This window comes from Bacteriovorax sp. Seq25_V (assembly GCF_000447795.1).
In the GTDB taxonomy this organism is placed as follows: Bacteria; Bdellovibrionota; Bacteriovoracia; order Bacteriovoracales; family Bacteriovoracaceae; genus Halobacteriovorax_A.
In genome coordinates this window covers 1-57,671 of record NZ_AUNI01000008.1, presented here as the reverse complement: position 1 = coordinate 57,671, position 57,671 = coordinate 1, and the positions used below count along the sequence as shown (strand labels likewise).

Sequence of the window (57,671 nt, the reverse complement as noted above, 5' to 3'; positions counted from 1 at the left end):
TCGTTCATTCATTTATTATCTCACTTTCCATGGCCCTCGTTATTATTTCAGTTATTCTAAGTATATTTTTAAAATCTATTACGATTGGCATCGTAGGACTTATTCCAAATCTAATTCCAGTTCTTGCAACAGGACTTATCTTAAAGTTGACTGGTCGCCCTCTTGATATTGGAAGTGCCGTTATCGCATCAATTGTTTTAGGAATTGCTGTCGATGACTCTATTCACATTGCAAGTAACTTCCTTAGAATTAGAGGTGAAGGCAAAAATGCCAAAGATTCTCTCATTGAACTTTTTGAAAAAACAGCTCCATCCTTAATTATTACAACGCTAATTTTATCAGTTAGTTTTAGCTCATTTATTCTGGCAGGTTTTGTACCAAACCAAAACCTAGGTCTTCTGATGAGTCTTGGTCTCATGGTGGCGCTTCTTACGGACTTATTTCTATTTCCAGTTATCCTCTATGACTTGACAAAAAACAAAGATAAGTAATTAATATTGCAGGAACCTCAAAGTGTCTAAAAAGTAGACACCTTGAGAATTATTTTCAATAAAGACCGAACTCCATAAAAAAATGACATATTAAGACAAAGTCATCATTTTTTGGAGCAGGCATGATCTCACAGAACCTTGAAAATAAATTTCAATCATTAATTGACGCTATCGTAAGTGGAGATAGTGATTTAAGAAATATTTATATTCATCAAGGATCAAAAGTTCCCCTAAATACAAGTGCAAGGTCGCTCCTTTATAAAGCAATGAAAAAAGCAAAGCGTTTAATGACCTTGGCCCAAAATGAATGCATTCTCATTGAGGGAGAAAATAGTGAAGAATTCATGACTAATTTTTTTGCCGTTATGTATAGCTGTAATATTCCTGTACCTGTGACGACAAACCTATGGATCAATGAAAAGAGATTTATTGAAATTATCGAAAGTATTAAAAGTACAACTAATGCAAAAATTATTCTTGGGTCAAAAAGTGTTGAGTCATGTGCTAAAGTCCTCGACCTTATCCATATAAGTGAGGAAAAGTATAAAGATCTTCGACCTTCAGAAAAAAATATATATCTTCCAGTACCATCTGATATTGCCTTTATTCAATTCTCATCAGGAAGTACGGGAAACCCAAAAGGTGTAACTTTAACTCATCGTAACGTCCTAGCAAATATAAGACAGATCTCAGGACAAATAATTTCAGATAAAAACGACAATACAGTAATTTCATGGTTACCTGTCCATCATGACATGGGATTAATTGGCGGACTTCTAGTTCCACTTGTTAATAAATTTAATATCCATATCATGACTCCATATGAATTCGCTGTTAACCCAACAAGATGGTTAAAACTAATTTCAACATATAATGGTAACATCATCGTCGCACCAAATTCAGGTTACCATATGACGGCCAAGAGAGTTCGCTCAAAAGCAATGTCGAAAATTGATCTCTCTGGAGTAAGAATCGCACTCTGTGGAGCGGAACCAATAAATTCATCAACCTTAGATTTATTTGCAGATAAATTTAAAGAATGTGGTTTTATAAAAAGGGCGTTTGTACCATGTTACGGTATGGCCGAAAACACGCTTGCAATTTCATTTCACCGAAACACCACTGAAGAGTTTAAAACTATTAATGTATCTAAAAAAGAAATGCAGCACAATTCAAGAATAATACTTTCAACTGAATCTGAAGATATTCAAAAGATCGTATCATGTGGGAAAGCACTAGATGACATTAAAGTTAAAATAATAAACTCTAACGGGGATGAGCGTGGAGAAAATCAAGTTGGTGAAATCATCATAAAATCTCCATCAATGACAAAGGGCTACTATAACAGGCCAGAACTAAATGATGAACTATTCATAAATGGATACCTTAGAACTGGGGATATCGGTTTTATCAAAGACGGCGAAATATATATTACTGGCAGAAAAAAAGATCTCATCATTGTTGGTGGTATTAATATTAATGCTGAAGAGCTTGAGACATACGCAACAAAAACTAACGAAGTAAGACCAGGAAGGCTTGCCGCATTTGCAGTCGCTGATCAAGAGGCAGACTCAGAAAGAATTCATATTATTATTGAAGCAAGAAAAGATCTTAAGTTTTTGAAACAAGTAAATAGAGATCAACTTAAGAAAAGAATTTCAGATGATTTATGTGAATATTTTCCAATTAAAGAGTCTGACATTACAATTGTTGCACCTGGAACAATTTCAAAAACGACTTCTGGAAAAGTTCAACGCTCAAAGATGAGGGAGCTATTCCTCCAAGGTGCAATTAATGATAATAATTATAATCAAAAATATCTCATCGGCCGATTAAAAGAGCTTCAGATTAAATCTAAAATTTTTAAAGTGAATCTTATTAATTCTGTAAAGACTAGAAGACAAGAGGCTTAGATGAATAACTTGGCAAAAGTTTTCTATGAAAATGCAAAAAGACACCCAGACAAAGTGGCATTTGTTATTCCAAATGAATACAAAGACTTTTCTAACTATAGTGAGAAGATAATAACCTTCAAAGAATTTTCTTCAGAAGTTACAAGATATCAAAAGGGACTTCTGGAAGAAGGCTATAAAAAAGGGGATAGAATTATTCTACTAAGCCCAATTAATGAGAATTTATATGCATTAATGCTTGCAATGTTCTCTTTAGGACTTGTTGCAGTTTTTCTTGACCCAGGAATTGGGATGAGAAAAATTCTCACAGCAATTTCTGATTCAAATGCAAAGGCAATAGTAAGTATAGATCGCCTATTAAAATATCACTACTTCATTCCAGGTCTTTGGAAAATGAAGAAATATAGTTGTGACAAAAAGCGTTTATTTGTTAAAGACTTAAGCTCTCTTTATTCAACTACTGAACACACTCCAGCCTTTGTAGACTTAAAAGAATCTGATCATGCACTCATTACCTTCACTTCAGGCTCAACAGGGAGAGCAAAGGGCTCAGATAGAAACATCAAAAATGTCACAGAACAAATTAAGGCCATTAAGACATTTTGGAATTGCACAGAAGAAACAATCGACTTCCCTTCGTTCCCGATGTTTGGTTTTATGAATCTGATATGCTCTATAACAACTGTCGTACCTGCCGTGAGCTTTGCGAATGTCTCAGATATAAATCCCGAAATCATTTATCATCAAATGAAGAAGTGGAATGTCACACGAACATGTGGATCATTTGCATTTAACGATAATCTTTCAACGTACCTAGATATGAATGGACTAAAAGTAGAGAGTTTAAAAAACCTAGCTCTTGGTGGATGTCCGGTGACACGATCATTTTGTGAAAAACTAAAAAGGGTCTATCCAAATGTTCAAGGAGAAATAATCTATGGATCAACAGAAGTTGCTCCAATCTCTACAATAACTCTTGAGCAATATCTTGATAGCACAGGTGAAGGCTTTCCGGTTGGAAAAGTTTACGATGGCATAAGACTATCAATCGTTAATCTCCCTGATGGCATTGAGAAATTTGATAATAATGGTCCACAAATTTACTCACTTGAAAGAGGTATGATTGGAGAAGTAATAATTAACTCTGCACACACAGTACAGACATACGTTGATAATGATAAAGCGACCAGAGAAAATAAAATTCTTGATACAGATGGCTCGAGATGGCATCGAACAGGAGATACGGGAAGAATAGACGAAGATGGAAATCTTTGGCTTGTAGGTCGCCTTAATGACGTTATTAAAGACGGTGAGAATATTTTACATCCTTATATTTTTGAAACTAAGATTGATAGTATGCCAGAGATTGTTCGTTCGGCGATGATACAAGTGAATCAGGCCATGGTGGTTTTTATTAATACTCCAATCGAAAACTTTGACAAAATCAAATCTCAAATTAAGCAACTTACACCAAAGTTAAATAACCTTAAGCTAGAAATTATCCGTACCGATAATATACCGGTAGACGATAGACATAAATCAAAAATAAATAGAGTTCTTCTACGTGAACTCTATGTAAAAGGGAAAATCTAGCTATTGAATAAACTAGAACTAAACTATACAATTTTAAAAGAAAATGGAGAATCAGAAAAAGTCATAGATTCTATCACTCTTGATGAAAATGCTAAGGGCCAAATAATGGCCCTTAAAATTGAAGATAAGAAAAAGCTCATCGAAAACTTTTTTCAATGCCTTCAGCAGGGTCACTCCCCTTTAATTATAAATCCTCAGGTATCACAAATCGATGGACAGATTTTTGCTAATATAAAAAATGCATCTTTCCTAATTACTGATGAAAATACCTTTCAATTTGATCATACACCAAATAAAGCGCAACGTATTATTACTTGTTCAAGTGGAACGACCTCTAAAAGTGGAAATATCAAAAGTTTTGAATTTGAACTTAGTAAGTCGCTAGGTAATGGGTTTGCGCACGAAAAATCGCTAAATATTTCAAATGGCTCAAATATACTATTTCCACTTCCACTAACCCATAGCTTTGGAAGTATTATTGGCTTACTTGGAAGTGCTTCGAGCAAGCATCATTTGGTCTGCTTTGATAAAACACCTACCAATGAAAAGCTTTATGAAAGTATTGAAAGGTTTGATATCGATGTTCTCTATCTCAGTCCTTCCCTATTAAGGCTTTTCAACAAGTATCTTAAAAGAAAGAAAATCATCAATGAAAGAGCAATAAAAATTAGTATTGGTGCCGCTCACCTCTATCAAGATGATCTTACACAAATCAAAAAGTCATTTCCAAACTCTTCACTATTTTATACTTATGGTCTTTCAGAAATGGGACCACGTGTAAGCACGTTTGAAGTTCCAAGTGATATTACAAAAACTCCTAATCTTTCAGGTCTATTGCCAATTGGAAAAGCGATTGATGGTGTAAAAATGAGAGTTCATGATGGTAAACTTATGGTTCAGTCTCTTTACGCCCATGCAGATTTAGCGGCCAAAGAAATTGATAGTAATGACCAGGCAAGTGATATTGAAGGAAATATATATATTCTTGGTCGTACAGATCATACGATCAATTATGCAGGAGTGAATATTTACCCTGAAGAGATTGAGTCTCTCATTTCAAAAGTTATAAAAGAAGATTTCATCATTGGTCCAAGGCCATCATCTCTCTACGGAGCAATACCAATACTAATTATTGAAAGTGAAGGGCTCAGAGAAGAAGTGAAGTTACAGCTACTTGAAGAAATTGCTCAACTAATCCCCAACTATATCCAAATTAATGAAATCCATACTCTAAAATCATTCCCTAAAACCAACATGGGTAAAATCAAAAGACAGGAAATTTTAAAGCACCTAGATTTAAATGCTTAACCCCGTTAAAATATAATTAAAGGGAGATTTCGTGAAAAGTTTAGGTGTAAAAATCAAGGCATCAGCACACTACTTGCCTGAAAATATAGTTTCAAATCAAAAGATAATTGAAGAAAACTCCCTGCGACTTAAAGATCAGTGGGTAAAAGATAATATTGGCATCAATAATAGACGCTGGGTAACGACAGAGAACTCAGCAGATCTAGGAAGTAAAATACTTCAACAACTAAATGAAAAAGCTGACAAGGCAACCGACTGCCTGATTGTCTCGACTGTTAGTGGAGAATACTCCACTCCTGCAACAGCATGTATTATCCAAGGGGAGACAACTCCTGGAGAACTCTATCCGGCATATGATATTACAAGTGCATGTGCAGGACTTATGTTCGCAATAGATATGGGCATACGCTATATTCAGACTGGTATGAGCTCTGTGAAGTGTATCGCTACTGAGACACGTAGCCGCTACCTTGATAAGAAAGATAGACGAACAGTTATGCTTTTTGGCGATGGCGCAAGTGGTGTCACACTCGCTCCGTGCGATGATAACGAAATAGGAATCTTTTACTCAAAGACAATGAGTGATGGAAGATTCTGGAATTCTATTGTCGTTCCTAATGAATCTCAAAAAATTGAAATGAGAGATGCTAGTGGTATTTTTGAATCGGCCATTGAAAAAATGTCAAGCCTCATCGAAGATGCTTTAACTAACTCTCAAACAAAGAAGGAAGAGTATAGTCACTTTATCTTTCATCAAGCAAGTCGAAATATAGTTACTGCTGCGGCCAAGAATCTTGGTCTACGTGAAGATCAATACTCAATCAACTTTGATGAAGTTGGAAATACCACTTCAGCATCCGTTGGCATTCTTCTTGATCAATGTGTGTCACGAGGAAAGATTAAAAAAGGTGATCTTGTTTGCATGCTTGCAACTGGTGGCGGCTTTAGCGCTGCAATCTCGCTGATGAGATGGGAGATATGATGAGTTCGACTTTAATCACAGGTGGACTTAATGGTATTGGCAAAGAAATTGCTATTCAAATAGATGGAAAAAAAATAATTACGACTTCTCAACGTAACAAAGTTGATGAGCGAGCTGATATTTATTATCTCAATTTGAAAGAAATAGAGAGTATCAAAGAACTTGCCAAAAAATTGAAAGAAAATAATATTGAAATTTCAAAAATTTACCACTGCGCATACGACTTTAGTGATGCAAAACTGTTCTTTTCAATAAAATCTCAGGAGCTTTCTGAAAAATTCCAATCAAATATTGTAGGAACTTTTGAACTACTGAAAACTTTTTTAAAACCAATGACGAGAAAGGGCCAAGGCAGTGTTTTACTACTTGGCAGTCTCCTTGCAAAATTCCCAGCACCGGGAAAACTTATTTACATCACAGAGAAAAACGCTCTCGAAGCGATGGCGTCCGCAATCAACAGTGAAGTAAATAACAAAGGTGTCTTTGTAAAAATTATTCATCCAGGACTTGTTGCAACCGAACAAGTACTTGAGAGAATCTCAAAGGATGTTATTGATAAAATCGGCAAAGATAATTTACTTAATCCTAAAGACGTTGCAAATAGATGTATTGAATTTTTAGAAAGTAATGATCAAGAGAGTACCTTGCAAATGAGAGGAAATCAGACATGGTAAAAATTCATCTGATCCCAGCAATGGGTCATAATCACCAACTCTTTGAAAAAATGATTAAGTTTGGCCAAGATGAATACGAACTGATTACTCATAACTACCCTGCCCTTGATAAGAGTCAAGACACACTCGAATTCCTAGCAAAATATTTTGCAAACGAGATTTCTAAGCATATGACTAAAAATGATACTTATGCTCTTTTGGGTGTTAGTCTCGGAGCCTCACTATGTCTTCGAATCAATGAAATTCTTGGAAATAATGCAGAAAATCTTTTCTTACTGGCAACGGGTGGAACAAGGGTCGCAAGAATTAGAAAAGAAATGATTACTGCGGCCATTGATAATCAATCTGAAATTGATTTCCTAAAGCAGGTTCTTTCCCTAGATAATGAAGTAAATTTCTTATCACACTTTTGTGAAAATAAATCAAACGCCAGCGAATACTTCCATAAGTTGCAAAAAATTTGGCATGAATCACAAGACGAAGCAGTTAGTGATTTTATCGAATTATCGCTAGCGGCTATCGAAATTGATTATGAAACTCAACTATCAAGATATCAATCTAAGATTATTATTCTTTGGGGCGATAAGGATAAAGTATTTTCAAAAAGAAACCTGAGCAAAATTGTTGAATGTGCTCCAGAGGCCACAGTTATTCGCTTTAAAGAATATGGCCACTACCTTCCTCTTGAGGCTCCACAGGAAGTGTTAAAAGTAGTGAGAAATTATGTTTAAAAAACCATTTTTAATTTTTGATATCCTCTTTTTATTTTTTGCATTTATCGTATACTCAATATCACTTTCACTACCAATATATCTTGTCACAAGATATTGGGATAGTTCAAAACTTTTGATTAGTGTTGCACTAGTTGTTTTTTCCTATTTCCTCTTTTTAAATCTCTTTATCATTACACTAGGTTTGTTAAAGAGAGTATTGCAACCAAAACTTAGCGTAGGTGAGTTTCCAATAGGTCCCAACTTAAAGTATTTAGGCTGGGTACTAAATTCCCTGTTTCAAGGCATTATGATTGCCTCACCATTTGCTTCCCAATGCCATTTTATTTTTTATTTAAACTGGTTATATTATCGATTAATGGGCATGAAATTGCCCCTTACCACCCTTGTTGGAATGAATGCGACCATCAGACAGCCCGAACTCATAGAAGTTGGTGAGAACTCAATTTTAGGCTTAGGTTGCACCATCAGCTGTCATTATTCACCGAGTGGTAAAACTCATGTTCAAAAAAGAGTCAAAATTGGTTCGCGCTCAGTAGTTGGCGGATTTTCAATTATTACTCCAGGGGTTGTGATCGGAGATCATAGTGTCGTTGGAACAAACTCAAGAATTTACCCAGATGTAATAATCGGAAATAACGTCAAAATCGGAGCAGAATGCTCAATAAAGTTTGGTACTATAATTCCCGATAACGTAAAAATTAAAAGCAATACAATTATCGAAAAAGATCATCAAATAAAGTCGGGCGAAACTTGGGGTGGAAGCCCTGCTCGCTTAATAAGTGAAGATGGTCAAAAGGAATAGAAATGAGTTTTCAAGAGCAATTAGACCAGGCCCTTTCAGAAGGGATTGAAATTATCAAGGAATCAAAGTTTTTCCAAGATATTGCAAACGGAAAAAATGCCAAAGAGTATTATGTTGAATACCTAAAAGCTGCTTACCATTATGTCACAAATTCATCTTCATTTACTCCTCTCGCTGCAAGAAGAATGGATAGCAAACACCTTAAAGTAAGAAAATGGATTCTTGAACACTCTGGTGAAGAAATGGGACATGAGTTAATGGCACTCAAGGATCTTGAAAAATTTGGTTGTGATAGAAACGAAATTATTAATTCTATTCCTAATGTTGGAGTAACAGCATGGGTAAGTTTCTTTCATTATAAAGTTGCTATTGCTAATCCATTTTGTGCATTTGGCGTTCTCTATTTTCTCGAAGGGATGGCGACCGAACTTGCCCCAATTGTTGTTAAAAATATTGTCTCAGTGTTAAATGACGACGAGAAAAAAGCGATTACCTTCTTTAGAGAACATGGTGATCTCGATGAAGACCATCTTCAAGAGCAAAAAGAAATTCTTGCCAAGGCCGATCTTTCTGATGACGACAAAAGAGAGATTCTACAAACAATTAAAGAATCTGCAGCAATGAAGAAATTCATGCTAGATCAGATCGTTAAATAAGGAGCTTATTTTGAAACCAGATCGAAGCGATATTCTAGATTTAATCTATGATATAACAGGTATTGAACAAGAAGACATCAAAGACTCTGATGAGTTTAAAACTGATCTTAAAATGGACTCAATTTCAATTGCAGATCTTATTTCTTCACTAGAAGAAGATTTTGATGTCATTATTGAACAAGAGCAGGCCTTAAATATTAAGACCGTTGCTCAGCTCATGGAATTCATTTCAAATTACGAGTAATTCTTGGCCTCGCTTGACGAGGCCTCCTTCTTCACACAGTAAACTGGCAACAACACCATTTGAATGGGCCTTAATCCTAAGCTCTGTTTTCATGGCCTCAAGAATCAAAATTGTCTCACCTTTTTCTACTTGAGCACCAACTTCACATAGAATCTTTGTAACCTTACCCGTAATAGGAGAAATATAATTAAGAGTATGGCCTTCTTCTTCCTCGCGCCAAAATGGAGCATTTAAAGAAAGGTTTTCACAAAAAGCTTTTTTCTTTTTGAAAGCATAAATACATTCATTATTTGTATCAACAAACATAGAAAGGCCTGAATCATTACCAACCTCAACAAGCTTATCATGTGTATTCAAGTTTGCCCTGTTCCAAACGAGTTGTTTTTGCTTTTCACTTAATAATTCAGCTTCATAATAATTATCTTTGAAATCTTTTGCAAAACTTACATGCAATTGATCTTTTAAATACTTTGAATCGTCGATAATTGCAGAAATAAAATTTATATTATTAGAGATGGTACCAATTTTTAATAAACCAAGGGCCTCTTTAAAATTTGAAATACAATCAATACGATCCTTACCAGAAACGACGAGCTTCCCTATTAGTGGATCATACTGATGACCAATAGAATTACCATCTTTATAGTGTGTATCAAATCGCAAAAAACTTGGTTGATGTGCAAAACGTATTTGAGAGGGCGCAGGAGAAAAGTTATCTTCAACGTCTATAGCGTAAATACGGGCACAAATGGCATGCTTACCATTTTGCGAAAAGTTATACTTCACCTGATTATTCAGAGCAATTTCAAACTGTATATCAACAAGATCAATATCAAAAATTACCTCTGTTACAGGATGTTCAACCTGAATTCTTGTATTCATCTCCAGAAAGAAGAGTTCATTTCCACTCCAAAGAAATTCAATGGTTCCTACTCCAAGATAGCCGAGATTCAACAATTCCCTCTCAATTAGAGGATAGAAGCCACTCATAACTTTACGAGATGGTTCATCACTTGGTCCTTCTTCAAGAAACTTTTGATAATTGATTTGAACTGAACAATCGCGAGTCGACAAAAAATATACTTTCTTCGCAGTTGCTACTACCTGTAGCTCTACGTGTCTAGCATTTGGGAGAAATCTCTCAAGTAAAATTTCATCGTTATCAAAAAGAGCAAGAGAGCGTTTTTTGATTTCTATCATACTCTCTTTAAAATAATCCAAATCAGAGCAAATGAGGTTACCTCTGCCTCCCCCACCAAATGCTGCCTTTAACATCAAAGGGAAGTCACCACGTACAGGATTCTCGACAGCTAAGGTTTTAAGCTTACATCTTCGTGCAAAATTAAAACTCTCACTCTTTGAAGATAGGGCCGCTAGCACATCTGATTTAGGACCAATAAAAATCACTCCCAATTCTTCACATAGGGCCGCCAGTCGAGGATCTTCAGAGAGAAAACCATAACCAGGATAGAGGAAATGAATATCATACTGCTTGATAACTCGCTCTATTATTGCAAGTGACATAAAAGGATTAATTGCATCATTAAAAGTAATCAACTTATCACAGTACTCAGCAATCAAAGTATCAGTTTCACTATCATTGATAAGAGCAAAGCTTTTTAGTCCAAGTTTTTTACAAGACTTACATGCTCTCAAAGCGATCTCTGAACGATTACATATTAGAACATTTTTCATTCATTGATCTCCAAATCAAATAAAGAAACTAGCTTATCCTTAAATCCCAAGAGATATGAAGTTGAAAAAACAATACTCTCAGAGTTTTCTAAAATATTAATGATCACTTGATCAACAACGGCCGCTGACTTAAACTTTGAGTCAACATCATTAGAGTGACAGAACAACATAAAATTCATACAAGCGAAAATATTTGTAAACTCAATGGCCAGATCTCGGGCCAGCATCGAATCATTAATTTCAATATCTTCGGCCCTTTCTTCTATTTCAAGATAACGCTCTTTTAAGACATTATAAGTGTAATATTCACCACCATCGGAAAAATTAAAAAACTCTCCTATAATAAACTCCGATGTTCGAAGGCCAATCTTTAATTTTGAAAAATCAAGATTCTTGAGAGAATGGTTAACATTCAAACTTGCTAACTCACTTTCAATTTTCTGCGTTCTATAAATACGCATTTTTCTAATAACAGGCAAAAGAAGTGAGAGATTTACGCCATAACTTCCATCGAATAAAGAGACAACGCTGTGATCGCGGAGGTTTTTTTGAAAAAGAGGAAAGTCATTTTCGCGTAGGTAATATCTGGCCCCAAGAATCTCCTTGCATTCATCTATTTGCCTACCGATCTGAGTTGGAATAAAACTTTTTACAACAGCACTATAAAGGGCCATTAACTCAGGTTTCAAGCTTGACATACGAGTTGCTGTAAGTGCCATTGCCTCACAGACAAGAATACGAGCAAGACCTTTTGATAACAATCCCCTTACTGTCTCCATCTCGATAAGTTTCTTACCATATAATTCTCTATCAAGAGAAAATATTAGAGTATCTCTGAATGTCGAATCTGCTGCACCTAGAGAAAATGACGAGCAAAGAGTTCGAGATATTTGCATTGTTTTAGAAATTGTATCCAGGGCCTTAAATCGACTTCCTACATAGTCTTCATCCTTAACTGGATAGGAGTCAAATTCGATTCCACTAATATCGGCCCCTCGAATACCATGGGTTTTTATTTTTTCAATATTTTTAAAATGAGAAGTTTCTGACTTATCAACGAATACTAGGCTCAATGCATTTTCATCCTTGCAGATAACAGTCATTGCCTTACCTATTGTCGCATTATTTATACACCACTTAGTACCTAAAAGTTTTCCATCCTTAACTTCACATTCACTACTGCTGAGATCACTTCCATGCGCAAGTTCAGTTAAGGCCAAACAACTTGATCCACCAGCAAGAAGAACAGCCGCCTGTCGCTTCTTAAGATCATCATTACCTGAAATCCAAATAGGAAGAGAGCCCAAGAAACTCTGCCCAACAGCAATTGCCGTTGTGACATTTCTTCGTGCCAATGCCCTTCCCATACAGAAGGTTTGGAAAATATTTTCAAAACTTCCACCATACCCTGCTGGTACAAGATAAGAGAGAACTCCATTTGAAATATACTTAGAAGCTTCAGATGGATACTTACTACACTCATCATCACTTAATATATCTTCTTTAAGCGAATTTTTAGCGTCAAAAAGCTTTTCGAATTTATCATGATAAGTGTTTAGCATTTTAAGTAATCCTTTAACTGTTTCTTTATACTAACAAGATAGTCTTCCCAGATTGAGTCATAGGTACCACCCATATGAGGAGTATTATAAAAGTTATTCAAACTATTTAAAACTCCATCAGCAGGGTAAAACTCTGGTTGCGTAAGATCTGTTAGATAGAGAAGATTCTTACGTTCATTAAGAATTTCGACAAGTTCTTCTTCTAAGAAAAATTCAGCTCGAGCAACATTAATGACAATCGCATCTTCTCTAAGATTTTTTAAAAAGTTTAAATCTAATATTCTTGCTGTTTCATCATTATAAGCAATGGCCAAAACGATAATATCAAACGAAGAAAGAACCTCTGAATCAAGATCATTAAAACTAAGATAGTTTTTGATACCTGGGTTACTTCTCCCGGCCAAAGTGACAGTTTTAAAAGAATCTTTGAAACGACTGTCAATATTTAAGGCCACATGGCCAGTTCCAATGACTAGCATTGATAGTTTATCTATTCGCCGTGGAAGTGTCTTAAATCCATCTGCTCGAGTCGCTTTTAGAGTCAAATATATTGCCTGGTCGGCGACACTAGAAGCATTGATACCAGACATATTAAAAATTTTAAGCTCTGGTTTTTTCTTTTTGAGTTGTAATACAGATTCAGGAATCCCCGAACCAATAATAAAAATTGCCTCTGTTGAGTTTAATCTCTTCACAACACTTGGAAGGGTTGGAATCGAAATCAAGACCTGACAGTCCTCAATATCTTTTTTCAATGAGAGTATATCTTTGACGTGAATCAACTCCAGTGTAGGAAATTCACTTTTAAGGCCATCAATGAAGAATTTTGGAACTTTCCAAAACTCCTCCTGAGTTATGTCAACAACTGCGAATTTAGTCATTTCTATTTTCGTGAATATAGCTAAGAATATCTCGCACCTGTTTCCAATCAAGAGTTTCCTCTTCCTCGTCATCTGTTTCCAGTCTATCTGAGATTTCATAGAAGAGATTAATCTTTCCAAGAGAATCAAGCCCGAGATCTTTTGCAAGGTCGTGCTCTGGACGGATTCTCCCCACAGGAAGCTTTACAAAAACATCATCAGTTTCTTCAATTGCAGAAATTAGAAATTCTAAATCATCATCATTAAATTGCTTCATACCTATAACTCTCCTATGGAGTAATATTAATCATTTTCTTATTATCAAGGTCATTGGGATTAACCATTGAATCCTGCCTAAACCTTTCTATGATTGCATCACGAAGCTGGGTTGAAGAGATAATCTCATCAACAATACCAAGCTTCTTAGAAATTTCAGGATCCTCATAATCATCATAATATTGTTCGGGACTCATTTGAGCCTCAAGCATTGAAGCTGCTCCATCATGTCCCATAACCGCAATCTTAGAATTATCTAAGGCCCAAACATATTGGCCCCCCTGAGCACGAGTTTGCATCATAATGAATGCTGCTGCTCCATAACACTTACGAACAACGACACTATAGCGAAGGGTCGTGGTTTGCATTGCCTGACAAAGAGAGGCGCCATGCCGCAAAAGTCCTAAATGCTCTTGAGTTTTTCCAGGCATAAAGCCTGGAACATCAATGAGATTTATAATTGGAAGATTATAAGCATCACATAGTCTTAAGAAACGAGAAGATTTAATACTGGTATCACAATCGATAACTCCGGCATTAAACTTAGACTGATTTGCCATAATGCCAAATGGCTGGCCACCAATATATGCAAAGAGACAAAGCATACTTTTTCCATACTCTGCACGATGTTCCATGAACTCTCCTGCATCACATAGAGAAAGTGCAAATTCCTTCATCTCAAATGATTCTTTAGAATTAACTGGAACACTTGGCATGTTATCAATAGGATGAACAGCTGTACGGGCCGGGGGTCTGTCTAATGCATTCGCAGGCAAGAAACTCACGAGAGCACGGGCACGCGAAATTTGAGACGCTATGTCTTTATCTACAAAATCTGCAATCCCTGTAGTCTGTGCATGAACCTCACTTCCACCAAGCTCCTTAATAGAAACTTTTTCACCAATTACTTTTTCAATAACACTCGGCCCCGTTACCATTAAAGTTGAACGTGACTTATTAAAAAGAACAAAGTCGCTAAGTGTAGCCGAATAGGCCGTCGCTCCCATCGTTGTCCCAAGAACAATTGAGATTTGTGGAATAATACCAGAGTATTTTATATTTCTAACGATGACCTGAGTATACTCATGACCACTAGCAAGACCTTCACTTACACTCACACCAGGAGAGCAGACAAAGGATATAAGTGGGATCTTCCTCTCAAATGCCAGGTCCATAATTTGAACAATCTTCTGTGCCCCAATAGAGGAGACAAAGCCTTGATCAATCTTTGGATTATGACCATAGAAAGCAACAGGACGGTCGTGGATAGTGCCTAGTCCAGAAAACACAGAAATCTCATTGCTAAAAAATACTTTTTCGAGACTATTTTCATCAAGAAGCGCCTCTATCCATGAGTCAATATTCAAACCAATTCTTTTGGTCTTATTAATTTTCATATGTTTATTTTATTCTCACTTTCAAAAAGTGTCTAACATTTTGACAGGCCTAAAAAGATTACCAGAAACAATTACCCGATAGTTTTAATTTGGTAATATCTAAAAAACTCAACTTAAAGGGAAATAAATATGAAAAAACTAGCACTACTACTTATTTTAGCTTCATCCGCATTCGCAAAATTTCCAGATGAAAGTGATGCACGAATTAAATTCAAGCATGTAAAAGGCTTGCCAACAGCAAAGAACCTTATTGCTTTAAATGCAGCAAAGAACTTCGAAGGTTTCGACTATGACCTGACTAAAGGAAAAATCGAAGCAGCAATGTACAATATGAAAATAGATAAGGTCGAAGAGTTGAAACAAGAAACACTTGAGCTTCTAATGAGAGTATCAACAGTTGAAAAGTTAAATATGGATCGCTCTGAGCCAATCGCTGTAGAAGGGCTAATTAATGAAATTAAGCTAATTGAATCGCAACTTGAGAATATCGATATCGATACGATTAACTTTGAAGGACTTGATCTGATCAAGGAACAAATTGAAAACAAGACATTTGACCTAGAAGAGCTATTAGTAGAGCTTTAGGTAAAAATAAAAATTGGAGTGAGGTCCTCCCCCCCTAGCCTTGCTCCAATTTTATTATCTCGTAAGGAGTTGAACTCCAAGTCTAAAACAGCTTTCACCTGTTAGTGTATTCTTAAACAATGTAATCGATCTAATCAGCCCGGCCCTTTTTTTCAGACCCTCAACACTTGAATTCATCACAACAACTTTTCCACCAACTACAAGATTTTGGCCAAAGTGTTTTGAGATGAGAATTGCACAACCATCATCACTTGAATCAAGGACACGAACGTCATTTTGAATAACTTTCTTCCCATCATTATATTCAAAGAGGGCTTCAATTCGATGCTCTGTGCTGATACCATAACGTGTTCGAGGTTGAGTACGGGCTTCCTCAATCTTAACCATTTCTGGATACTCGATAACAATTGTTCTCCCATTGTTTTTATATTTTATTTTTGATTTAAAGATGGTCGTGCGATATTCAGAATAGAAGAATATTTCATCATTTTTAAAATCTAGGAAACCATTAACTTCAGTTGATTCTAATTCAATATAATTTTGTGAAAGCTGGAGACTTTTAAGTACACCATTGGCCTTCTGTCTAAGGGGCTCTTCTTTTTGCCAAACTTGTAATGGTTTCGCACTTTTAAAGATCTTATTCAAAATCGAGTTGATATGGTCTTTTTTGTTAATGTCGACAAATGCTTTCTCGCTTCTCAAAACTTCTCCTAATCTCTTCTTAAATTATCGGACAGCTTAATATATAACTCAAGTATATGCACGTAAGAATCTGAAATCACAGAGAGCATTAAAAATTGGTCCTGCCAATTTAATGTGTTCATCTTTTTAAACACTTAATATTGATGGCTATAAATTCTACAGTATAAACCACTTTAACTAGTATAAACTACTGCCCTGTGCGAAAACGTCGTATTCATATATTGGGGGAATTTTCGTGAAACAAATTTTTAGTATCTCTGCTCTTGCTCTTTCACTTCTATCACAGGGCGCTAACGCTTTTGGCAAGTCACCAAGTATTAATAAAGTCGTCTACGGTGTTGATAACCGTCTTGAGCTTAGACATACTCCATATAGCTACTTAAGGAATTCAGTAGCAGGACTCGCTAGTAGAAGTGTACTCAAAGAAAGTGAAGACAAAGAACTATTAGAGGTTCTCTACTACGGAGACCTTACATCATATAGAGGAAGAACAACTTGCGATGATTTTAAATTTAGAGAACAAGCAACACTACCTACTTGTACAGGATTTTTAGTTGAAGAAGACATTCTTGTGACGGCAGGACATTGTGTACTAAACTATGGTAACAAAGTTCAAGATAAAATGAATTACCAATGCTTCAATGCACGTTGGGTATTTGGATATGAAGACAATTCAGAATCCAAAGATGGTATCAACTTCCCAAAAGATGATGTCTATGGATGTTCTCAAATCATCGATGCCTCTTATACAACAGAGGCTGACTATGCTGTTATTAAGCTCGACAGAAAAACTGTTGGAAAACAAGCTCTAACACTTAGCTCTGAAGTTTCTGACTATAAAGCGGGAACTCAGATTTTTGTTGTAGGACACCCAACTGGTTTACCACTAAAACTAGCTGCCGGAGCGAAGGTTGTACATAATATGCACCCAAATAACTTTATTACAAATCTTGATACTTTCGGTGGAAATTCTGGATCGCCAATTTTTAACTTTTATGGAGAGGCCATTGGAATCTTAGTCAGTGGCGAAACAGACTATTACTTCGATAAAGAAAGAGAGTGTATTACTCCTAATAAATGTGATGCTGTTGATGGTACATGTAATGTAACAATGAGAGGAAAAGCTTCTGGTGAGACTGGTACAAAGATTCACTTAGTGACAAAAGCTCTAAAAGCATACAAAGAAAGAACTGCAGCGAAAGCTCAGTAATTAGTTATATCTTCCAGGCAACTGGCCTTGAACATTACTTCATCGCCAGTTTTTATATACTCATTTACGTAATCAACCATCTTCGACGTTCCTTCATTCATCCAGTACATAACACAAGAGGGATTAGAGCAGTGGGCTCCATGCTCACTATCATGATGCTCACTCACTTGATTTACACCATTATTAACAAGCCCCATCGCATGACCGAATTCATGAACAAGAGTAGACTGCTCTGAGAACTTTGCTACCATTCCATCTTGTACAGGTCCCATATTTTTAACAACATCTTTGAAGATAGCAATATCTGTGGTTCCTGTAACATTGACTCCAATGACATTTCGATTTATCGATTCACCATTATTAAAATGACCATTAACAAATAAGACGTAAATGACTCCTTCAGTCTCACTTGGCGAATGAACTCTGTTTGCAGCAATAAAACTGGAAATTTCATCGGCCGTCCAACTATCTTTATCTTGTGTATCAACCATCTTCATATCTTTTGCAAGCTTTGGAATAACCAAGTCTACAGTCATTCCACGGGCCTCGTAGATTGCCTTGATGTTATTTTCTAAGAGATTCCAAAGAGGTTGATTGCGATTCATCTGATTCTCAGTATAAGGCTGAGCTCCAGCTTCATAGATAACTTCAACAGTGAGTTTAGTTGCACGCTTTAGGAGCAGGTTTAAATTAGAGCTTGATTGTGTTTTGTTAATTAAAACATGATATTCAAGTGCCGAATTATCATCAGCGCAACTAGAGAAAAATAAAAAAGAAATAGTTATAAAAATGAATCTTAGCATCCTCTTCTTATCGGTTATTAAGAAGAGGACTTAAGAATATTCTATTCGAGATTACCGATAGATACGTTACTAAAGACAGTATCATCGCGGTTAAGATATCCACCCTTAGGTGATTTAATTTTACTTGGTAGCGAGCTTCTTGGCACAGGTTTTTTGAAGCTTGGATAATCATAAGCATCTACCTTAATACCATCGCTAAAATCGACCATTGTAAAGCTATACTTACTTGTACTTGAACTTGAAATTAACTTTCTCGGCCCGCTGCCGAGACATGATTGAGAAACAAAACGGGTTCCATCGTAAACTCCTGGATAGTATGAATGATGGTGACCAGATAAAAAGAGATTAACTCCAGAAGACTTAAGCTCCTTATAAAGAGAGTTTGAAGCATCACGGATGTAATCATTCTCCCGTCCTTGCGCTACCGGGTGAAACGGTAAGTGTGAGAAGACTACTTTATTTTTATATTCAACAGGTGTTTTTACCTGGGATAGTAACCAGGCCTTCTGAGTACTATCTAACTCTGAAGTTTTTGTCCCATCTAATGAAATAAATAATGTACCTTTAAATGCGAAAGAATAATAGAAAGGGTAATTGCTCATATCAACTTTTGTAATTTGATCGTAGTCTTGAATATAATCAGACTGGTAACTCTCCCACTCTCTCTTATAAATCGCTCTTTCCTGCTCAAAACCTGAATACGCTGAAGCATCATGATTTCCAGGCGTCACAAAAACTGGAATTCCGGCCATCGAAAGAGGAACTGTAACTGTGCGATGGAATCCATCCCACATGGCCTCATAATTTAGTCCCTTCTTCTGACCTGCTACCATGTCTCCAGTCACAAGAACAAGGTCTGGCCTTACTTCATTGATTTTTGAGATAGCAACGTCAATACGAGAATTATAATCTACCGAACCATAACTTCCATTTAAGTCTGAGATAATTACAATTTTTAAATCTTCCGATTCAGTTGGCAATGGTGTTGTTGGTGTTGTCGGTGCAGTATCATCGACAACTTCCTCTTTGAGTTCTTCTTTTAATTGTTCTTTGATTTTTGAAAGATCCTCTTGGTTACAAGAGACTAATGTTGATAAAATAACTGGAAGAAAAACAAGATTTTTGAACGAACGCAAAGATCCCTCCTGGATATACAAAGTGGCCAATCCTAGGCCACCTAAAAATTATATCAGCTTTGGTAAGCTTTACACGACTACTCGCATGATACAGTTTTGCCTTCTACTTTTTGATTTTTTAGGAACTCTTTTGGTTCAAGATCAAACTTAAGAGATCCATTTAAACATTTTTGTTTTAAAATACCAAAAACATGGTTTGTATTCTTAACAATACTTGTAATTTCACTCGTTTTTAACCCAAAATTTGATGAAAGGTATTGGAAAATTTCCCCTTCAGAAGATAGGTCAGCATCGAGGGCCTTAACCCTCTCATATGTCCTAGCATTTAAGTGCGATATTGCCTCTACTAACCCCGCGCTCTTTGAGAAGTTCATGTATGCGTTTCTCACTCCAGCATCATTATCTCCAAGTTGAGTTCTTTGGATAAAAACAACCTTTGAACTATTTGGCGCTTCGAAATGGAGAGATGATTTCTTCGAAAGAGCAACATCACTATCAAGTTTCTCATTCTTAACTTTTCCATTCTCGTCAATAAAATAGGCGTACCACTTATAGTCAATATTACCAATACGATCTTGCTGAGAAAAAATGGTATCGAGAATTGTTATTTCTGTTAATTCCTTCATCCAAAAAATCATCTGCTCTTTTGAGATTAATGGAAGAACTTTAGAAAGATAGTTTAAGTTATTTAGGGCCTCAGTATTTTTCTTTTTAAATAGACCACCCTTGTGATTTTTGATTTCAGCCTTGATATTTTCATTATAACTAGAAAGTGTTTTTGAAATTGCAGTCTCAACATCAAGAGAACTTCCAAGGGCCACAAATGCCGGAGTATTTTTGAAATCAATTGAAGATTGTAATCCCCACTTTGATCTTATACCATTTATTTCAGCTCCATATCGCTCTCCAGAGTCTTTTAACATGACTCCGTATACCTTCTCCCCATCATCAGTAAATAAGTCACTCGTAGGTCGGTAAATATCAGGGTTTAAAATTGCGTCAACAGTCCACTTCCAACCATTTCTTATCATTCCAGCTGGAGATGATGATTGCCCTAACTTAGCTCTTTTTAAATGTTCACTCTTATCTATTTCACGGTAGACAGAAACCGGAATATTCACTGATGTATCAAGGTATCTAGAAAAATGATAATAGAGAAGATTCGAGGCCGCATACGTTCCACTAGTCCCTTCTTGATTCATTGTATTTTTAAATTTTGCAAGTGCCTTATATGATCTTGTCTTCGACGTTCCGCAAACTTCTTTTTCAAAAAGTTGTTTAGAACCTTCATATGATGTTCCTTTTAATTTATAAACTATTGTTCCTGGTGAAGTAGACCATGTCTTTGGACACAAACCAAAATTAGAATCCTCGTAGAAATCAACTTCGCAAAACTTTTCTTCTTTCTCTTTATCAGATTTCGAGTAGTCACCATCAACAATTTCTGGCAAAATCGTACATTTTTCTTCCACTCCTGTAGGAGATGTATAAACTACTGTAGCATCAACCTTTATCTCTGCAGCAAAGGGTGCAGTCGCTAATAAGCTAATAAAAATCATCTTTCTCTTCATAAAATTGTCCTCTAAATTTGAATAGGGTCTTATATCAAAACAGAGTTTTTAAGTCCCAAACAAAGTAAATTTTATATATTGTGGACACTGGTATAACCGACTGATATTATGGGAACAAATTCATATATTACAAAGTTTCTTCCTTTAAATTCATATATATTCTATAAGTTTGACCTTAAAGAGTTGATTGAGAAGTTATTAAGGAATCTACGAGGTAAATAAATGCACTTAATAAAAAAATACCTAATGGCCATAACAGGACTTTTTTTAAGTTTCTTTCTCATCGTTCACTTGAGTGCAAACTTCTTGCTCTTACTACCACATGAGATTGCGCCAAATCTGTATAATTCATATTCAAATGCTCTACGAACAAATCCTGTTATTGAAGTTGTTTCAATTTTTCTTTATCTTGCAATCATTCTTCATACGGTGATTGCTATTAATCTCACTTTAAGAAATAAAAGAAAAACAGAAACACCATACCATCAAAACAAAATCCTTGAGACATCATCTTGGCCATCACAAAACATGGGCCTGCTCGGACTCATGATCCTTATTTTTATCATCGTCCACATGGCAAATTTCTGGGCAAAAGTTAAGCTTGGAATTGAAGGACCAATGCCTACAGATATCAATGGTCATTCAGATATCTACATGCTTGTAGTTACATCATTAAAAGATCCAATTCTTGTAACCTTCTATGCTGTAATGTCCATCCCTCTTGCGATGCACTTATCCCATGGAGTAAGTAGTGCATTTCGATCTCTTGGCGTTTATCACAAACGTTATATGAGATATATTGAAATACTTTCTAAAATTTATAGTGTTGTAATGGGACTAGGCTTTGGTCTAATCCCACTGTACATATTTTTCTTTTCTAAGGTGTCATAATGGATCAACTCAACAGTAAAGTTCCTCAAGGAAAACTCGAAGAAAAATGGGATAAGTATCAAGCGAATGCGAAGCTTATCAATCCTGCAAATAAAAGAAAATTGAATATCATCGTCGTCGGTTCTGGACTTGCAGGAGCAGGAGCAGCTGCAACGCTAGCAGAACTTGGTTATCACGTAGATTGTTTTTGTTTTCAAGACTCTCCTAGACGCGCGCACTCTGTTGCCGCACAAGGGGGTATCAACGCCAGCAAGAATTACAGACATGATGGAGATAGTGTTTGGCGTATGTTCTATGATACTTTAAAAGGCGGAGACTTTAGATCACGAGAAGCAAATGTTTACCGTCTTGCCCAACTCTCCGCTCCACTTATTGATCATTTTACGGCCCAGGGAGTACCTTTTGCTCGTGAGTATGGTGGAGTTTTATCAAACCGTAGTTTTGGTGGAGTCCAAGTAGAAAGAACTTTCTATGCACGAGGACAGACAGGACAACAACTTTTAGTTGCAGCATATTCCCAACTTTCAAAAATGGTTGAGGCAAAGAAAGTCTCAATGTACACGCGACACGAAATGCTTGAGCTTGTTGTGATAGATGGAAAGGCCAGGGGAATTATAACAAGGAATCTTGTAACAGGTGAAATAAGGGCACACAATGCTCATGCAGTGGTATTAGCGACAGGTGGTTATTCACGAGTTTTTAGGCTCTCAACACTTGCTATAGGATGTAATGGATCGGCAATTTGGAAGGCCCATAAAAAAGGAGCATTTTTTGCAGCACCAAGCTTTACTCAAATACACCCAACCGCCCTGCCACAATCGAGTGAGTCCCAATCGAAACTTACTTTAATGAGTGAATCACTTAGAAATGATGGAAGAATCTGGGTACCAAAAAATAAAGATGAAAAAAGAAAAGCGAATGAAATACCTGAAGATCAGAGAGATTATTACCTCGAACGAAGATACCCCAGCTATGGTAACCTTGCCCCAAGGGATATCTCTTCACGAGCAGCGAAAGAAAGAATTGATGCTGGACATGGAGTAGGGCCACTAAAAAATGCAGTCTATCTTGATTTTAAAGATGCGATCAAGAGACTTGGAATCCAAACAATAAAAGATCGTTACGGCAATCTCTTTAGTATGTATAAAAAGATAACAGGTATTGATGCCTATCAAGAACCAATGCTTATCTCTCCCGCGGCACACTTTTCAATGGGAGGTCTCTGGGTCGATTACGAGCTGATGACAACCATCAATGGTCTCTATGCAATCGGGGAGGCCAACTACTCCGATCATGGGGCCAACCGTTTAGGCGCTAATTCTCTTTTACAGGCAAGTATTGATGGGTATTTCATTCTACCAAATACTATCAATAATTATCTTGCGGATATTGTTAAAGAAGAAGTTCCAAGTATTGACCATCCCGAATTTCAAAAGTCCATTAATGAAGTTCGAGCACATATCGATCGCCTACTCTCTATCGACGGGAAAAAGACTGTGGACCATTTTCACAGAGAACTCGGCAATATTATGTGGAAAGAGTGCGCGATGAGTAGAAATCAAGAAGGGCTCATTCATGCAATTTCAAAAATAAAAGATATTAAAAAAGATTTTTGGAAAGAAGTGAAAGTGACAGGTCACGACAAAGAATTTAATCAAGAACTAGAGAAAGCACTTCGCCTCGCTGACTTTCTTGAGCTGGCACTACTAATGTGTGAGGATGCTCTTCAAAGAAATGAATCCTGTGGCGCACACTTTAGAGAGGAATACCAAAGTTCCGATGGTGAAGCTCAGAGAAATGACGAGGATTACTCTTACGTATCAGCATGGAAATATTTATCTGAAGATAAGTTCGAACTCGTCCGTGAACAATTGATTTTTGAATACGTAAAACCAACAGTTAGAAGCTACAAGTAGGAACGAAATGAAAATTAATTTTAAAATATGGCGACAAGAGAATATTCAAACGAAAGGAGCCTTTAGAGACTATCAATTAGATGGAATCAATGAGGATATGTCTCTACTTGAAGCAATTGATTTCCTGAATGAGAAGTTAGTTCTGCAAGGAGAAAAAGTTATTGCTTTTGACTATGATTGCCGCGAAGGAATTTGCGGACAATGCGGAATTTTTGTAAACGGACGCGCGCATGGTCCCCATGACAATGTCACCACTTGCCAAGTACACATGAGAAGCTTCAAAGAGGGCGAAACTATTGTACTTGAGCCGTGGCGTGCAAAAGCATTCCCTATCGTAAAAGATCTTGTCGTTGACAGATCTGCCTTTGATCGGATTATACAAAAAGGTGGATTTATAAGCGCAGGAACCGGGAGTGCGCCAGAGGCAAACTCTATCCTTATTGGAAAAAAAGAAGCTGACAAGGCCATGGATGCCGCAGCTTGTATTGGATGTGGCGCCTGCGTAGCAACTTGTAAAAATTCATCTGCTTCACTTTTTACCGCTTCGAAAATTAATCATCTCGATCATCTTCCTCAAGGGAGAATTGAATCATACGACCGAACAATATCGATGGTGAAACAAATGGAACTCGAAGACTTTGGTGCATGCTCTTTTACAGGAGGATGTGAGATTGAGTGTCCTCAAAGTATCTCGATTTCCCAAATTGCACGGATGAATAATTTATTTATGAAAGCATTACTCAAGAAAGAATAGAGAATGATGGTACTCTCGAGAGTACCATCAACGATTATTATCTCATTGAATCAAGTAAATTAACTAATCCAGAAGAACCAACTTTATTACTATACTTGGAAACAGTTGTTGAATTTTCCATAATTCTTGCTTTCAATTCATATGGAGACATTCCAGGGTTTAAGGAAAGAATTTGTGCCGCAACACCAACTGTATTTGGGGTAGCCATCGACGTCCCTGACATATTTCCATATCTATTACCAGGCGTCGTTGAGTAAATGCTTGAACCAGGAGCGGCCACATCAACATTTGTCACACCATAATTAGAAAATCCTGACATTGAACCATATTTTGTAGTTGAAGCAACAACTAATAGATTTTCACTCTCATAAGAAGCTGGCCATGTTTTGTATCTATCAATATTTGAAGACTCATTACCAGCAGCAGCGACAACAAGAACACCATACTCTCTACCAATATAATCAATTGTCTCCTTAACTAACATCCCACCTTCATTGTGCGACTTACCAAAAGAGCAGTTAATAATTTTTGCACCATTTTTTGCAGCATAGAGAAAAGACTCAGCAACATCAACATCAGTTTCATCACCACTATTTGGAACTGTTCTGATCCCCATAATACGTGCATTAGCAGCAACTCCAGCAATTCCAAGTCCATTATTCTGTTTAGCTGCAATCGTTCCTGAAACGTGAGTACCATGAGAGTGTTTATCCATTATATCTGCAGTCGCGTTGCCATCAGCATCTCTTACAAGAGTATTAATTCCATGAACATCATCAATATATCCATTCTCATCATCATCAATTCCATTTCCTGGAATTTCACCAGCATTCACCCACATTACTTCTTTCAAGTCCTCATGGTTATAATCAACACCTGTGTCAACAACTGCAACAACAACTTCCTCACCAGTCTGACTCCCCATTGCTTCATAAGCATCAGAAACATTCATCCCTGCACGATCTGCACTCTTAAATGCCCATAATCTAGAAATACCTGGGTCGTTAAATCCATTGGTCGCTTTCTCAAATGATGGCGTTAATTTTTCAACAAACTCTGGAACTTCAAGTTTAGAACGACCGGCGAAGTAATCGAAATTAACACTTTCAACAAGATTATTACTTTCAAGTTCAGCTTTTAACTTTTCAATGTTGTCTGAGTAGATAACTTGATAACCACTGAATAATGGCATAACTGCACGAATTGAATCACTAACCAGTGACGCATTTTCATTTTTAAGCTTAACTATTAAACGAGTATTATTAATTTTTAAATCTGACGATGCAGAAACAGACAGAGTCCCAAGAAGACATAAACCAACCGTGGCCTTAAACATAACAAATCCTTTGTTGACATTTATTTATTATATATTAGGCCAAATTGATAAGATTACTACAAACAAACTCTGTCATTTAAACTGGAAAAGTCAACTTTTTAAGTCTTGTTCTAAAAGTAATAACAAGTAGAACTGAAACAATACTTAAACCAATTGCTAGCCCTGCCCACAATCCCTTGGCCTGCATACCTCCATTAAATGCAAGGTAGGACCCAATTGGTATCGCGATAAGCCAATACCCCATAAAAGAGAGAAGCATTGGAACCCGACTCTCACCTATCCCACGAAGAATTCCCCACATAACAACTTGAAGTCCATCAGGGATCTGAAAGAGAGCAACATAGAAAAATAGTCCCGTGACATAACTAATAACTGCCGTATCTGTTGTAAAGATATAGGCAATCGAAGATGGAAATATCGTATAGAAAGTTGCTGTCATTAACATAAAAGCTTCAGCAAGAATGATGCAGCCGATTGAGTAGTTTTTAATCAGCTCGATATCTTTTTTCCCATAGGCATAAGCAACTTTAACACCGGCCGTACCATTAATAGCAAAGGGAACCATGAATGTAAGTCCTGCCACATTAAGAGCGATATTATGAGAAGCAGAAATATGTGTTGCCATCTTTCCAACTAAAACAGTAACAGAAGCAAACATTAAAACTTCAACAAGAGAACCCATTCCTACTGGAAGGCCAAGTTTTAGTAATTCTTTCTTACGCTCAAGACTATAAGAAATTGGAAGGTGATACTTCTTCTCTGTATAGATAAAGAGCGCAATAAACATAAAGGCACGAGTAATTATTGTCGCATAGGCAGCTCCAATAATTCCAAACGATGGGATAGGTCCATACCCAAACATAAAAATATAATTTAAAATAATGTTGAAAATATTAAATATAATGATGAGGAGATTTGCGAAGAATGTATCCCCCATCGCCTGAAGAAATTCTTTTATCGCCTGATATAGCAACGCAGGTATAACGGAAAAAGACACAACCTTCACATAAGACTGCACGTTAAAAGAAATCTCGTCATTGAGACCAATGAACTTGATTAAAGGCGCGCCAAAGAAAAGAAATGAAGTAATTAATAGACCAAAAATTAACGACATCGAAAGCCCTGTTGTAAAGACATCACTTTCTTTAATCGAATGCCCCTCTCCAGAGAGTCTAGAGGCCACAGCACTTATGCTAAAACAGCTTGCAACACCAAACATGATTGCAGGAGAAATGATTGCACTACCAACACCAATACTTGAAAGGGCAATTGTAGAGAATTTTCCCGCAACAAAAGTATCACCGATGCTAAAAAGCATCTGGCCAACTTGACCAATAATAAGAGGAATAGCAAAGAGAATGAGTTCTTTTAGATGATATTTATTTACGCATTGTTCAAGATAATTCTTCATCATGAAAGAGTACTACTTAAACCTTAATACAAAAAGTTAAATTTAATTAAATACAGCTCATCGCTTCACATCCACCAGTAATACAACTAACTTCTTTCCAAGCCCCAGAGGAACAAACTTGAGTTATACGGGGATTACACATATACGGCTTGGACACAGGGCAAGAGCACATTGTCCCCTCTCCTTCAATAATCCTTGTCTGACCATCGGAACAAACAGATGGAGGAGGAGTTACAACGACAGGTGGTTCTCCATTACAATCTAAGCCTTTAGTGCATATCGACACTGTTCGACAGGCGACACTACCATCAACATTTACTGTTGTTATAAAAGTATTCTCACCTGTACATGCCTGATTAAATGAAGTGCGCATTTTCCCATTTAACATGAAGTAGCTTGGTGTAATATTTTGAGCTCGAATTTCTCCGTCAATCTTCATATTGAGGCATCTTTGATTAATAGAGTCGAAACTTCCACCATAGACATTAGTACAAATATATTCTCTTATACCTTTTGCAAAAGCAGACCCCTCATTAATCTGAGAATAATCACAAGATGCATTAGTGCCATCAAAGTTATATTGACCACCAATAGTCTCACAACCAATCTTAAACGATGTTTGAATCGCATGAGATTCATAATCAACACAATCAACAAAGACACCATTTTTAAACTGCCCTAAAAATGATACCTTGCGATTTGTTCTTCTCAATGTCCCATTTCCTGACTTTTTATCAAATTTTAATAATATAGATACTGGTAAAACTTCCACGCTAGCAGTTGTAGGAGGTGTAATAAACTCACTCTCAACATGAGTAACACTTGTCAAAACATTTGAGTCAATTGTTGATAACACTAAAGTTCCGAGTGAAGGAATCATTTGATCACAAGTGATTTTATTATTCAAAGAACTTGATATCAAACTAACATACTCACTAATTTGTCCTTCCGAATTATTATTTTGTGAAATCATCCCCTGATTCTTAGAAATAGAAATAAGTCCAACAGCAACGGCCCCAAGCAGTCCAAAGGCCACCATAATTTCGACTAATGTCATTCCTCTATCATTAAAAACTTTCACGACTAATTCCTTTTACAGCTGTACCATATTGGATCAACCACGCAATTCTCACAGGCAGTAGGCTGACATTTTCGTACATCATCCAACTTATTACATGATGAACCTTTCCAAGAACATCCGGAGTTTCCGACTTCAGACTCTCCAGCAAAACTCTTTTGCCAAGAACAGGCACCAGGACTTTCACATTCATCTGCCGTTGAAACACTCTGACAAGAGCCACTTATACAAACTTTACCAGTATCACACGTTGTATTATCTATTACGTTAATAATTTGTGGGGCAGTCTGGCCAGAGCAGGTTCCAGCACTAAATTTCTTGCAAATCCCTGCACTCATAGGAATACGCCCATCTTCTTGACAAGTTCCAGGATCAGTTAAGTCTGAATAATTAACGTACTCACAGACTTGAGTATTCCTTGCCCATTCTTCTTCTGTCGCAGGGAAAGTTTGCTTTGCTTCATACCTATCAAGATAATCACAATCAAGACCTTGACAGGTTCCACCACATCCATCATCGCACGTTGAAGAGTTTGCAACGGAAGCTGCACAAGAACAGTCGGGAACGCAAGCAACAGTTGCAGGCTGAAAGTTTAGTCCCTTACATTCTTTCGTCAGACCATCGACAGATAATCCTGCAAGATAGCCCGATGCGCAGGACGAATTATCAAATTTCATTCGACAGTTACCAGAGAGACAAATTTTTTGTGCCGAAAAATTATCCGATTCTATATCTTGATTCAATACAATTTGATCGCACGTTGTACCGGCTAAACTACCGCCAATCGCTTTACAAAGAAATTCAGAAATACGTTTTTCTAAGACACTATTAAGTGTAGACGTGAAACTACAAGATCCGGTTGAATAATCTCCACCTAAAGACACACAATACTCTTCTACTGACTGAGTTTCAATAGCAATATCATTTGCGCCACCACATTTTAAATCGCCAGTGGCCCCACTTCTTACAACACTTAAAACTATATTCTTTCTAACTTGTGAAACTTTGGAATTAATACTTCTTTCAAAAAGAAAAGAAAGAACTAAAGAGCCTTTGTCTGAAACAAGCTTAGTTTCGGAACCAATAGATAAGATTTTCGCATTAGCTCCAATTTTTTTTCCTGCACCAAAATTTTCGCCATCAATAGAAAACGAAAAATTATTGGAATTTGTCGCACCTTGAACAATCTGATCACATTTATCATTATTAGATGATAATTTCTTCACTCGAAAAAGTGTTTCTTCAATAGCAGTATCTGATTTAGCCCGTGATGAGATTGAAGAAGAATTCGACATCAGATGATTAACACCGAGTAAAATTATTCCAACAAGCCCTAAACTCAAAGACAGCTCGATTAATGTAAACCCACCATTTCGTTTATAATTATTTCCTAACATTCGAAAGTCCTATAATCAGAACACACCCATCTACCACACTTACACTCTTGATATGCTTTATTACAATAAGGTTTCACTGCTGGACAAAGGAGGGAACTATCTGGAGGAGAAGATGAGCAATCTTTTGTCCCGACAGCGCTTCGAGTAGAGCCACAGTTACTCACTTGCGTAAATACATCCCCCATGCAAACAGTGCTTGGATCTTCTGTCCAGCTTGTGTCAGTACACGTGCCGCAAGCAGCCCCTTGGGAGCAGACCTCGCCGCAAGAGTTTGTAATGGTTTCACCACATGCAGCAACACCAGGGCAAGTGGGAAACTTTCCGCGTTTAATTGTGCATAAATTTCCAAGCCCACAGCCATCATTAACCTGATAGTCAACACAAGATTGTGGATCAGTATCACCACAAGCAAAGGAAGGTTTCTCTAAAGTTTTATCTCTTTGACATTGACACTTAATTTCACCACCGATCTCAACAGCAAGATATGTGGATGTACTAAGAGTAGGACAAACGACATCGGCACAGTCCAGAGTTCCGTCTGCTTTAAAACCACGAGCGACCTGAATCCCAGAGCAGCTAAAGTTTTCAAGTCCTGTTCTAAAAGTTCCTTGAAGGTCTAATGATGAGGATGTGATATGAGAAGTAGAAACCACTCCAGCAATATTCACGCCATTACAGAAAGTTCCAGCAAATTCACTTCCAATAATTTTACAAGCAGCATCTTTAATAAGCTCTGTAAACTCTGTTTCTTGAAAACTTGAATAATCACATCTACCAATTGAAGAATTAAATAAACCACCACTGAGTTCACAATTTTGAGATTGACCAGAAGATATACTTTCGGCCTTAAAGCTAACACAATTCTCTACTTCAGCTCCAGTATCAGATGTAGAAAAATAATAAATCAGAGGAAATGTCTTCTTTAGTGTTCTTGTACTCTTTGTTTCTGTTACATAGAAATCAAAAAAAACATCAATATTTTGTTCTCGACCAATTCTTGGACCAGGTACAATTTTTTGAACTCTTAGCCTTGAGCCCTTGTCGATAACATAACCGTCAGTATAAGGACCAATAGCAGAAAAACTAGTGCTCAAAGAATCATTACAAGTCTTTGCGCTGGCCAGTAGACTACTTATCTCGTTTTGAGTTTGCAGGATGTATTCATCAACCTTAACTTGTCTTTGCAATACATTTTGCAATGCACCCGACTTAAATACAAAAAGACCTAATGCACCAACAATAGAAGCTGCAAATAAAACTTGAATGATGGCCGAGCCACGTGAATTGTTAATGGAAACCACACACTTCCTTTTAATAAGGTTAGTTTAAATTTTAACACATTATGCATTCATAAAAAGTAAAAAGCTGAGACTTCGACTCAATTAAACATTTTCCACTTAGGGTCAGAAAGTCACCTTCTATTAAAAATATTGACGCAATTATTAGTTTTACGTCAAACAAGAATTAAGACTTTGTAAGAAACTTACCCACAATTCCTATAGTTTCAATAACTTAAAAAAAAAGATTATAGATTTATTGATTAATGTAATAAATTCAAAATTTGCAATAGTGAAAAATAAATCGCTATAATGCCCGAGCTTAGAAGAAATTCAAAAGCGAAGGGGAAGAGATATGATTTCAAGAGTAATTGAACTCGGTGCGTACACGCGACTCACCACTTTGAAGTTTAAAAGAATCAAGAATACATCATTCATCAAACTTGAAGATGCGCAAGAGCTACGCGTATTTTCGGAATTAGCATATCGCAACATTGGGGTACGCTTTCCAATCCACTTTTTACAAAACTCAAAAACATTTGCTGTGTTAAATCAGCGTGGAAATATCTGCGGTGGCTTCGTATTGGCCCCTGCTGAACATTCAAGAGTTATTGACAGTCTTCCTGATGAAGGAATGTCAGTTCTTGCAGAGAGTTTTCCAAAATATAAAGAATCAATGTTTGAAATCACTGGCCTTTGGTTATGTCGAAGCCAGAGATCAAAAACATTAGCTGTTCGTTTTTGGACTAAACTTTATAAAGAAGTTTGTCGTATGAAGAGAAGTCATTTTATATTTGCCTACTCGAGTAAGAAGGCAAAACTTGGAGAGATTTACTCTGTAGTAAAACCTAAACGTATCTTTAAAGGATACACAAAGATGATGCCTGGAATGATTGAGCCAGATGACGAAGTGATCGAAGTTGGTTCTGTAAAAATGGCACACCTAGCTTGGGTAACACAGTTATCTTTCCTTTATAAAAGACTTATCAAGGGTCGTTCAAAAGAAAAGAGAGTTATTTACCATTAAGATTTTATAGGACCAATATGCAACAGTACGAAGACTTACATAAAATCCTAGAAGAATTCTCGCACATCAGAATGGCCACAGAAGCAGACAATGAGGCCATTTTAAAGTTCTATAAAAATGAATCAATGCAGACAAAAGAGGAATCTATTTCTTTTGCGCGTGATCCAAACTTTTTTGATCTTTATCGCCTCACCACAGATACCTATTGGACGTTTCTTTTCTTAAACGATGATTTATCAATTGGTGGAATGGGTTCGGTACTTAGGCATATGCGCCAACTAGAAAACGAGAGCACACCGCTTGCTTATTTCTGCGACCTTAGAATCTCGCACAATGCAGGAAGGAAGGCTCGAGTTCAGTGGAGACAATTCTTTCCGCGACTAGTAAGTGCTCTACCAAGATTAGAACCATCACTAGCATGTAAGAGTGCATACACGGCTATTTTAGCAAATAATGATGCCGCAATAAACTCGCTCACAAAAAGTGGTAGAGGAATTACTTACCGTCACCTAGGAACATATTACGTTAAAAGTCATATCAATACAGGACTTTTCCCGAATGACAAATTCTACACCAAAGAAATATCAACCGAAGAATTCCAAAGTTTTTACAACAAACAAAATGGAACTAAATTTCTAAGTGAAGATACGAAATATACACATGAGACACTGACAAAAAAGCATGCGACATTTAATAATCTCGGTGTTTTTTCTCAAGGAAATCTCATCGCAATTGCTAGACCAGTTACTAAAAATATAACAAGAAGACTTAAAGTACAAAATCTTAAAGGTACTAAACTTCAAGCAACAAAATTACTGAAGCTACTCGGTCGCCCAACACCGGGATCAGATGGAGAGCTATCGACGCTCGAACTGACTTACCTCACTTTTGCGAAAGCTCTAGAAAAAGACGATCGTGATATGGTCATCGAATCTATTTGGAAATGGATCAAACGCTCTGGCCTACTAAGAGAAATTCATATTATAAATTACGTTCAAGAAACTAAAGAAGAAGATGTCTCGATGCTAAGGCAAGGAATCGCCTTTACAACAAATGGTCACCTTTTTGAAATTCATCCCGAAGAAGAAAAAGGAATTCTGCCAAAAAGTTCATTTCGATTTGAAGGAGCATTCCTATAATGCTTTTAAAGCTTCTACTTAATAAAAGGTATCAATCTCGAGATTGGCTCGGTCTTTGGTACAAGATACTCAAAGAAAGAGGAGAAAATGATCTCATTGCCTTTGTGAGAAGAAGTGCAAATAAAGAAGAGAGGTATTCATTCTCCCATGCGATCATGGATGGAACAAGCTCTATCCCTTTCTACATGGAAAAATTCGGCCAGCAAAACTGTACCCCGAGGAAAATGGACTATATCAAGAAATTTAGTTTTATAGATACTGTAAAACTGACTCTCTCTAATTTGAAAGTCTCTCCAATTTCTAACTCGATTTGGAAAGAGAGAAATATTCAAAGAATTGAAGATATCTTCGAATATTCTCGTCTCACATTAAGTAAGAATGAAACTCTGGCATTTAATCAATACTGTGAAATGAATAAAGTTTCCGAAAACGCCATCCTAACGAAGCTTATAACCAATGAAATATTTCCTTCACTCGAAAACGAGAGTGACACCCATACCTGGCTGTTTCCAGTAAATGTTCGAGGAATGGTTCAAAAGGATAATAATTACGCAAATCACTCATCATTCATTGCACTTAATGTCTATAAAGATATATCGATTGAGGAAATACAGCAAAATATTAGAGAAGAGCTAAAATCTTTTAAGTATCTAGGATTATGGTGGGTTCATCACATCGGGATTTTAACAGGCTATAACTATATGAAGAAACTCTCTCTGAAGGCTTCTCAAACAAAATTTTGGCTTGGTTCTATTTCTAATGTTGGTAAGTGGTACACTGACGACAACTATACCCATCTTGATAACGCCGAAAAAGACGACGCTTGGTTCTTTGCAACCCCAGGTTCTATCAACTTCCCTATCAGCTTTGTTATTATGACATTGAATGACAGGATGAGTTTCTCTCTTAGAGTTCATCCTGGTGTAAAGAAGGATTCTCTGCAATTCTCAAAGCAGGTTCTAGACAATATTAGAGAGAAGGTCTTATTTATAACTAAATCTTAAGACTTCTTGAACTTTTGGGTCTATAGCTAATTTTGAAACAAGCTGGGCCAGACAAGTCACAAATGTTTTATCGAGATATTTAGTTGCATCAAAACTTTCTGGAGATGATAGTTCAATATTAACCTTACTTATAAGAACGTCTCTTTGCTCATCAACTGAATAGAAATTAACTGTTGCGCCTAGATAGCAATAAGATCTTTCAGGCACAGTTCGTGGAGGTGACTCTTTTAATTCAAACTTAGATATATCAAGTTTTAATACATTTTTTGAAGCGGCACTAATGAGAAACCCTTTTTTTAAAAATTGTTTTTCAAGTACGTACTTAACTTCTTCAGAAAAAGGTCTACTAGTCTCAATCGGAGAAAAGTCCCCTAAAGTTCCAGTTTTGGCGAGTCCAATATTTGCCTTCATCTCGCGAGAATCTGTAACGGTTTCGATATAGAGATTTGGAAGCCCTGATATTACCTTACCTGTATCCATAAGATCAGTATAAGCTTGTCCATCACTGTTGATGATTACGCGATTAACAGCACATGAGAAAAATGAAAGTAAAACAAGTAAGTATAGTGAGTATTTCATAGTCGTCCCTAAATATTTCTTCTCTTCCATGGTAATGCAAAAATCACCCCAATGGCCACAAAAGAAAAACCAAGTAATAGGTTTTCGTTGAATCTTTCACCAAAGAACACATAGGCCATATACGAAGATATGAGAGGAGAAAAAAGCTTGAGACTACTAATCATATTTAAATTGTAATGCGAGACAGAGTAGACCATTAGTGTATGTCCAAGAATACTTGGGAGTATGGCGAGTGCAAGTAAAACCTGCCAATCATACAAACTCGGAAGCGAAAGTAGCTCGACACCTGAACTAGAGAGTCCTAATACCAGCAGAGCACCACCACCTAAAATACAAGTAAAAAAGTTAAGGTAGAAGTTATAGGTAGAATTCTTCACTGTCGCACGGTTTCTTTTCGAATAAACCATATACGAAGAATAGAACAACGCCGCTAAGAGTATTTGAAAAACCCCGACAAAGTCTACTTCACCATTGGCCTTTGACAATGAAGCTATAACAACGCCAACAAAACTAAACACAAGAGAGAATAAGAATCTTTTATTAAAGTATTCGCGGATAACAAGATGACCTATTAAGGCAGTAAAGATCGGATTCGTTGCATAGATGATAACGGTAAGTCCGACTGGAATTTTTTGAATTCCACTGAACCAACTGAGGAAATGAAAGAAAAGGAAACAACTGGCCAGTGCAACCTTAATCAAATCATCTTTATCAATTCGTATCCCAGAGCGTACAGCAAAAGGAAGAAGTAAAATGCTGACGAGCAGTAAACGGAAAAACAAGATACTTATTGGGGCAAGTGAGGAAAACTTCACAATCACAGGCGCCGTTGCGAGCATGAAGACAGAAAGATTCAAAATCAGGATATTTAACATTCAAACTTCCAAATATTGAAAAAAAGGTACACATTATGCTATGCGCATTATTTTTTTCGCCACTTAATCAAACTAAACTTAGTCATTGTATAAATTATCAAGTATAACAAGGCCATGGAAAATAAAACATTTAGAGATTATAACTTAGACGAACGTCTAATAGACGCATTAAAAAACATCGGATTCGAATCCCCAACGGCCATTCAGGAACTAACACTAGAGAAAGTACTAAGCGGTACTGATATTTTCGCACTTGCAGAAACTGGAAGTGGAAAAACAGGTTCTTTTGCAATCCCAATTATCAACAAAATTCTTAATAATGACATGAAAGGACTTTATATCGTATTAAGTCCGACTCGTGAATTAGCGCAGCAAACAGATAAAGTCTTCAACCAAATTGGAAAAGACCTTGGAATCAAAACCTCATGTATCATCGGTGGAGAAAATATTGAAAAGCAAAAGGAAACTCTTGCTGAAATCCCACACGTACTTGTTGCTACTCCAGGAAGACTTATCGATATCCTAGGTCATAACATTGTAAATATCACAGAAGTACAAGGAGTTGTCTTTGATGAGGCCGACAGACTTTTTGATATGGGTTTCAAAAAAGATATCGAAATAATCCTCAAAGATATTCCTGATACAAGACAATTAATCATGGTATCAGCAACAACAAATATGGATGTTCTATCGACAGCATATAAATTTAGATCACATCCTGTCGAATTAAAACTAAACTCGGACTCACTCCTCGTAGATAATATCGATCACAAAATTGCTATGATCGAGAGTGACGAGAAAATGCCATTTCTTGTCAATATTTTAAGAAAGCACGAAGATGCTTATGCAATTATTTTTTGTAATACACAATACCAAACTCACCTTCTAGCTGAGTGGCTTGGAGCGATGAAATTTAAGGCAATGCCAATCTCAGGGCGTCTTCAACAAAATAAGCGTACAAAACTAATGGAAGACTTTCACGCAAAGAAAGTTACAATCCTAGTTTGTACTGATGTTGCGGCCAGAGGGCTTGATATCAAAGACGTAAACCTAGTTGTTAATTATGATCTTCCACAAGATGCGGCAAACTACGTTCATAGAATTGGAAGAACTGGGCGTGCAGGTAAAGATGGAGAAGCGATTAGCTTTTGTTCATTCGAAGACTGTGAATACCTTGATGGAATCAATGAACTAATTGGTTCAAGCATTCCAAAGATGGATATCGAAGACGACTCTTTTGCAACAGATATTTGCAAGAAGCCAAGAATTGATAGCAAGACTTTAAGACTTATTGAAAAAGGACCAGGTCAATCACAAGCTCGCCAGAACCAGAAAAAAGGTAAGACCTATGTTGATAACACTCCAAGTGGAATCAAGCTTTCTGTAGATAGACCATTTACAAACTCACCACTAGAAGCAAAGAATACAAAAGAGTTCATCGTTTCAACTGATGACACATCTAAAATCATCGAAGATGCACTTAACTACTTCCAAATCAACGATGAGTCTCTTCTTGAGTTTGAAGTTCTGGAAAAAGGAAGACGTAAATTCTTCTTCTTTGGTAAGAGAACTTGTAAGTACCGTGTAACATTGAAGGCAATCTACAAGAAACTACTTCTACCGTTTCTTATTGATATAATCAAAGTATCGAAACTTAAACTTAGAGTTAAAGTTTCCTTCAAAAATAATGTTTACATCACTTTTGAGGGTCAAGATGAAAAACTACTTACTAAAAATGACTTTGAACTTCTAAAAGCACTTGAGTATGTAAGTAAGTCTTACTTAATCAACAAAATTGACCTTCCAAGAAATGTAAAGGTTTTTGCAAAATCATATGACTCAAAAAGTTCTGATGATCTACTTTTAAAAACAGCTGCAACGGCCAGAGACAAGGTTCTTCAAACAAAGAAAGCAATTCTTATGAAGCCTCTTAATCCTGCACAAAGACGTTTAGTTCACGAATTTCTAAGCGGAGATGAGAAAGTGAAAACAAACTCAATCGGTGATGGAAAAATGAAAAGGATTGAAGTTAGTCCGGCTTAAGAAGAAATCAAAAGCAACTAAGATATACAAAAAGAGCAACATAAGTTGCTCTTTTTTTTATTCATTTTTATAAATTTTAACGGCAAGCACTAGCCAACCAACAATATATGCAACTCCCCCAAGCGGAACAATCATCGCGAAAGTTTTAACTGAAGTAAGAGCGTATACATAGCACATACCAGAAAAAGCAATAATTCCGGCCAAAAAGAAATAACGAACAACTTTTAGATTTAAACTGAAGATTAGTTCTAATATTGAGACGACGATAAAACTTAGACCATGAAACATATGATAACGGTTCCCCGTTAAAAATGTATCGAGCAGGGACGGAGTTAATATTTTTTTCAATGCATGTGCACCAAAAGCCCCAAGAATAATTGCAAGGGCCGTCAATATTGCTCCAAGAGCGACAGATTTTTTCACACTATTTTTATCTATAATCATTGGAACCTCAACTTTTACTATTTAAATTAACACTGAAACGATATAATAACTCTCATGAAAGAGAAAGTATTAATCATTCCAGGAAATCCAAGTGCTGAGACCATCTATAAAAATTGGATAACTATCCTGCAAAATGACTTTCCAAGTTATGAGTTCAAACTACTTCCTCTGCCTAAAATTGAAAATCACTTTACAAACCTTGATATTGTGATCTCACATTACCATAAAAAGATACAAGAAGAAGTAAGCCCCCCAATAATCATTGGACATTCAATAGGTGGATATTTCGCTTCTCAAATTTTTAAAAAGGACTCCAAAGAGATAAAGAAAATGATTTTGATCTTTCCATATTTTGGCGACGAAAACTTCGCCGGAAGAGCACTACTCAATCTAGCAGAAATGGTCGTAAAGAAACCAAAAAGAATTAATTTCCTCACAAAAATCAAACCTATCGTAGATAAGTATTATCAAGCTTCTTCTCAAGTCACGGTTCAAGAATTAGAAGACAGTATAAAACTTGCAAAGCTAGAGAAAGATCACTTTAAAAAGGAAAATAGTGCAGAACTATCTTTCTTACAAGATAAGAGGGTCGACTTCCTTTATACCTCTAAAGATAATTGGTGTACACCAAAGACCGTTCAACGAGTTGCAGAGTTTAATTCACCACATTTCGTTGACACAATTCATGACTTCGTTGTCTCTTTTGACGAGATCAACAAAGTACATAAATTTTTAAAAGATAAGAATATTTTAAAATGACTTAAATTTGAACTTTTCTAGAGTTTCTGTCAAAAAGGCTTGAATTTTTTCTTGGTCAAAACTATCTCCATAGATAAGATAATCTCTTGGGCCAAACTCTTTTTTTATAACAACCTTCTCTTCGATGGCCTTAGTCTCCATACCTTCAAAACTTAGCTTACTAAGAAGTACTGTGAAATTCGTATAAAAAATTCCATCTTCAATTTTTGATGTAATTGTGAACTTCTTAATATGCTCCCAATCTTTATTGGCAGGAGGAGTAAATACTAACTCAAGATCCTTTTTCTTAGATTTTATCGTCTTAAGTTTAAATCTAAAAAATGTTTCAAAAACTTGAATAAAATCTAAAATATAGCGATGAGGCTTAATAGATAGAAGTAAAATCCCTTTTCCAAAAACTTCTGTTTCATTTCCCGCAAAAAGGCAAAGCGACTTACTTTTCTCAGAAATAAAGGCCGTATCGTCTAGTTTGAAATCAAATTTTGTTTCTGCACCAGATAGCGTAAGGCTCTCAACAATTTCATAAGCATCATCTTTTTTTCCGTTAAATTTTTTAACATCAATAAGTGCTAGAACAATATTTCCGGCCGAAACACCATTTGCGTTAACAACACCAGAAATAGAATCTGACTGGTGCCAGCTTTCACCTTGTGTTTCGATAACAATCTCTTTACCCTCGTGAAAAAACGTTCCCCTCACTAATTTACTCCATTATATTCATGTCTTAATTTTGATTGATTTAAATATACCTCAAGCCTAATACGATTAACACCACCCATTGGTCTATTTTCACTTGGCGCTCGCCATGGGTTAAACGTTAAATCCTCACAACTCTTCATGGCTTCAGCAGTTCTAAAACCTTCTTGCTTAGCAATCGATAACTTACCTACTTTTATAAAAGGAGATTCTTTTTCATCCCAGGCCGCCATAGCATTTTCAATATCATTTTTCTTACGATCACGATTTGGCTGAACATACATATCAAAACAACCTTCTTCTGTTTTTAATGTCTTTTCAAGTCTCTCTCCCAAATAGTTGTGTGAAGCTTCTTTTGGTATACTATCTCTTTTAGCTCTACAAGATTTGAATTTCATCTTCATTGACATAGAACCAAGTTTATAAGGAGTTGCTGTTGAATAATCAATATCAAGAGGGTTTGATACCTGTACACGGGCCTTTAGTACATTTTTGAGAGTGCCCCAATGAAAAACAAGGTAGGAAAACACACCCCATCTCCCTTGAGTTGATTTCATAAATTTTTCATAGGCCTTAGGGTTTGGAATAAAGAAGTTATCTGCATTCATCATAACAATATCATGAATATGCTCTTCCTCATCAAAACCAATTTCTTGTAAATAATTTGAATAAGGGACATCGTATAGCTTGATTGCAAAACCTCTTACATCTTTCTCTCCATCGGCTTTTCTAAAATCAGGATCACCGTTTGAGAGCCTAACAACAGCATTATACTTTTTATTTTCAGCAAAAAGTCCCACTCGCAGGTCAGATGGTAGACGATGATTATCAATTTGTAATGATGAACTTACACAACCATGGTGCTTTGGATGGGCATCACGTCTCATTATCTTGTCGTCACCGGTTGCCTCAATAAGAGTATCATGAAATATTTCGGCTACTCGGTTCATGCTAGCAACTTCTTCATCTCCCCAAATTTCACCTTGCTCAACACTTGGTTGAAAGGCTCCAACAGAAGATATTTTTCTATTTGTTTTCGATTTTTCTTGAGTGCAGCTTGATGCTAAAAGCATGCATAACATTAATAGTATTTTAATTTTCATTTTTGTCTCCACATCAGTAACATTGTTAACTTATCGGTTACTTTCGTCATTTCTAAACAAGCGACTAAGAATGAACAAAGTGTCAATTTTTTATACAATTAATCATTAAATATCGCACAATTACAAAACAATCATTGGCATATATATTGCTGTTAATTATCCATGAACTCTTTAATAAAATCGATCCTTGTAATATTCGCACTCTCTCCCCTTGCGTTTGGAAAGAGTGAGTTTGCAGCGCCATTTAGCTATGTCCACAAGGCAAATTGCCTAGGGCCAGTATATGAGCATCAGTCATATGGTCAATTCTTAACTAAAAGTATTCAAAGTAAAGGCAAGCATAGTTTAAGTCTCGCTGGTTTTGTATTTCAAAATGAGGCTCAATCATCTATCGACCTCTTTAAAAAGCTAGTAGAAGAAGAGATCGTCAAGAAACTTTCGAAACATGAAAAATTTGAAAGTAGAATAAGAGACGCCCAAAACTGTAAGAGTATAGAGTGTGCATTAACAGAGTTATTCAATGATGAAGATCAACTCGTAAAATCAGCTTATCTTTTAAATACATTTAACTTGAATGTTTCGCCATATGCAAATAAAGATGCAGATCTTCTCGGCGAGAATGAGCTTGATACAATAATAACGGCAACAAGACTTATCCCCAAGCACATGCTTCCAATCTGGGATAACAAGCGTCTGGCAAAACATATTAAAGACGGTATTGGTTATTATAAATCATTTATGATTTATGCAAATGCTTCAATAGACCTCTACGCCCCATGGTTTAAAGAGCTTGATTATGACGGGAAGGCCTATTCAATTTTTCATGAGTTTTCACACAATTTATCATATATGATGAATATGCCAGAATCGAGTACGTGGCAGGCAATGTCGAAATGGCAAGATACTCCAAATGGTTGGCGCTATGATATTAACAGAATAGTATCAGGCTATGGAGCATCAGCGCCATCGGAAGATGCAGCTGAGAGTATTGTGGCCTACAGGATAAATCCAGAATTACTAAAAAAGGTCAACAGACAAAAATACGACTTTATACGTGATTATATTTTCTTAGGTGAAGAGTTTGACAGCGAACTAAATTGTGGAAAAACTCCTGTTTTAAGTCACATAAAAGCATTGATGAGCTCACAGGCGACATCAAAGCTTTCGAGTGTTGCGATCAATGAGTGTAAGATAGAACTTCAGGGCATGCTAATGTCTCGTAGTGGTGATCAAAAATTTGAAAAATGCATCACTAAAACTTTAACTTCAGAATTAATAAAATCTTCAAAGTACCCACACTTTAAAGACGCCAAAAATGCGCTTTCAAAAAAAATACTAGGAGAACCAAAGTTAGACCCTGGTACGAAGAAATCAATCACAAAAAGTATTTATGAAGAACAACTAAATTATTTAACTGCAAAAGCTCAGGACATTACTTCAAGGGACTGCGGAAAATCAGTAGAGGACTTCTCTGAAGAGAACAAGACCTATCTCGGAGACGCTAAGTTTTCATTAACATGGGATCTAAGAAGCTACTGCTATCAAAACATGAAAACACTTAAGAAAAAGGGCTTTTCTAAAATTTTAAGAGACTATCTTATGAAACGATATAAAGAGCTATGAGATCCAAAAGTTTATTCATACCACTCTTTCTAGTATCGATAAATTCTCATGGCCAAGAGCCACTTGAGAATAACCAGTGGTATCTAAATTCCAACAAACAATATAGAGGCGCAAATATCAAAAAAGCTTGGGAGGTAATTGAGACACAATACCGACCAAAAGTAGCAATTATCGATGCTGGCTTTGATATTAATCATGAAGACCTCAAAGAAAGTATTTTAATAAATGAGGGTGAAATACCAGACAATGGTATTGATGACGATTTGAATGGCTACGTAGACGACTACTACGGCTATAACACGGTTAAGAAGAATGGACAGCTACTAGGCGACTATGATTTCCAAACAAAACATGGAACGGCAGTCGCAGGAATAATTGCAGCGGGACAAGAAAACCGTGTTGGAATAAAAGGCATAGCTCAGGGAATTAAAATTATTCCAATCGTCAGACCTGAGCCAATGGCCAAAAGAAAGGACAAACTTCCCTACCTCATTGAGGCCTTTAAATATGCTATTAAGAGAAAAGCTGATATTATCAATTTTTCAGCAAGGCTAAATGTAACATCGAGTGATTTTAAAAATATTCTAAAAGAGTTAAACGACCAAGGCATAATTCTATTTGCCTCCGCTGGAAATACTGGAAGCGTAAGCTCAACGAAAAGATATCCTGAATCATATGAAGAAGAATTTGATAATATTATTATCGTCGGCTCTAGTGATATGAACGGTAATAAAGCGAAGTCATCTAGTTACAACAAAGACTCTGTCCACATCTTCGCTCCAGGAGAACAAATCTTAACAACTCATCCAGAAAATAATTATGGATATTCTAGTGGAACGAGCTTCTCCACTCCTATCGCGGCCGGCGTCGCAGCACTTATTCTCACCCATCATGGCAAAGATGCACGCTGGAGCATGAGAGAAAGACTTATCAATACATGCCAAAAAGTAAAGTCTCTAGAAGGACTCTCCGTTTCCAATGGAATAATTGATGCTTATCAAGCATTGAAATAGCTCACTAGAACTAAGAATATTACTAAGGCATCATTTAGAACACTTTGAAGGGCCCTGAGAAAAATATACACACCGCGTTGAACAAAATCCCATCATATTATATAAGACCAAAACCAAATTTAGGAGGAAACATGAAATATCTAAAGCTTATAACTTTGTCTTGTTTATTAACAATTATGCCAATTCAAAATAGTCGTGCTGCTGTAGCCGGTATCGCTGCAATCGCTGGTGCACCAGCTGCTTCAGGGATAGCCTTAGCCGGTTTAGGGTCTCTAGGTTTCGGAGTTTTAGGGACACTTAGTGCATCTACATGTGATCACGGACATTGTAATATAGTCCTAGCATTTTTTGGAGTAATTGGACTTGTTCTTTTAGATAGTGATACCGCAAATTTTGAATTCGTAGAAATTGATCATGATAAAGCTTCTGAGTTTGGACTTAGTTATGAAGAAGTTGAAATTTATAATACAGAAGTTGAAGAAGTAAATATTGTATTCTCAGAAGTAAAAGCTTCCTTAGGAGCAGATTCGACAGTGGAAGATGCAAGAAAGTTATGGGAAGAAAATAAGAACTTATTATCAGACGAAACTTTTAAAGTTCTTACTGTTTTGGCCAGTCAAAAATAAATTTGAATTGGTAGTGAACAGAGTTCACTACCGTTTCTCTTTCTTGCTTAAGGCTTCGACTAGAACATAATTTTTCAATAACTTAATTAAAAATCCATTCCCCCTACTACTTAGCAATTGAGTTATTCTTCCTTTTCAAATCGTTTTCTTTTCTATTGTAAAAACAGAGAAATGCGCACAATAAAGAAAAGTATATTAATAGATTATTAAAATGGTGCTAGCGAAAAGAAGGCCAACAACAACCGAACACTCGCCGAATCTATTCTTTACTAGCAATTAGATAAATAACTAACTATTGGCAACGAAAATGCAATTTTCGATGTCCCGTTAAGAGGTTTCCATGTGATCCACCATCTAAACGGATATGAAGCCCATCTAAACTCTTAATGCTTAAGTCGACATAACTTCTCGCACCTCTTTTTCTACCAGAGCTAATCTTTATATCGAGTCCACCATTTTCATTATTCATAAAACTAGCTTCAAATGAACGACTAGAACTTTCAATAACTAACTTTCCATTATGATCAATATCATCAACTGTGAAATTTACTCTTTGATCTAAAATATTATTATCGTGTGTTTCAATAAAGCAATTTGCTGTCCCTAACAGGTTTAGATAGTCTACACTCTTAGATACTTCTTTAATTTTTAGAGGTTCCACCCTTTGCAAGAAGCCATCAATCCGTGGTCCGACATCTGCATATTTTGCATTTGTCGAAAGTGATATTATTCCTAAAAACAAAATAAATACTTTTTTCATTCTCACTCCAGTGCTTACATCATTCTGCTCTAACAAGAAGATCAAGTAATGGTATAGGATCCTATTAACTTAGACCTTTCACGCTTTAACATAGTCTCCACTCATCAAATATTGTCTTATTTAATCATTATTAATGACTTTAATTTTATTAGTTGAAAAAACTACATGGAGTGTTAGTTTTCTAACACCAAATCATCAGAACATTTAATGTGATAAATTTAGAAAATAAATTGGTGCGTTCTGGGAGACAGTTGTCAAATCAAATACTACATCTGAGGAATATGAGATTGTTTGGAGACGACCTAAAATTGACCTCGATGAAAATTGGTATTTTTAAGAAAAGAGAAAGCTTATAGATATAAACTGCTAGCTTCTCTTTGAACGTCCATTTAACACCATTGACGGGTACTTGAAAATCTTAATGCCTGAAAATCAGGTCCAAGAAACAAAAAAGCCTTCCAATCAGGAAGGCTTTTTTAAAAATTGAAACTTTTGTAACCTTATCGGTTCGAATAGCTTTAAAATGGTGCCTGGGACTGGACTTGAACCAGCACGACCGAAGTCACACGCCCCTCAAGCGTGCGTGTCTACCAATTTCACCACCCAGGCATTCATCACTTAAAAGACCAAATCCTGCACCCAAAACAACGCCCTGGGTACCTAGATCGGTTTAAGAGCTAAATCATGTTTAACTCTTAGGGGGATATGAATAATAAAATGGTGAAAACCTTTTGGCAATTATTTTTTAAGAAGCTCCGTATCAAGATCATCGACGTAGAATTTTATTCTGTCACTAATATCTTCAAGCATTCTTAGGCGGGTCTCAAAAGCATGGGTCACTTCACTGAGTGTCTTAATTTCATCTGGCACTTCAATGGATTTTCTTCTTTCAAGATTCTTTTCAATTCCTGAGATCTCATCGATTAGTTCTGTTAATGGCGTGGGCCTCGTCACCGGCGGAACAAAATTTTTGCTCGCAGGAAACATCACTAAAACGTCATTGTTTTGTTGTTCATTTTCGATGTTCATCTCAACCTTTTGTTTAAAAAATTATTAATGGATTAAGTTCATTAAAAACTCAATATACACAGTGCACAATCAATGCCAATATCTTATTAAGCTAACTAATTAATAATCCGTAAGTACCCAAAAATTTGAGAAAAAAGTGTCGACTAAAAATTAGTCACAAATTCTGAACCTATACATATAAAAAATACAATATTTCCCATGGTTTAAAGCAATTAAATTTATGCTAGACTTATTTTAGAGGGGTATGAGAAGACTCAAGGAAGACAAAGATGGCCCATATCAACTGTATCAAATGCAAGCACTACATTAATACTTGGGACAAGTACGCACCACGCGGCTGCTCCGTTTATGGCATTAAATCTGCTCAAATACCGGCCGTTCTCGTCAAGCGTGAAAGTGGTGAAGACTGTCTATCTTATGAATTAAAAAATACCGAAAGAAAAAAAGAGGATCCAAATAAGATCGACTTCAACGATCCTAAATATTGGTAACGTCCTTGCCCATCTCGTAGTAAGAAGGACCAGGGTTTTCGATGATCGCTCCCCCAAGACAAATATCATGACCATTCTTCTTATCGTAGAAAACAACTGACTGTCTCTTTGTCACGGCCCTTTGAGGAACAGAAAATTCGACTTTAATATGCTTTTCATCAATTGAAATAACCGTGCATTCCTGATCTGGCTGACGATAGCGAACCTTGGCATAGAGCTTCTGACCAACAACAGGAATTAGCGAAGAATCAACCCACGAAAGCTCAGTCGCAGTTAAGTCATCACAGTAAAGAGCTGGGTGATTATCCCCTCTTTCAACGATCACAACATTGCGGTCAATATCCTTACCAACAACGAACCAAGGCTCTCCTGGACCACCAAGGCCTAAACCCTTTCGCTGTCCATTGGTATAATAAGCAGCACCACCGTGCTCTCCTACTACTTCTCCAGCAAGGTTTTCAAAAGGACCAGGCTTAAGCTGAATATAGTTTGAAAGAAATTGCTTAAAGTTTCTCTCACCAATAAAACAAATTCCCGTGCTGTCTTTCTTGTCATGAGTAGCAAGATCGTATTTCTTTGCCAGAGCGCGAACTTCACTTTTTGGCATATCACCAATTGGGAATAAAACCTTATTTAGAATTTCTGATTTGATTGTATAAAGAAAGTAAGTCTGATCCTTATTAGCATCATTACCCTTCACAAGGTTTTGAACACCATCAATATTGATGTTTTGACAGTAATGCCCAGTTGCCAGGTAGTCAGCTCCTAGCTCCATCGCCTTATTAAAGAAGACTTTAAATTTGATTTCACGATTACAAAGAATATCTGGATTTGGGGTAAAGCCTTGTTTGTATTCTTCAACAAAGTTAGCAAAAACATTGTCGCGATACTCTTTAACGAAATCCACACTATAGTATGGGATATCAAGCTTCTCACAAACTTTGATGACGTCCTCGTACTCTTTCGAGGCCTGACATACACCAAACTCGTCTTCTTCTTCCCAGTTTTTCATGAACATACCAATAACATTGTATCCTTGTTCCTTGAGAACAAGAGCGCTCACTGAAGAGTCAACCCCTCCAGACATACCAACGATTACTGTTTTGCCATTACCTATAGTCATGGCCAGAATCTAACAAAAAGGGAACAAGAAGTGAATAGTACGGATACTATTTACTAAGATTTAGGGCCCAACTACTGATAAATTGACCAATAAAGCGGAAAGAATCATAGAAAGTTTTGAAATTAAGGGTCTCAACAAAGTCACTTGACGTGTGAATACGCTTCCCGTTGAAATCATTTTCCCAGTCCTGAGTAAATGTAATGCCAGGAAGATCAAACTCTTTAAATGAAGTGACATCTCCGTTTTTAAACTCAGTGGCCTTTACGTCAAACTTAACACTTCCAAGCGCATTTCCACCAAGGGCCAAGGCCTCATTTGCAATTTTTCTCTCGCGGTCATAAAGCGAAGTATCTGCCTCACTTATGTAGAGATTCATATTTCCATAACGTTCAGACTTGTCATGAATTTTTGAGTCATGACCAAGCATTAGAAGATTTACATAAGAATAAAGTTTTAGGCCTTTACTAACTTCATCACTTAGCTTCTTTGCATAATCCCAAGATCCTAAAAAGCCAAATTCTTGAAAATCAAAAAAAACAACACGAACAGTTTTTTCAATTTTTAATTCAGAGAGTAATTGAATTAATCCAAGACCCATCACGACACCTGAGCCATTATTATCGGCTCCCGGCTGTGCTACTTCAGGAAGAACAGACAGAGTTTTCTTATCATAGGCAATCGTATCGTAGTGAGCACCGATAACGATGACATCATTTGGAAATTTAGAGCCACGCTTTTCCCAAACAATATTTTTTCCTTTCTGAGTTCTTAGTTTTTCAAGATGAGCAACACGAGAGTTTGTAAAGTTAACCCACTTCGCGAGTTCAGCCTTATTAACATTATCACCAGCATTTTGTACCGTTTTTAAATCATCTTGATACATTTTGATTGCACGATCAATATTTGGAGTAAAGTCATCTATTACAACCAAACTATTCTTATCGTCAGTGTGCTTCTTTATGAAATCAATAATAAACTGTGAAGCTTTGTGATGACCTTCACTACCTACAATTCGAGTTGGTCGTGTCTCTTTGATGAAGTTTCTTAGTGTTCCTACGAGTTCATCTTTGTCGTAGCGTGATATGGCCTGCGCAAGATGACTAAAATTTCTTGGAGACTGATCATAATCTCGAAGTGCAAAACCGAAAGATAGTTGACAGAGAATAATTGTTGAAAAAATTTTACTTACTATCAAAACCCTAAATCCTTTTTCTTCTGCTTATTCTTATCTTCTTCATTATCTTCTTGGTCCTTTGTCTTAGGATATTGCGCAAGTTCTTCATTTTCATCATAGAATGCACTATAACGAACGATTCCTCCGCCGATAACACGAGCGCCAACTCCGATCTTATTATAAAGAACAATGTAAGCTCCACGAGAGATAAAATCCTTGAGCTCTTCTTTTAATTTGATGAAGAGAGTCCCATTATTTTTAAAAAACACTTCGCATGAATGCATTTGCTTTCTTGCTCCAAGCATAATATTTGCAATCATCGGCACAGAGCGATTGAGATTTTTGTCACAAATAAAATTTGAAACGTAGAGATGAGTGAAATATAGTCTCGACTCTTTATCTAAAAAGATCATTCCATTTGCCGGTACAATCCTTGATACAACAAGCTCCTTATCTATTTGTGCTTTGGATTTGAGTGGAATCTTTTTTTGTCCTCTGAAGAACTGATGGATTCCCAAATGTTCACCAATCGTTGATCCATCAAAGAAATTGTAAACCTGGCCTTCTTTACGAAGACTTGTTGCTGAATATTTCTCAACGAACTTTGCTAGTCCCTCACTATTCATAAAATTATGACGATCTAGCCTTCTCTGTTTTTTATCAAGTTTAAAATCAAAAGGGATAAGTTTAGATATTTTTAGAACTTCTTCCTCTTTTAATTCTGAAAGTGGAAAGTATATATTTTCCAAAACTTCACTAGAAAGTGAAGATATATAAAAGCTATCATCTTCAGCAATGTCGTTTGCAACGTAAACATTGAGCTGTCCAGTGGTTTGGTTTCTCAAAACTTTAGCATAGTGCCCAGTCGAGACCTTAACGGCCGAAAGTCCTGTCATCTTAGAGATCAATGTCTTTAGAATAACACTGACCTTACCAACATTAGGAACAAATGAATTACCTGTTAATCTGGCACTAACGGTCTTTTCAACGACTTCTTCAAAATATAATTCCGAAGCATTTGTCGCATAGAAGGGAATTTCCAAAATCTGACAAAGTTGCTTAATGCGATCAAGCTCATCTGGCAAAAATGGAGAGATGAGCTCCTTAAAATCCCCATCATCCTCGTGATATGTTACGGCCACTCCTATTGGTGAGTGTCCCTGTTTTTTCAACAGATATGCAGCAACAGCAGAATCTATTCCACCATCCATGCCAACAATATAGATTTGACCAGTTTTTTTATTCATTAATAACATTATATTTAAAAACCAATAAGTTACAAATGCTGGAGAATTTTTCACTACTTTAGATTTATAAAAAATAACCGAAAAAAAGTTATCGAGGAGAGATGAATGAAAAATAAGTATGCGGTACTTAAAAATGGTGGAATCTATAACTTCAAAAGCCATTCTTCAAAAAATTATGTAAACACTTTAATTACCCTGCTGAAGCTATCGGGTAATCGCAACTCAAGTAATTTCTCTTTCATCTCGAATGTCGACAGCGCAAAATACGAAGATACATCAGTACAAGATTATATACTCTGCGAGCACACACTAGACTTTTTTGATCAGGATATTAAGAACCTCTTTAAGAATAAGGATTGTATGCATCTATATGATCTCATAAGTAATAAAATTGAAAAAATCGACAAGTTAAAATACCACACGCAAGAAAACCTTTTTCTCTTCTCTTTAGTAAAGGCATTATTACATTGTCCTAATCGTACTTTATTTATGGAAATTGCACCACATTCCATCAATGAGTTCACACTAAAGCGCGTCATGAATATCTTAGACTATGAAGCAAGGACTAAGAAACGTTTGATAATCATTGCTGCAAATTCTGGAATATTTAGAAATGATTTCTTTGACGGCGTCATAATCAAAGATTCGCACGGAAAATATTCAATTGACCCTATGCAAACAGAAATTAACGCGACTAAATATGTAGCATAATTCTTGACACTTATAAGCGGTTAAAACCATAATATTATCAAGAACTTCGAAAAACAGGGAAGATAATGAGTAGAAATGGAAAGCTAAGATTTATCGACGTCTTCAGTGGCGCCGGTGGGCTATCATGTGGTCTTGAACTAGCAGGCCTAGAATGTGCACTTGGTGTAGATTTCAATCAACACGCAATCAATACATTTGAAAAAAATCACAAGCACGCAAAATCTTACTGCGGCGATATTACAAAACTTACAAATAAAGAAATTACGAAACTTCTTGATGGCAAGGATATTAACCTCGTTGTAGGTGGTCCTCCATGCCAAGGTTTTTCTACTGTAGGCCCAGGTAATCCTGAAGATGATAGAAATAGGCTCTTTCTTGAATTCGTGAGAATAGTGAAACACACACAACCTGAATTTGTTATTGTTGAAAATGTAACGGGCCTTCTTGCTAAGAAGAACGAAAAAACTCTTCGTGCAATCTTCAAAAAATTTGGCGACCTTGGTTACAATATGGATGTTCAGGTCATGAGTGCTGAGCAGTATGGAGTTCCTGAGAAGAGAAGAAGAACCATCTTTATTGGTTCACGAGTTAATGAAAAGATTATATTCCCAAAGAAAACCCACGATACAATAATGGCAAAGACATACCGTGCTCCAGTTACTGTTGGTGATGCACTTAAAGATCTTGCCGATAAGAATGGTAACTTTCACAATCATGATATCGAACAATGCCAAATTAAATCTAAAATTGACCTTAAAAGAATTCAAAGAATTCCAGAGGGCCACGGTATTCGTTACGAAAAAGATGAGAAGAAGTTTCTAACAAAATCTCTAAAACTTGGTGTTGATTGGAAGACAATTCGCGAAGGAAGACTGAGACAAACAAAATATCAACGACTCGATCGCAAGAGTGTTTCTCCTACAATTATGACTCATCGACATAGTTACTATCACCCAGTTGAAAATAGATATCTTACTCAAAGAGAAGCTGCAAAAATTCAAAGCTTCCCTAATGATTTCATCTTTACTGGCCCACTAAGTGCGCAGTGGAGACAAATTGGAAATGCTGTACCACCTCTTCTTGCAAAGTCTCTAGGCCTTAGCATTAAGAAGATGTATAGCGAATACCAAAAATCAAAAGACAAGAACCTTGCAAAGAAAAAGGTTGAAAGGAAAATCATTGAAAATATCAGAGGCCAAGCATTCTTTTACCGCTAGAATATTAGTCGCGTTCATCATCCTACTGTCGTCATGTTCGGGAGTAGGAACAAATTCGAACTCAACAACTTCAAATGATAGCTGTAGTGAAGTGCGTGGAGCTATTGACATCGGTTCAGGAAGTACAAAACTTCTAGTTGCACGAGTGGACGTTTGTAAGCAGGTTATCACTAACCTTATCTATGAAGCCCAGCGCTCAGTTGATTTCAAAGAGGACCTTCAAAGAAGCAAAGATAATACATTCAGTACAGAAATTACAAAGAAGGCCATATCAGTTCTTAATGAACTAAATTATCTGGCAACAAAACAAGGAGCATCAAAGCTCTCAGCTGTTGCGACTTCTGCCTTTCGAACAGCAAGCAATGCAAAAGAAACTCTTGATGAAATCCTGAAAAATATTGACTTCAAAGTCATGATTATTTCTCAAAAACAAGAAGCTCTTTTTGCGTATCACTCGGCCTTAAATATTGCAAAGACTCAAAATCTTATTGGTGATAAACCAGTTGCGGTCTGGGATATTGGTGGTGGTAGTATGCAGATTATCAAGTCTTATAAAGATACAAAAACTCAACCGGTTATTTATCTTGGCAAGATGGCATCAGTAAGTTTTAAAAACAGCTATCTTGAAATGAGAAATGGGGATAAAAAAACAGGACCGAACCCACTACAAAAAGACGGCGCCATTGAAGCGATGAATCTCGCAAGAAATTACGCCAACAAAGACGCAAAGGAACTTCTAGGAGATCTTACTGACTACACAGTGCTAGGAGTTGGTGGCGTGCACTACTATAGTGTTCGTAAGCAAACTGGGATTAATAACGAATACGATCAACAAGTCTTACTTCAAACACTCCTAAAAAGAGCGAAGTTAAATGACAAGGAGATTGGTGGAGACTTCGCAAAGACCGATGTTACAAATCTCGCGCTAGTTCTGGGATTCATGCAGTCACTGAAAGTAGAAAAAGTTCATCCGATAAAAGTAAATATGACTCATGGATTATTACTGGCAACTTCGCTTTGGAAATAATTAAATAATTCTCGCGGACAGCCCCGCGAGAATTCAATTACTGAGTAACTGATTTATGGGAAGCCTTACTTAGCCCATAAAAGATTCCCTGCGAAGCAATCAGTTCTTCAGGGGCCCCATGTTCAACAAGTTCGCCTTTATCAAAGACTAATAAGCTATCACATTCTTTTATGGTTTCCAGGCGGTGAGCGATGATGAAAGACGTTTTACCTTCCATCACTTTCTCAATCCCCTCATGTAGAATTTGTTCATAATAAGGATCAACATTCGCAGTTGCTTCATCAAGAATAAGAATATGTGGATTGAGAAGACAAATACGAGTCAGGGAAATGACTTGCTTCTCACCTGCACTTAAATTGACTCCCCCATCATTAACAAAAGAATCAAGCGTGATAGAGGCCTTATCCATTACAGTCTTAAGTCCAGTCAATGAAGCGATTTCAAGAATTTTCTCATCGGAGATTGAAGGATCAACTGTTAAATTATCACGAAGAGAGCCTTGAAATAAAATAACATCCTGAGAAACAAGTCCGATCTGTTCTCTGATATTATCAATATCCCAATCCTTTAATGACTTACCATCAATTAAAACTTCACCTTTTTGAAAATCATAGAGTCTTGCCAGCACTGAAATGGTCGTAGATTTTCCACTACCTGTCGTTCCAACGATACCAATTTTTTGGCCTTGATTTACTTTAAACGAAACATCACGTAGAGACCAATCGTCTTCACTATAGCTCATCCAAACATTTTTAAATTCAATATCACCCTTAATGGCATGTCCTTTATAGACAGCGTCTCTTTTAAAGTAGCTATCTTCGTCTTCTTCTCTTAAGAAATTGGCAACTCGTTGAGCAGAAGTAAAGGCCTGTAAAATAACATGAACCTCTCTAAAGAGCATCATCACAGGATTAAAGAACCTTTCACTATATCTTAAAAAGGCAACAAAGAGCGCGAGACTCATCTTCCCCTCTAAAACAAGGTCCCCTCCAAAATAAACAAGGAGAATGAGAGGCAGTCCACATAAAAAAGAGATCATTGGGTTTGTAAAACTATAGAAACGATTTGACTTTAAAGTTGCATTAACATGCTTTGCAACAGTATCTTTAAAGATATTATAACTCCATCCTTCTAGCCCGAATGAACGTATCACGTAAAGACCATCAATAAACTCACTAAGTTTTGAGTTAATTTGAGACGAGTACTTACTCATTGTTCGATTAAGGGAATCTACATAATTACGAGTAAAGTAAACAAGAGCAATGGCCGGAAGCATTGAAATTATTAAAATTGATCCTAAGTATGTATCAGTTAGCAACATCGCAACCATACTACTAACGGCTAAAAATCCTGAATTTAAAACACGCCCTAGAGATCCTGAAAAGAATGACTCCACACCCTCAACATCATGAGTAAGCCTTGTCACAACACGACCGCGCGGCCAACGATCATAGAATGTCATAGGAAGCTTTGGAAGTTTTTTGAACAGCGCCTCACGAATCGTCAGAATAACTCGACCAGAGCTATTAACAAGTATCTTTCTCCCAAAATAATTAAAAGTAAGTGAGAGTAATTCACTAATTATAACAATTACGGCAAAACGAAGAGAAAGGTCCCAATTCTTTTTAGCTAATCCATCACCTACTAAAACACCCATCGCATGCCCAGAATACATGGCCACACTTGAAAAAGCGATTAGGAGTGCGATTGAGATAGCAAGCTTCTTTCTCTCTCCCTTAGTAAACGAATATAAGAATAAGAATGAATTAAGAGCTGTGTATTGTTTCTTCTTTACGACACTCTCATCCTGATCATCAACAGCAAGGTATTTCTTTGTACTCATAGCTCATCCATATCAATGATAACATCACAATGCTTAAGAGTTGATCTTCGATGAGCAACCCAAATTATTGTCGTATCTTTTAAATTTTCAATTAAGTTATTAAGGATTAACTCCTCTGTGACTGTATCCACAGCAGAGAGTCCATCATCAATAAGTAAAATTTTAGGCTTCTTTGCTAGTGCTCGGGCAAGAGTAAGTCGTTGTTTTTGTCCGCCAGAGAGATTAATACCCCATTCCCCTAAACCTGTTTCAAGTCCATCATCAAGGGCACGGACATCTTTATCAAGACCTGCAATTTTTAAATACTGCCAAACTTCATCATCAGTAAGATCTTGATCCATCGCCACATTTTTTTTAATCGAGTCTGCAAAGAGAAAAGACTTCTGATGAACAGTCACAATTAACTCTCTTAGAGACAAGTGATCGTAGTGCTTAAATTCTTTGCCGAAAAAGAGGACCTCACCTTTAAAGTTTCTTTGAAGACCACTGAGAATATCAATAAGTGTAGATTTCCCACTACCTATTTTACCAGTTATTCCTATTCTATTTCCTGAACTTATAGAAAGGGAGAAGTCGGATATAATTTGGCGTTCACTATTGTAAGAGAAATTTAGATCTTTAATTTCGTAGACATGGTGCTCTTGCTCTAGTGTATAGACATTCTTCTCATCATTAAGAAAGTCCTCATTTTCATGGACATAGATTTCACTTAGTCTCTTAAGTGAAGTGGCGGACTTTCTCCACTCAGAAATAATAAAACCAAGCTCCATTAAAGGATCTTGTAAAAGGAAAATTAGTCCCTGCATTGAAACAAATTCTCCAACAGAAATAACTCCATTTACATTAAGATAAATTCCATAAGAAAAAAGAACGATGTACGATACGATCGAAGAGACCCCCATATACGGAATATATTTAAGTGAAGTACTTTGAGCTGTAACACGCTTATCCATATATTCAGAAGCACTTGCCAAAAGACGCTTAAACCAAAATACCGAAGTCTTCCCTAGTTTTTGTAATTTAACAGTTGAAATCGCCTGACTCGAAAGATCATTAAAATCAGAGAGGGATTGTTGAGCAATTTCATAGTTTTCAATCTCAAGCTTTGAAAGTTTTCTCACAAAAACAGGCATCATCAGAAGAAATCCAACCGAGACAACTGTAAGTTGCATATTAATAAATAGCATACTTATAACTGTGAAGACGCCGAGAAAGAACATATCAATCACACCAACGAGAGTGAAGCCAAATAAGAATCTCGCTTGTCCAACATCGCTATTGGCAGCATTCATCAGGACACCTTTAGGGTAAATACTTACAAGGTCAGCAATTTTAAAAAATCTAGCATTGCTCCAAATCTTATTCTTCAAAAGGCCAGAAACTAAATGCGTTTGGCGGGCAAGAGTAATTCTCCAGCCAAATCTAGCGATAGTTAGGATAATTCTTGAAATAAAAATTGACCAAAATACGATATGAAATATTTCACGATGAGTGAAATCACGATTACTTGTATAAAAAAGAAAAAAGTCATAACTCTCTTTTTTCATTGCAAAGAAATCTACGACTCGGCCCATGGCTGTAGCAAAGTAAACCTGACAGATATTGCATACTACTACTGACAATAATCCAAGCAGATAGACGACTTTATTTTTTCTGATATAATCAACGAGAAGTTGATATTTCGAATGATCTTTCACGGAGCTCCTAAAAATGCGAAATCTAAAACATTTCTATTCTGACCGGATTATTACAGTTTTTAAAGTTATTTTATCTTTAATTTTAGTACTCTCTACAAGTCAGGTAAGCGCCATAGAGGAATATGAGTCAACAAAATATAAGGGAAAAAACAAATACCAAAGAATAGGAGAAATAGAGGATTATTTAACCAAGATTAGCAATGATATCCCTAAACAGATTGAACTTAAAATTGCACCATTACAAAAAAAAATAACTGACCTTGAAACAAAGATCAGTCCAAATGGCACGGATGAAGCAAAAGTCATTCAAGACTTAAGGGCCGAGATTGCACAACTTCGAAGCGAACTATTACAAAAGATTGATTCCGATGTTATTACACTAGTTAAAAAAATTGAAGATGAAAAAAGAGCAAATGAAGCTGCTAGAGATTCGCTAAGAACCACGTTAGATGCCAAAATACTTGCCATAGAGAAGATAATCTCAGGCTTTGGAAAGGTTAACACGCTTTAAACTGCTCCAGCGAAATGGGGATAATTTTTTTAATTACCAATGTCATTTTTTGAACTGAATACAAAATAGCCTTATAAATATCGGGAACTTATCTAACATTTATATTGGCATGGTTTGCATTAATCATGTCATGATATACCGCTGCCCAAATTTAGACTGCCATTCAACTACTAAAAACAAACTTATTTCCAAAGATGGATTCTTTTTTCGGAGAAGTGATTCGAGAAAAATCCAACGTTTTGTCTGCAAAACATGCGGAAGAAAATTTTCTCGTGCAACTTTCGCTCTTGAAAAATATCAAAAGAAAAGACGTATTAATCGAAGACTATTTCTCGATCTGGCTACGAATAATTCCATGAGATCATGTGCAAGAAAGTACAAAGTTAGTTATAAAACAATACAAAGCCGTATGAATTACTTCTCCAAAAAGGCAAAAAAGAAGCAAAAGAAGTTTCTTAAGAAGTTAGAAAAATCGAAGGTAGAGGCTATGCAGTTTGATGACTTGGTCACTAGTGAGCATACTAAAATGAAGCCTCTTTCCATTACTATCGCAGTCGACAAAAAACGTCGATATATACTTGCAGCAGAGGTTTCAAGCATTCCTGCATTTGGATTACTCGCTGATAAATCACGAAAGAAATATGGATATCGAAAAA

54 protein-coding genes, 1 tRNA gene and 1 pseudogene (1 of these 56 running past the window's edge) are annotated in these 57,671 nt (G+C 36.5%); 29 read left to right on the top strand and 27 right to left on the bottom strand.

Going from position 1 to position 57,671, the window contains the following annotated elements:
- The 10 genes from M900_RS01085 to M900_RS01040 form a co-directional block, all read left to right on the top strand.
- Positions 1 to 491, top strand: the 3' portion of a protein-coding gene (locus M900_RS01085; protein ID WP_021273019.1) for an RND family transporter. The gene continues 1,786 nt to the left of window position 1, outside the view; only the last 491 of its 2,277 coding nucleotides appear in the window; its start codon lies beyond the left edge, outside the window; the stop codon is at positions 489 to 491.
- 122 nt (positions 492 to 613) lie between these two features.
- Complete coding sequence (locus M900_RS01080) at positions 614 to 2,404, top strand: AMP-binding protein (protein ID WP_021273033.1); 1,791 nt, start codon at positions 614 to 616, stop codon at positions 2,402 to 2,404.
- Positions 2,405 to 3,997, top strand: coding sequence for an AMP-binding protein (locus tag M900_RS01075; RefSeq protein ID WP_021272960.1), 1,593 nt, complete (start codon positions 2,405 to 2,407; stop codon positions 3,995 to 3,997).
- A 3-nt stretch (positions 3,998 to 4,000) separates the two neighbouring features.
- On the top strand, positions 4,001 to 5,305 hold the full coding sequence (locus tag M900_RS01070; RefSeq protein ID WP_021272945.1) for a class I adenylate-forming enzyme family protein: 1,305 nt from the start codon (positions 4,001 to 4,003) through the stop codon (positions 5,303 to 5,305).
- Between the two features lie 31 nt (positions 5,306 to 5,336).
- Positions 5,337 to 6,287, top strand: coding sequence for a 3-oxoacyl-ACP synthase III family protein (locus M900_RS01065; RefSeq protein ID WP_021272983.1), 951 nt, complete (start codon positions 5,337 to 5,339; stop codon positions 6,285 to 6,287).
- A complete protein-coding gene (locus M900_RS01060) occupies positions 6,287 to 6,961 on the top strand; it encodes an SDR family NAD(P)-dependent oxidoreductase (RefSeq protein WP_021273004.1) in 675 nt (224 codons plus the stop codon). Before M900_RS01065 ends, M900_RS01060 begins: the two co-directional genes overlap by 1 nt.
- Positions 6,955 to 7,692 carry an alpha/beta fold hydrolase gene (locus M900_RS01055; RefSeq protein ID WP_021273021.1) on the top strand — a complete coding sequence of 246 codons (738 nt, stop codon included), beginning with the start codon at positions 6,955 to 6,957 and terminating at the stop codon, positions 7,690 to 7,692. Before M900_RS01060 ends, M900_RS01055 begins: the two co-directional genes overlap by 7 nt.
- Positions 7,685 to 8,497: a DapH/DapD/GlmU-related protein gene (locus tag M900_RS16810; RefSeq protein WP_052600750.1), complete on the top strand. Its 813-nt coding sequence runs from the start codon at positions 7,685 to 7,687 to the stop codon at positions 8,495 to 8,497. The genes M900_RS01055 and M900_RS16810 overlap by 8 nt, the downstream gene beginning before the upstream one ends.
- Positions 8,498 to 8,499: 2 nt before the next feature.
- On the top strand, positions 8,500 to 9,153 hold the full coding sequence (locus tag M900_RS01045) for an iron-containing redox enzyme family protein (RefSeq protein WP_021272988.1): 654 nt from the start codon (positions 8,500 to 8,502) through the stop codon (positions 9,151 to 9,153).
- 10 nt (positions 9,154 to 9,163) lie between these two features.
- The gene (locus M900_RS01040; protein WP_021272999.1) at positions 9,164 to 9,397 is read left to right on the top strand and encodes an acyl carrier protein; all 234 of its coding nucleotides are present in this window, start codon (positions 9,164 to 9,166) and stop codon (positions 9,395 to 9,397) included.
- On the opposite strand, the gene M900_RS01035 is transcribed toward M900_RS01040, so the two are convergent.
- The 5 genes from M900_RS01035 to M900_RS01015 are packed head-to-tail and all read right to left on the bottom strand — an operon-like array spanning position 9,383 to position 15,187.
- Positions 9,383 to 11,092: a biotin carboxylase N-terminal domain-containing protein gene (locus M900_RS01035; protein ID WP_021272987.1), complete on the bottom strand. Its 1,710-nt coding sequence runs from the start codon at positions 11,090 to 11,092 to the stop codon at positions 9,383 to 9,385. The two genes, M900_RS01040 and M900_RS01035, sit on opposite strands and share 15 nt — an antisense overlap.
- On the bottom strand, positions 11,089 to 12,654 hold the full coding sequence (locus M900_RS01030; RefSeq protein ID WP_021273028.1) for an acyl-CoA dehydrogenase: 1,566 nt from the start codon (positions 12,652 to 12,654) through the stop codon (positions 11,089 to 11,091). The genes M900_RS01035 and M900_RS01030 overlap by 4 nt, the downstream gene beginning before the upstream one ends.
- Positions 12,648 to 13,535 (bottom strand): NAD(P)-dependent oxidoreductase, encoded by an 888-nt coding sequence (locus tag M900_RS01025; RefSeq protein ID WP_021272974.1) that lies wholly within the window; start codon positions 13,533 to 13,535, stop codon positions 12,648 to 12,650. Before M900_RS01025 ends, M900_RS01030 begins: the two co-directional genes overlap by 7 nt.
- Positions 13,528 to 13,791, bottom strand: a complete 264-nt coding sequence (locus M900_RS01020; RefSeq protein ID WP_021272977.1) for a hypothetical protein — start codon at positions 13,789 to 13,791, stop codon at positions 13,528 to 13,530. Before M900_RS01020 ends, M900_RS01025 begins: the two co-directional genes overlap by 8 nt.
- Positions 13,792 to 13,804: 13 nt before the next feature.
- Positions 13,805 to 15,187: an acyl-CoA carboxylase subunit beta gene (locus tag M900_RS01015; protein ID WP_021272979.1), complete on the bottom strand. Its 1,383-nt coding sequence runs from the start codon at positions 15,185 to 15,187 to the stop codon at positions 13,805 to 13,807.
- A gap of 129 nt (positions 15,188 to 15,316) precedes the next feature.
- Here M900_RS01015 and M900_RS01010 point away from each other — a divergent pair, with 129 nt between their 5' ends.
- Positions 15,317 to 15,772 (top strand): hypothetical protein, encoded by a 456-nt coding sequence (locus tag M900_RS01010; RefSeq protein WP_021272968.1) that lies wholly within the window; start codon positions 15,317 to 15,319, stop codon positions 15,770 to 15,772.
- A 54-nt stretch (positions 15,773 to 15,826) separates the two neighbouring features.
- Here M900_RS01010 and M900_RS01005 read toward each other — a convergent pair whose 3' ends face one another.
- Positions 15,827 to 16,474: a hypothetical protein gene (locus tag M900_RS01005; RefSeq protein WP_021273030.1), complete on the bottom strand. Its 648-nt coding sequence runs from the start codon at positions 16,472 to 16,474 to the stop codon at positions 15,827 to 15,829.
- A 235-nt stretch (positions 16,475 to 16,709) separates the two neighbouring features.
- Between M900_RS01005 and M900_RS01000 the strand changes: the two genes are divergently transcribed.
- A complete protein-coding gene (locus M900_RS01000; protein WP_021273010.1) occupies positions 16,710 to 17,684 on the top strand; it encodes a serine protease in 975 nt (324 codons plus the stop codon).
- On the opposite strand, the gene M900_RS16805 is transcribed toward M900_RS01000, so the two are convergent.
- The 3 genes from M900_RS16805 to M900_RS00985 form a co-directional block, all read right to left on the bottom strand.
- Positions 17,678 to 18,487, bottom strand: a complete 810-nt coding sequence (locus M900_RS16805) for a putative lipoprotein (RefSeq protein ID WP_021273011.1) — start codon at positions 18,485 to 18,487, stop codon at positions 17,678 to 17,680. The genes M900_RS01000 and M900_RS16805 overlap by 7 nt on opposite strands.
- A 41-nt stretch (positions 18,488 to 18,528) precedes the next feature.
- Entirely contained in the window at positions 18,529 to 19,623 is a 1,095-nt protein-coding gene (locus tag M900_RS00990; RefSeq protein WP_021273008.1) for a metallophosphoesterase, read from the bottom strand.
- Positions 19,624 to 19,700: 77 nt separating this feature from the next.
- Complete coding sequence (locus M900_RS00985) at positions 19,701 to 21,194, bottom strand: hypothetical protein (RefSeq protein WP_021273038.1); 1,494 nt, start codon at positions 21,192 to 21,194, stop codon at positions 19,701 to 19,703.
- A gap of 222 nt (positions 21,195 to 21,416) precedes the next feature.
- Between M900_RS00985 and M900_RS00980 the strand changes: the two genes are divergently transcribed.
- Genes M900_RS00980 through M900_RS00970 form a run of 3 tightly spaced genes read left to right on the top strand, consistent with a single transcriptional unit; the run spans position 21,417 to position 24,755 of the window.
- The gene (locus M900_RS00980) at positions 21,417 to 22,085 is read left to right on the top strand and encodes a succinate dehydrogenase cytochrome b subunit (RefSeq protein ID WP_021273020.1); all 669 of its coding nucleotides are present in this window, start codon (positions 21,417 to 21,419) and stop codon (positions 22,083 to 22,085) included.
- Positions 22,085 to 24,001, top strand: a complete 1,917-nt coding sequence (locus M900_RS00975; protein ID WP_021273003.1) for a fumarate reductase/succinate dehydrogenase flavoprotein subunit — start codon at positions 22,085 to 22,087, stop codon at positions 23,999 to 24,001. The genes M900_RS00980 and M900_RS00975 overlap by 1 nt, the downstream gene beginning before the upstream one ends.
- A 7-nt stretch (positions 24,002 to 24,008) precedes the next feature.
- Positions 24,009 to 24,755 (top strand): succinate dehydrogenase/fumarate reductase iron-sulfur subunit, encoded by a 747-nt coding sequence (locus tag M900_RS00970; protein ID WP_021272962.1) that lies wholly within the window; start codon positions 24,009 to 24,011, stop codon positions 24,753 to 24,755.
- A gap of 37 nt (positions 24,756 to 24,792) precedes the next feature.
- On the opposite strand, the gene M900_RS16800 is transcribed toward M900_RS00970, so the two are convergent.
- From M900_RS16800 to M900_RS00945, 5 genes are all read right to left on the bottom strand, one after another.
- On the bottom strand, positions 24,793 to 26,091 hold the full coding sequence (locus M900_RS16800) for a S8 family peptidase (protein ID WP_021273022.1): 1,299 nt from the start codon (positions 26,089 to 26,091) through the stop codon (positions 24,793 to 24,795).
- Positions 26,092 to 26,167: 76 nt separating this feature from the next.
- The gene (locus M900_RS00960; RefSeq protein WP_021272989.1) at positions 26,168 to 27,505 is read right to left on the bottom strand and encodes an MATE family efflux transporter; all 1,338 of its coding nucleotides are present in this window, start codon (positions 27,503 to 27,505) and stop codon (positions 26,168 to 26,170) included.
- A 43-nt stretch (positions 27,506 to 27,548) separates the two neighbouring features.
- Positions 27,549 to 28,583, bottom strand: coding sequence for a type II secretion system protein (locus M900_RS00955; protein WP_021273007.1), 1,035 nt, complete (start codon positions 28,581 to 28,583; stop codon positions 27,549 to 27,551).
- 2 nt (positions 28,584 to 28,585) lie between these two features.
- Positions 28,586 to 29,977, bottom strand: coding sequence for a prepilin-type N-terminal cleavage/methylation domain-containing protein (locus M900_RS00950; protein WP_021273024.1), 1,392 nt, complete (start codon positions 29,975 to 29,977; stop codon positions 28,586 to 28,588).
- The gene (locus M900_RS00945; RefSeq protein WP_034730691.1) at positions 29,971 to 31,278 is read right to left on the bottom strand and encodes a hypothetical protein; all 1,308 of its coding nucleotides are present in this window, start codon (positions 31,276 to 31,278) and stop codon (positions 29,971 to 29,973) included. The genes M900_RS00950 and M900_RS00945 overlap by 7 nt, the downstream gene beginning before the upstream one ends.
- Before the next feature lie 331 nt (positions 31,279 to 31,609).
- Between M900_RS00945 and M900_RS00940 the strand changes: the two genes are divergently transcribed.
- Genes M900_RS00940 through M900_RS00930 form a run of 3 tightly spaced genes read left to right on the top strand, consistent with a single transcriptional unit; the run spans position 31,610 to position 34,424 of the window.
- Entirely contained in the window at positions 31,610 to 32,281 is a 672-nt protein-coding gene (locus M900_RS00940) for a hypothetical protein (protein WP_021272950.1), read from the top strand.
- Between the two features lie 17 nt (positions 32,282 to 32,298).
- Positions 32,299 to 33,420 carry a hypothetical protein gene (locus M900_RS00935; RefSeq protein WP_021273037.1) on the top strand — a complete coding sequence of 374 codons (1,122 nt, stop codon included), beginning with the start codon at positions 32,299 to 32,301 and terminating at the stop codon, positions 33,418 to 33,420.
- Positions 33,420 to 34,424, top strand: a complete 1,005-nt coding sequence (locus M900_RS00930) for a hypothetical protein (RefSeq protein ID WP_021272976.1) — start codon at positions 33,420 to 33,422, stop codon at positions 34,422 to 34,424. The genes M900_RS00935 and M900_RS00930 overlap by 1 nt, the downstream gene beginning before the upstream one ends.
- Here the strand turns inward: M900_RS00930 and M900_RS00925 are convergent.
- Both M900_RS00925 and M900_RS00920 read right to left on the bottom strand, forming a co-directional pair.
- Positions 34,404 to 35,003 carry a putative lipoprotein gene (locus tag M900_RS00925; protein ID WP_021273002.1) on the bottom strand — a complete coding sequence of 200 codons (600 nt, stop codon included), beginning with the start codon at positions 35,001 to 35,003 and terminating at the stop codon, positions 34,404 to 34,406. The genes M900_RS00930 and M900_RS00925 overlap by 21 nt on opposite strands.
- Positions 35,004 to 35,011: 8 nt before the next feature.
- A complete protein-coding gene (locus tag M900_RS00920; RefSeq protein WP_021272996.1) occupies positions 35,012 to 35,878 on the bottom strand; it encodes a DMT family transporter in 867 nt (288 codons plus the stop codon).
- Positions 35,879 to 35,992: 114 nt separating this feature from the next.
- Here M900_RS00920 and M900_RS16795 point away from each other — a divergent pair, with 114 nt between their 5' ends.
- Complete coding sequence (locus M900_RS16795; RefSeq protein ID WP_021272951.1) at positions 35,993 to 37,921, top strand: DEAD/DEAH box helicase; 1,929 nt, start codon at positions 35,993 to 35,995, stop codon at positions 37,919 to 37,921.
- 57 nt (positions 37,922 to 37,978) lie between these two features.
- On the opposite strand, the gene M900_RS00910 is transcribed toward M900_RS16795, so the two are convergent.
- Positions 37,979 to 38,365 carry a DUF423 domain-containing protein gene (locus M900_RS00910; protein WP_021273032.1) on the bottom strand — a complete coding sequence of 129 codons (387 nt, stop codon included), beginning with the start codon at positions 38,363 to 38,365 and terminating at the stop codon, positions 37,979 to 37,981.
- A 54-nt stretch (positions 38,366 to 38,419) separates the two neighbouring features.
- On the opposite strand from M900_RS00910, the gene M900_RS00905 reads away from it, so the two are divergent.
- Positions 38,420 to 39,124: an alpha/beta hydrolase gene (locus M900_RS00905; protein ID WP_021272981.1), complete on the top strand. Its 705-nt coding sequence runs from the start codon at positions 38,420 to 38,422 to the stop codon at positions 39,122 to 39,124.
- Here the strand turns inward: M900_RS00905 and M900_RS00900 are convergent.
- Positions 39,116 to 39,823, bottom strand: coding sequence for a hypothetical protein (locus tag M900_RS00900; RefSeq protein ID WP_021273012.1), 708 nt, complete (start codon positions 39,821 to 39,823; stop codon positions 39,116 to 39,118). The two genes, M900_RS00905 and M900_RS00900, sit on opposite strands and share 9 nt — an antisense overlap.
- On the bottom strand, positions 39,823 to 40,923 hold the full coding sequence (locus tag M900_RS00895) for a catalase (protein WP_021272997.1): 1,101 nt from the start codon (positions 40,921 to 40,923) through the stop codon (positions 39,823 to 39,825). Before M900_RS00895 ends, M900_RS00900 begins: the two co-directional genes overlap by 1 nt.
- Before the next feature lie 162 nt (positions 40,924 to 41,085).
- On the opposite strand from M900_RS00895, the gene M900_RS00890 reads away from it, so the two are divergent.
- From M900_RS00890 to M900_RS00880, 3 genes are all read left to right on the top strand, one after another.
- A complete protein-coding gene (locus tag M900_RS00890) occupies positions 41,086 to 42,546 on the top strand; it encodes a hypothetical protein (RefSeq protein WP_021272957.1) in 1,461 nt (486 codons plus the stop codon).
- Positions 42,543 to 43,559 (top strand): S8 family serine peptidase, encoded by a 1,017-nt coding sequence (locus tag M900_RS00885; RefSeq protein WP_021272959.1) that lies wholly within the window; start codon positions 42,543 to 42,545, stop codon positions 43,557 to 43,559. The genes M900_RS00890 and M900_RS00885 overlap by 4 nt, the downstream gene beginning before the upstream one ends.
- A 131-nt stretch (positions 43,560 to 43,690) precedes the next feature.
- Complete coding sequence (locus M900_RS00880) at positions 43,691 to 44,185, top strand: hypothetical protein (RefSeq protein ID WP_021273036.1); 495 nt, start codon at positions 43,691 to 43,693, stop codon at positions 44,183 to 44,185.
- Positions 44,186 to 44,477: 292 nt separating this feature from the next.
- On the opposite strand, the gene M900_RS00875 is transcribed toward M900_RS00880, so the two are convergent.
- The 3 genes from M900_RS00875 to M900_RS00865 all read right to left on the bottom strand — a co-directional run bounded on the left by M900_RS00875 (position 44,478) and on the right by M900_RS00865 (position 45,974).
- A complete protein-coding gene (locus tag M900_RS00875) occupies positions 44,478 to 44,945 on the bottom strand; it encodes a hypothetical protein (protein ID WP_021272980.1) in 468 nt (155 codons plus the stop codon).
- 524 nt (positions 44,946 to 45,469) lie between these two features.
- Positions 45,470 to 45,554, bottom strand: a tRNA-Leu gene (locus M900_RS00870).
- Between the two features lie 129 nt (positions 45,555 to 45,683).
- Positions 45,684 to 45,974 (bottom strand): hypothetical protein, encoded by a 291-nt coding sequence (locus M900_RS00865; RefSeq protein ID WP_021273006.1) that lies wholly within the window; start codon positions 45,972 to 45,974, stop codon positions 45,684 to 45,686.
- Between the two features lie 269 nt (positions 45,975 to 46,243).
- On the opposite strand from M900_RS00865, the gene M900_RS00860 reads away from it, so the two are divergent.
- On the top strand, positions 46,244 to 46,465 hold the full coding sequence (locus tag M900_RS00860) for a hypothetical protein (RefSeq protein ID WP_021272953.1): 222 nt from the start codon (positions 46,244 to 46,246) through the stop codon (positions 46,463 to 46,465).
- Here the strand turns inward: M900_RS00860 and mnmA are convergent.
- Genes mnmA through M900_RS00845 form a run of 3 tightly spaced genes read right to left on the bottom strand, consistent with a single transcriptional unit; the run spans position 46,452 to position 50,009 of the window.
- Entirely contained in the window at positions 46,452 to 47,588 is a 1,137-nt protein-coding gene (gene mnmA / locus M900_RS00855; protein ID WP_021272969.1) for a tRNA 2-thiouridine(34) synthase MnmA, read from the bottom strand. The genes M900_RS00860 and mnmA overlap by 14 nt on opposite strands.
- A gap of 46 nt (positions 47,589 to 47,634) precedes the next feature.
- On the bottom strand, positions 47,635 to 48,783 hold the full coding sequence (locus M900_RS00850; protein WP_021272964.1) for a M28 family metallopeptidase: 1,149 nt from the start codon (positions 48,781 to 48,783) through the stop codon (positions 47,635 to 47,637).
- A complete protein-coding gene (locus tag M900_RS00845) occupies positions 48,780 to 50,009 on the bottom strand; it encodes an aminomethyltransferase beta-barrel domain-containing protein (RefSeq protein ID WP_157680507.1) in 1,230 nt (409 codons plus the stop codon). Before M900_RS00845 ends, M900_RS00850 begins: the two co-directional genes overlap by 4 nt.
- 105 nt (positions 50,010 to 50,114) lie before the next feature.
- Here M900_RS00845 and M900_RS00840 point away from each other — a divergent pair, with 105 nt between their 5' ends.
- The 3 genes from M900_RS00840 to M900_RS00830 all read left to right on the top strand — a co-directional run bounded on the left by M900_RS00840 (position 50,115) and on the right by M900_RS00830 (position 52,964).
- Positions 50,115 to 50,720, top strand: coding sequence for a hypothetical protein (locus M900_RS00840; protein WP_021273034.1), 606 nt, complete (start codon positions 50,115 to 50,117; stop codon positions 50,718 to 50,720).
- A gap of 65 nt (positions 50,721 to 50,785) precedes the next feature.
- Positions 50,786 to 51,937 carry a DNA cytosine methyltransferase gene (locus M900_RS00835; protein ID WP_021272954.1) on the top strand — a complete coding sequence of 384 codons (1,152 nt, stop codon included), beginning with the start codon at positions 50,786 to 50,788 and terminating at the stop codon, positions 51,935 to 51,937.
- Positions 51,900 to 52,964: a Ppx/GppA phosphatase family protein gene (locus M900_RS00830; protein ID WP_034730678.1), complete on the top strand. Its 1,065-nt coding sequence runs from the start codon at positions 51,900 to 51,902 to the stop codon at positions 52,962 to 52,964. The genes M900_RS00835 and M900_RS00830 overlap by 38 nt, the downstream gene beginning before the upstream one ends.
- Positions 52,965 to 53,001: 37 nt before the next feature.
- On the opposite strand, the gene M900_RS00825 is transcribed toward M900_RS00830, so the two are convergent.
- A complete protein-coding gene (locus M900_RS00825) occupies positions 53,002 to 54,807 on the bottom strand; it encodes an ABC transporter ATP-binding protein (RefSeq protein WP_021272972.1) in 1,806 nt (601 codons plus the stop codon).
- On the bottom strand, positions 54,804 to 56,504 hold the full coding sequence (locus M900_RS00820) for an ABC transporter ATP-binding protein (RefSeq protein WP_021273026.1): 1,701 nt from the start codon (positions 56,502 to 56,504) through the stop codon (positions 54,804 to 54,806). Before M900_RS00820 ends, M900_RS00825 begins: the two co-directional genes overlap by 4 nt.
- A gap of 13 nt (positions 56,505 to 56,517) precedes the next feature.
- Between M900_RS00820 and M900_RS00815 the strand changes: the two genes are divergently transcribed.
- Together M900_RS00815 and M900_RS17625 are read left to right on the top strand one after the other, a co-directional pair.
- The gene (locus tag M900_RS00815; RefSeq protein WP_021273017.1) at positions 56,518 to 57,015 is read left to right on the top strand and encodes a hypothetical protein; all 498 of its coding nucleotides are present in this window, start codon (positions 56,518 to 56,520) and stop codon (positions 57,013 to 57,015) included.
- Positions 57,016 to 57,145: 130 nt separating this feature from the next.
- Positions 57,146 to 57,671, top strand: a pseudogene (locus M900_RS17625) (ISL3 family transposase); the annotation flags it as partial.

Excerpts from the sequence above, each read along its gene's own strand:
- M900_RS01080 (WP_021273033.1), top strand. The coding sequence starts at position 614 with ATGATCTCACAGAACCTTGAAAATAAATTTCAATCATTAATTGACGCT.
- M900_RS01075 (WP_021272960.1), top strand. The coding sequence starts at position 2,405 with ATGAATAACTTGGCAAAAGTTTTCTATGAAAATGCAAAAAGACACCCA.
- M900_RS01060 (WP_021273004.1), top strand. The coding sequence starts at position 6,287 with ATGAGTTCGACTTTAATCACAGGTGGACTTAATGGTATTGGCAAAGAA.
- M900_RS01055 (WP_021273021.1), top strand. The coding sequence starts at position 6,955 with ATGGTAAAAATTCATCTGATCCCAGCAATGGGTCATAATCACCAACTC.
- M900_RS16810 (WP_052600750.1), top strand. The coding sequence starts at position 7,685 with ATGTTTAAAAAACCATTTTTAATTTTTGATATCCTCTTTTTATTTTTT.
- M900_RS01045 (WP_021272988.1), top strand. The coding sequence starts at position 8,500 with ATGAGTTTTCAAGAGCAATTAGACCAGGCCCTTTCAGAAGGGATTGAA.
- M900_RS01035 (WP_021272987.1), bottom strand. The coding sequence starts at position 11,092 with ATGAAAAATGTTCTAATATGTAATCGTTCAGAGATCGCTTTGAGAGCA.
- M900_RS01030 (WP_021273028.1), bottom strand. The coding sequence starts at position 12,654 with ATGCTAAACACTTATCATGATAAATTCGAAAAGCTTTTTGACGCTAAA.
- M900_RS01025 (WP_021272974.1), bottom strand. The coding sequence starts at position 13,535 with ATGACTAAATTCGCAGTTGTTGACATAACTCAGGAGGAGTTTTGGAAA.
- M900_RS01020 (WP_021272977.1), bottom strand. The coding sequence starts at position 13,791 with ATGAAGCAATTTAATGATGATGATTTAGAATTTCTAATTTCTGCAATT.
- M900_RS01015 (WP_021272979.1), bottom strand. The coding sequence starts at position 15,187 with ATGAAAATTAATAAGACCAAAAGAATTGGTTTGAATATTGACTCATGG.
- M900_RS01010 (WP_021272968.1), top strand. The coding sequence starts at position 15,317 with ATGAAAAAACTAGCACTACTACTTATTTTAGCTTCATCCGCATTCGCA.
- M900_RS16805 (WP_021273011.1), bottom strand. The coding sequence starts at position 18,487 with ATGCTAAGATTCATTTTTATAACTATTTCTTTTTTATTTTTCTCTAGT.
- M900_RS00985 (WP_021273038.1), bottom strand. The coding sequence starts at position 21,194 with ATGAAGAGAAAGATGATTTTTATTAGCTTATTAGCGACTGCACCCTTT.
- M900_RS00980 (WP_021273020.1), top strand. The coding sequence starts at position 21,417 with ATGCACTTAATAAAAAAATACCTAATGGCCATAACAGGACTTTTTTTA.
- M900_RS00975 (WP_021273003.1), top strand. The coding sequence starts at position 22,085 with ATGGATCAACTCAACAGTAAAGTTCCTCAAGGAAAACTCGAAGAAAAA.
- M900_RS00970 (WP_021272962.1), top strand. The coding sequence starts at position 24,009 with ATGAAAATTAATTTTAAAATATGGCGACAAGAGAATATTCAAACGAAA.
- M900_RS16800 (WP_021273022.1), bottom strand. The coding sequence starts at position 26,091 with ATGTTTAAGGCCACGGTTGGTTTATGTCTTCTTGGGACTCTGTCTGTT.
- M900_RS00960 (WP_021272989.1), bottom strand. The coding sequence starts at position 27,505 with ATGATGAAGAATTATCTTGAACAATGCGTAAATAAATATCATCTAAAA.
- M900_RS00950 (WP_021273024.1), bottom strand. The coding sequence starts at position 29,977 with ATGTTAGGAAATAATTATAAACGAAATGGTGGGTTTACATTAATCGAG.
- M900_RS00940 (WP_021272950.1), top strand. The coding sequence starts at position 31,610 with ATGATTTCAAGAGTAATTGAACTCGGTGCGTACACGCGACTCACCACT.
- M900_RS00935 (WP_021273037.1), top strand. The coding sequence starts at position 32,299 with ATGCAACAGTACGAAGACTTACATAAAATCCTAGAAGAATTCTCGCAC.
- M900_RS00930 (WP_021272976.1), top strand. The coding sequence starts at position 33,420 with ATGCTTTTAAAGCTTCTACTTAATAAAAGGTATCAATCTCGAGATTGG.
- M900_RS00925 (WP_021273002.1), bottom strand. The coding sequence starts at position 35,003 with ATGAAATACTCACTATACTTACTTGTTTTACTTTCATTTTTCTCATGT.
- M900_RS00920 (WP_021272996.1), bottom strand. The coding sequence starts at position 35,878 with ATGTTAAATATCCTGATTTTGAATCTTTCTGTCTTCATGCTCGCAACG.
- M900_RS16795 (WP_021272951.1), top strand. The coding sequence starts at position 35,993 with ATGGAAAATAAAACATTTAGAGATTATAACTTAGACGAACGTCTAATA.
- M900_RS00910 (WP_021273032.1), bottom strand. The coding sequence starts at position 38,365 with ATGATTATAGATAAAAATAGTGTGAAAAAATCTGTCGCTCTTGGAGCA.
- M900_RS00905 (WP_021272981.1), top strand. The coding sequence starts at position 38,420 with ATGAAAGAGAAAGTATTAATCATTCCAGGAAATCCAAGTGCTGAGACC.
- M900_RS00895 (WP_021272997.1), bottom strand. The coding sequence starts at position 40,923 with ATGAAAATTAAAATACTATTAATGTTATGCATGCTTTTAGCATCAAGC.
- M900_RS00890 (WP_021272957.1), top strand. The coding sequence starts at position 41,086 with ATGAACTCTTTAATAAAATCGATCCTTGTAATATTCGCACTCTCTCCC.
- M900_RS00885 (WP_021272959.1), top strand. The coding sequence starts at position 42,543 with ATGAGATCCAAAAGTTTATTCATACCACTCTTTCTAGTATCGATAAAT.
- M900_RS00880 (WP_021273036.1), top strand. The coding sequence starts at position 43,691 with ATGAAATATCTAAAGCTTATAACTTTGTCTTGTTTATTAACAATTATG.
- M900_RS00875 (WP_021272980.1), bottom strand. The coding sequence starts at position 44,945 with ATGAAAAAAGTATTTATTTTGTTTTTAGGAATAATATCACTTTCGACA.
- M900_RS00865 (WP_021273006.1), bottom strand. The coding sequence starts at position 45,974 with ATGAACATCGAAAATGAACAACAAAACAATGACGTTTTAGTGATGTTT.
- M900_RS00860 (WP_021272953.1), top strand. The coding sequence starts at position 46,244 with ATGGCCCATATCAACTGTATCAAATGCAAGCACTACATTAATACTTGG.
- mnmA (WP_021272969.1), bottom strand. The coding sequence starts at position 47,588 with ATGACTATAGGTAATGGCAAAACAGTAATCGTTGGTATGTCTGGAGGG.
- M900_RS00845 (WP_157680507.1), bottom strand. The coding sequence starts at position 50,009 with ATGAATAAAAAAACTGGTCAAATCTATATTGTTGGCATGGATGGTGGA.
- M900_RS00840 (WP_021273034.1), top strand. The coding sequence starts at position 50,115 with ATGAAAAATAAGTATGCGGTACTTAAAAATGGTGGAATCTATAACTTC.
- M900_RS00835 (WP_021272954.1), top strand. The coding sequence starts at position 50,786 with ATGAGTAGAAATGGAAAGCTAAGATTTATCGACGTCTTCAGTGGCGCC.
- M900_RS00825 (WP_021272972.1), bottom strand. The coding sequence starts at position 54,807 with ATGAGTACAAAGAAATACCTTGCTGTTGATGATCAGGATGAGAGTGTC.
- M900_RS00815 (WP_021273017.1), top strand. The coding sequence starts at position 56,518 with ATGCGAAATCTAAAACATTTCTATTCTGACCGGATTATTACAGTTTTT.